Source organism: Elongatibacter sediminis (genome assembly GCF_037892215.1).
Taxonomy (GTDB): Bacteria; Pseudomonadota; Gammaproteobacteria; order Xanthomonadales; family SZUA-36; genus Elongatibacter; species Elongatibacter sediminis.
Genome location: NZ_JAZHOG010000007.1, coordinates 170,830 through 228,500, shown reverse-complemented (window position 1 = coordinate 228,500; position 57,671 = coordinate 170,830). Strand labels below are relative to the sequence as shown.

The 57,671-nt window shown below is 64.5% G+C and carries 48 protein-coding genes and 3 tRNA genes (2 of these 51 only partly in view); 34 read left to right on the top strand and 17 right to left on the bottom strand.

Annotated features, from left to right (window positions below; genetic code table 11):
• The 9 genes from fabG to V3330_RS12040 all read left to right on the top strand — a co-directional run.
• Positions 1-641 carry the 3' portion of a 3-oxoacyl-ACP reductase FabG gene (gene fabG / locus V3330_RS12080; RefSeq protein ID WP_354695677.1) on the top strand. 106 nt of this gene lie to the left of the window's left edge, so the window shows 641 of its 747 coding nt (coding positions 107-747); its start codon lies off the left edge, out of view; the stop codon is at positions 639-641.
• 160 nt (positions 642-801) lie between these two features.
• Positions 802-1,035, top strand: coding sequence for an acyl carrier protein (acpP, locus tag V3330_RS12075; protein WP_354695676.1), 234 nt, complete (start codon positions 802-804; stop codon positions 1,033-1,035).
• A gap of 104 nt (positions 1,036-1,139) precedes the next feature.
• Positions 1,140-2,390, top strand: coding sequence for a beta-ketoacyl-ACP synthase II (fabF, locus tag V3330_RS12070; protein WP_354695675.1), 1,251 nt, complete (start codon positions 1,140-1,142; stop codon positions 2,388-2,390).
• A gap of 10 nt (positions 2,391-2,400) precedes the next feature.
• A complete protein-coding gene (locus V3330_RS12065) occupies positions 2,401-3,774 on the top strand; it encodes an aminodeoxychorismate synthase component I (RefSeq protein WP_354695674.1) in 1,374 nt (457 codons plus the stop codon).
• Positions 3,746-4,570 carry an aminodeoxychorismate lyase gene (gene pabC, locus V3330_RS12060; RefSeq protein ID WP_354695673.1) on the top strand — a complete coding sequence of 275 codons (825 nt, stop codon included), beginning with the start codon at positions 3,746-3,748 and terminating at the stop codon, positions 4,568-4,570. The genes V3330_RS12065 and pabC overlap by 29 nt, the downstream gene beginning before the upstream one ends.
• A 34-nt stretch (positions 4,571-4,604) precedes the next feature.
• Positions 4,605-5,621: an endolytic transglycosylase MltG gene (gene mltG / locus V3330_RS12055; RefSeq protein ID WP_354695672.1), complete on the top strand. Its 1,017-nt coding sequence runs from the start codon at positions 4,605-4,607 to the stop codon at positions 5,619-5,621.
• Positions 5,618-6,241 carry a dTMP kinase gene (tmk, locus tag V3330_RS12050; protein WP_354695671.1) on the top strand — a complete coding sequence of 208 codons (624 nt, stop codon included), beginning with the start codon at positions 5,618-5,620 and terminating at the stop codon, positions 6,239-6,241. Before mltG ends, tmk begins: the two co-directional genes overlap by 4 nt.
• Entirely contained in the window at positions 6,238-7,179 is a 942-nt protein-coding gene (gene holB / locus V3330_RS12045) for a DNA polymerase III subunit delta' (RefSeq protein ID WP_354695670.1), read from the top strand. The genes tmk and holB overlap by 4 nt, the downstream gene beginning before the upstream one ends.
• Positions 7,180-7,218: 39 nt before the next feature.
• Positions 7,219-7,560: a PilZ domain-containing protein gene (locus tag V3330_RS12040; protein WP_354695669.1), complete on the top strand. Its 342-nt coding sequence runs from the start codon at positions 7,219-7,221 to the stop codon at positions 7,558-7,560.
• A 3-nt stretch (positions 7,561-7,563) separates the two neighbouring features.
• Here V3330_RS12040 and V3330_RS12035 read toward each other — a convergent pair whose 3' ends face one another.
• The gene (locus V3330_RS12035; RefSeq protein WP_354695668.1) at positions 7,564-8,742 is read right to left on the bottom strand and encodes an aminotransferase class V-fold PLP-dependent enzyme; all 1,179 of its coding nucleotides are present in this window, start codon (positions 8,740-8,742) and stop codon (positions 7,564-7,566) included.
• Positions 8,743-8,904: 162 nt separating this feature from the next.
• On the opposite strand from V3330_RS12035, the gene V3330_RS12030 reads away from it, so the two are divergent.
• On the top strand, positions 8,905-10,143 hold the full coding sequence (locus tag V3330_RS12030) for a DNA polymerase IV (RefSeq protein WP_354695667.1): 1,239 nt from the start codon (positions 8,905-8,907) through the stop codon (positions 10,141-10,143).
• Here the strand turns inward: V3330_RS12030 and V3330_RS12025 are convergent.
• Positions 10,138-11,850, bottom strand: a complete 1,713-nt coding sequence (locus V3330_RS12025; RefSeq protein ID WP_435791822.1) for an AMP-binding protein — start codon at positions 11,848-11,850, stop codon at positions 10,138-10,140. The two genes, V3330_RS12030 and V3330_RS12025, sit on opposite strands and share 6 nt — an antisense overlap.
• Positions 11,851-12,047: 197 nt before the next feature.
• Here V3330_RS12025 and V3330_RS12020 point away from each other — a divergent pair, with 197 nt between their 5' ends.
• From V3330_RS12020 to V3330_RS12005, 4 genes are all read left to right on the top strand, one after another.
• Positions 12,048-13,964 (top strand): glutamate-cysteine ligase family protein, encoded by a 1,917-nt coding sequence (locus V3330_RS12020; RefSeq protein ID WP_354695666.1) that lies wholly within the window; start codon positions 12,048-12,050, stop codon positions 13,962-13,964.
• Positions 13,954-14,439 (top strand): hypothetical protein, encoded by a 486-nt coding sequence (locus V3330_RS12015; protein ID WP_354695665.1) that lies wholly within the window; start codon positions 13,954-13,956, stop codon positions 14,437-14,439. Before V3330_RS12020 ends, V3330_RS12015 begins: the two co-directional genes overlap by 11 nt.
• A 74-nt stretch (positions 14,440-14,513) precedes the next feature.
• Positions 14,514-18,770: a DEAD/DEAH box helicase gene (locus tag V3330_RS12010; RefSeq protein ID WP_354695664.1), complete on the top strand. Its 4,257-nt coding sequence runs from the start codon at positions 14,514-14,516 to the stop codon at positions 18,768-18,770.
• A gap of 187 nt (positions 18,771-18,957) precedes the next feature.
• Entirely contained in the window at positions 18,958-19,596 is a 639-nt protein-coding gene (locus V3330_RS12005; protein WP_354695663.1) for a YiaD family glycine zipper/OmpA-like lipoprotein, read from the top strand.
• 105 nt (positions 19,597-19,701) lie between these two features.
• Here V3330_RS12005 and acnA read toward each other — a convergent pair whose 3' ends face one another.
• From acnA to mnmA, 3 genes are all read right to left on the bottom strand, one after another.
• Positions 19,702-22,428, bottom strand: a complete 2,727-nt coding sequence (acnA, locus tag V3330_RS12000) for an aconitate hydratase AcnA (protein WP_354695662.1) — start codon at positions 22,426-22,428, stop codon at positions 19,702-19,704.
• Between the two features lie 166 nt (positions 22,429-22,594).
• Positions 22,595-23,203 (bottom strand): high frequency lysogenization protein HflD, encoded by a 609-nt coding sequence (gene hflD / locus V3330_RS11995; protein WP_354695661.1) that lies wholly within the window; start codon positions 23,201-23,203, stop codon positions 22,595-22,597.
• Positions 23,200-24,348: a tRNA 2-thiouridine(34) synthase MnmA gene (gene mnmA, locus V3330_RS11990; RefSeq protein ID WP_354695660.1), complete on the bottom strand. Its 1,149-nt coding sequence runs from the start codon at positions 24,346-24,348 to the stop codon at positions 23,200-23,202. The genes hflD and mnmA overlap by 4 nt, the downstream gene beginning before the upstream one ends.
• Positions 24,349-24,435: 87 nt before the next feature.
• On the opposite strand from mnmA, the gene clpS reads away from it, so the two are divergent.
• Complete coding sequence (clpS, locus tag V3330_RS11985) at positions 24,436-24,756, top strand: ATP-dependent Clp protease adapter ClpS (RefSeq protein ID WP_354695659.1); 321 nt, start codon at positions 24,436-24,438, stop codon at positions 24,754-24,756.
• Between the two features lie 92 nt (positions 24,757-24,848).
• Positions 24,849-27,143: an ATP-dependent Clp protease ATP-binding subunit ClpA gene (gene clpA / locus V3330_RS11980; RefSeq protein WP_354695658.1), complete on the top strand. Its 2,295-nt coding sequence runs from the start codon at positions 24,849-24,851 to the stop codon at positions 27,141-27,143.
• Positions 27,144-27,207: 64 nt separating this feature from the next.
• Here clpA and infA read toward each other — a convergent pair whose 3' ends face one another.
• Positions 27,208-27,426: a translation initiation factor IF-1 gene (gene infA / locus V3330_RS11975; RefSeq protein ID WP_354695657.1), complete on the bottom strand. Its 219-nt coding sequence runs from the start codon at positions 27,424-27,426 to the stop codon at positions 27,208-27,210.
• A gap of 111 nt (positions 27,427-27,537) precedes the next feature.
• Between infA and V3330_RS11970 the strand changes: the two genes are divergently transcribed.
• The 4 genes from V3330_RS11970 (at position 27,538) to V3330_RS11955 (ending at position 32,042) form a co-directional block, all read left to right on the top strand.
• Positions 27,538-27,613: transfer RNA gene (locus V3330_RS11970), tRNA-Gly, on the top strand.
• 243 nt (positions 27,614-27,856) lie between these two features.
• Positions 27,857-29,863, top strand: a complete 2,007-nt coding sequence (locus tag V3330_RS11965; RefSeq protein ID WP_354695656.1) for a DUF1800 domain-containing protein — start codon at positions 27,857-27,859, stop codon at positions 29,861-29,863.
• 19 nt (positions 29,864-29,882) lie between these two features.
• Positions 29,883-31,271 (top strand): DUF1501 domain-containing protein, encoded by a 1,389-nt coding sequence (locus V3330_RS11960; protein ID WP_354695655.1) that lies wholly within the window; start codon positions 29,883-29,885, stop codon positions 31,269-31,271.
• Positions 31,272-31,277: 6 nt separating this feature from the next.
• Positions 31,278-32,042: a DNRLRE domain-containing protein gene (locus tag V3330_RS11955; protein ID WP_354695654.1), complete on the top strand. Its 765-nt coding sequence runs from the start codon at positions 31,278-31,280 to the stop codon at positions 32,040-32,042.
• A gap of 44 nt (positions 32,043-32,086) precedes the next feature.
• Here the strand turns inward: V3330_RS11955 and V3330_RS11950 are convergent, their stop codons facing one another.
• Positions 32,087-34,060: a DUF885 family protein gene (locus V3330_RS11950; RefSeq protein ID WP_354695653.1), complete on the bottom strand. Its 1,974-nt coding sequence runs from the start codon at positions 34,058-34,060 to the stop codon at positions 32,087-32,089.
• Between the two features lie 253 nt (positions 34,061-34,313).
• Here V3330_RS11950 and V3330_RS11945 point away from each other — a divergent pair, with 253 nt between their 5' ends.
• The 11 genes from V3330_RS11945 to V3330_RS11895 all read left to right on the top strand — a co-directional run bounded on the left by V3330_RS11945 (position 34,314) and on the right by V3330_RS11895 (position 46,135).
• Positions 34,314-34,931 (top strand): TetR/AcrR family transcriptional regulator, encoded by a 618-nt coding sequence (locus tag V3330_RS11945; RefSeq protein WP_354695652.1) that lies wholly within the window; start codon positions 34,314-34,316, stop codon positions 34,929-34,931.
• A 486-nt stretch (positions 34,932-35,417) separates the two neighbouring features.
• The gene (locus V3330_RS11940) at positions 35,418-35,840 is read left to right on the top strand and encodes a hypothetical protein (RefSeq protein ID WP_354695651.1); all 423 of its coding nucleotides are present in this window, start codon (positions 35,418-35,420) and stop codon (positions 35,838-35,840) included.
• Positions 35,837-36,874, top strand: a complete 1,038-nt coding sequence (gene hlyD / locus V3330_RS11935) for a secretion protein HlyD (protein ID WP_354695650.1) — start codon at positions 35,837-35,839, stop codon at positions 36,872-36,874. The genes V3330_RS11940 and hlyD overlap by 4 nt, the downstream gene beginning before the upstream one ends.
• A 1-nt stretch (position 36,875) precedes the next feature.
• Positions 36,876-38,678, top strand: a complete 1,803-nt coding sequence (locus tag V3330_RS11930) for an ATP-binding cassette domain-containing protein (protein ID WP_354695649.1) — start codon at positions 36,876-36,878, stop codon at positions 38,676-38,678.
• Positions 38,675-39,850 carry an ABC transporter permease gene (locus tag V3330_RS11925; protein WP_354695648.1) on the top strand — a complete coding sequence of 392 codons (1,176 nt, stop codon included), beginning with the start codon at positions 38,675-38,677 and terminating at the stop codon, positions 39,848-39,850. Before V3330_RS11930 ends, V3330_RS11925 begins: the two co-directional genes overlap by 4 nt.
• Before the next feature lie 3 nt (positions 39,851-39,853).
• A complete protein-coding gene (locus V3330_RS11920) occupies positions 39,854-40,978 on the top strand; it encodes an ABC transporter permease (protein WP_354695647.1) in 1,125 nt (374 codons plus the stop codon).
• Positions 40,979-41,048: 70 nt separating this feature from the next.
• A complete protein-coding gene (locus V3330_RS11915; RefSeq protein ID WP_354695646.1) occupies positions 41,049-42,524 on the top strand; it encodes an efflux transporter outer membrane subunit in 1,476 nt (491 codons plus the stop codon).
• Positions 42,517-43,518, top strand: coding sequence for a homocysteine S-methyltransferase (gene mmuM, locus V3330_RS11910; protein ID WP_354695645.1), 1,002 nt, complete (start codon positions 42,517-42,519; stop codon positions 43,516-43,518). The genes V3330_RS11915 and mmuM overlap by 8 nt, the downstream gene beginning before the upstream one ends.
• A gap of 104 nt (positions 43,519-43,622) precedes the next feature.
• Positions 43,623-43,696 (top strand) — tRNA-Cys (locus tag V3330_RS11905).
• 146 nt (positions 43,697-43,842) lie between these two features.
• Positions 43,843-43,929, top strand: a tRNA-Leu gene (locus V3330_RS11900).
• Between the two features lie 208 nt (positions 43,930-44,137).
• Positions 44,138-46,135 carry a tetratricopeptide repeat-containing sulfotransferase family protein gene (locus tag V3330_RS11895; RefSeq protein ID WP_354695644.1) on the top strand — a complete coding sequence of 666 codons (1,998 nt, stop codon included), beginning with the start codon at positions 44,138-44,140 and terminating at the stop codon, positions 46,133-46,135.
• 42 nt (positions 46,136-46,177) lie between these two features.
• Here V3330_RS11895 and rocF read toward each other — a convergent pair whose 3' ends face one another.
• Entirely contained in the window at positions 46,178-47,101 is a 924-nt protein-coding gene (gene rocF / locus V3330_RS11890) for an arginase (protein WP_354695643.1), read from the bottom strand.
• Between the two features lie 195 nt (positions 47,102-47,296).
• Between rocF and V3330_RS11885 the strand changes: the two genes are divergently transcribed.
• The 3 genes from V3330_RS11885 (at position 47,297) to V3330_RS11875 (ending at position 49,919) form a co-directional block, all read left to right on the top strand.
• Positions 47,297-47,749: a DUF2721 domain-containing protein gene (locus V3330_RS11885; protein ID WP_354695642.1), complete on the top strand. Its 453-nt coding sequence runs from the start codon at positions 47,297-47,299 to the stop codon at positions 47,747-47,749.
• Between the two features lie 693 nt (positions 47,750-48,442).
• On the top strand, positions 48,443-49,291 hold the full coding sequence (locus V3330_RS11880) for a LysR family transcriptional regulator (protein WP_354695641.1): 849 nt from the start codon (positions 48,443-48,445) through the stop codon (positions 49,289-49,291).
• Between the two features lie 271 nt (positions 49,292-49,562).
• Positions 49,563-49,919 carry a hypothetical protein gene (locus V3330_RS11875; protein WP_354695640.1) on the top strand — a complete coding sequence of 119 codons (357 nt, stop codon included), beginning with the start codon at positions 49,563-49,565 and terminating at the stop codon, positions 49,917-49,919.
• A gap of 36 nt (positions 49,920-49,955) precedes the next feature.
• Here V3330_RS11875 and V3330_RS11870 read toward each other — a convergent pair whose 3' ends face one another.
• The 9 genes in view from V3330_RS11870 to V3330_RS11830 are tightly spaced (at most 18 nt apart) and all read right to left on the bottom strand, a layout consistent with a single transcriptional unit that may run on beyond the window.
• On the bottom strand, positions 49,956-51,152 hold the full coding sequence (locus V3330_RS11870; RefSeq protein WP_354695639.1) for an MFS transporter: 1,197 nt from the start codon (positions 51,150-51,152) through the stop codon (positions 49,956-49,958).
• An 18-nt stretch (positions 51,153-51,170) separates the two neighbouring features.
• The gene (locus tag V3330_RS11865; protein ID WP_354695638.1) at positions 51,171-51,887 is read right to left on the bottom strand and encodes a sulfite exporter TauE/SafE family protein; all 717 of its coding nucleotides are present in this window, start codon (positions 51,885-51,887) and stop codon (positions 51,171-51,173) included.
• The gene (gene ccoS / locus V3330_RS11860; protein WP_354695637.1) at positions 51,884-52,063 is read right to left on the bottom strand and encodes a cbb3-type cytochrome oxidase assembly protein CcoS; all 180 of its coding nucleotides are present in this window, start codon (positions 52,061-52,063) and stop codon (positions 51,884-51,886) included. The genes V3330_RS11865 and ccoS overlap by 4 nt, the downstream gene beginning before the upstream one ends.
• On the bottom strand, positions 52,060-54,522 hold the full coding sequence (locus V3330_RS11855; RefSeq protein WP_354695636.1) for a heavy metal translocating P-type ATPase: 2,463 nt from the start codon (positions 54,520-54,522) through the stop codon (positions 52,060-52,062). Before V3330_RS11855 ends, ccoS begins: the two co-directional genes overlap by 4 nt.
• Entirely contained in the window at positions 54,509-54,769 is a 261-nt protein-coding gene (locus tag V3330_RS11850; protein WP_354695635.1) for a FixH family protein, read from the bottom strand. The genes V3330_RS11855 and V3330_RS11850 overlap by 14 nt, the downstream gene beginning before the upstream one ends.
• A complete protein-coding gene (ccoG, locus tag V3330_RS11845) occupies positions 54,766-56,151 on the bottom strand; it encodes a cytochrome c oxidase accessory protein CcoG (protein ID WP_354695634.1) in 1,386 nt (461 codons plus the stop codon). Before ccoG ends, V3330_RS11850 begins: the two co-directional genes overlap by 4 nt.
• Complete coding sequence (locus tag V3330_RS11840; protein WP_354695633.1) at positions 56,142-56,567, bottom strand: hypothetical protein; 426 nt, start codon at positions 56,565-56,567, stop codon at positions 56,142-56,144. The genes ccoG and V3330_RS11840 overlap by 10 nt, the downstream gene beginning before the upstream one ends.
• A gap of 17 nt (positions 56,568-56,584) precedes the next feature.
• Positions 56,585-57,487 carry a cytochrome-c oxidase, cbb3-type subunit III gene (ccoP, locus tag V3330_RS11835; protein ID WP_354695632.1) on the bottom strand — a complete coding sequence of 301 codons (903 nt, stop codon included), beginning with the start codon at positions 57,485-57,487 and terminating at the stop codon, positions 56,585-56,587.
• A gap of 3 nt (positions 57,488-57,490) precedes the next feature.
• Positions 57,491-57,671, bottom strand: partial view of a cbb3-type cytochrome oxidase subunit 3 gene (locus V3330_RS11830; RefSeq protein WP_354695631.1) — the 3' portion only. Its footprint extends 23 nt past the window's final position; the window shows 181 of its 204 coding nt (coding positions 24-204); its start codon lies beyond the right edge, outside the window; its stop codon occupies positions 57,491-57,493.

Genomic DNA, 57,671 nt, shown 5'->3' with positions numbered 1-57,671 from the left:
GTACGGCCACCAGCGATGCCGGGCGGGCGGCGATCAGCGAACGCCTGAAAGAGATCGACTCCCAGTGCCGCGGCGCCGTGCTCGATGTCAACGACGCACCGGCCTGTGATGCACTGGTGAAACAGATCGGCGAGGAGCTCGGCGCGCCGGCGATTCTGGTCAACAACGCCGGCATCACCCGCGACCAGTTGCTGATGCGCCAGAAAGAAGATGACTGGTCCGCGGTTCTGGACACCAACCTGCGCTCGGTCTACCGCTTGAGCAAAGCCTGTCTGCGGGGCATGATGAAAGCCCGCCACGGACGCATCATCAGCATTTCCTCGGTGATCGGCTCCATGGGCAACGCCGGACAGACCAGTTACGCGGCGGCCAAGGCCGGCATGGAAGGCTTTTCACGCTCGCTGGCCCGCGAGGTCGGATCGCGAGGCATTACCGTTAACGTGGTCGCACCGGGCTTCATCGTCACCGACATGACCGAGGCCCTGGATGAGGAGCAGCGAAACCGGCTACTGGAAGACATTCCGATGCAACGACTCGGCGCCCCGGAAGACATCGCGTCGGCCGTGGCTTACCTGGCATCCCCCATGGGGGGCTATATCACCGGGCAGGTGTTGCATGTCAACGGCGGCATGTACATGTGAAATATTCTGGAAAGATGCTATACCTGTTTGAAATATTAGATTTTTGTATTCCGAATGCGGGCAATACCCATACTGCCTCGCATGTTCATCAACTGGTATCGGCGCCGCAGATTCACTAGAATTGCGGCCCTGTATCACGCTAACGAGGATAACTCCGAAAATGAGCAGCATTGAAGATCGCGTCAAGAAAATCGTCATCGAACAACTCGGTGTCAAGGAAGACGAAGTCACGCCCAGCGCTTCGTTCGTCGACGACCTTGGTGCGGACTCGCTGGATACAGTCGAACTGGTCATGGCGCTGGAAGAAGAGTTCGAATGCGAGATTCCCGACGAAGAAGCCGAAAAGATCACCAGCGTTCAACAGGCGATTGATTACATCAAGGCCAACACCTGAGGCCTGTTCATTCCCCGGGGCGGCTGGCTACTGCCAGCCACTCCGGTATCGACCCTCCGGCTCGAACCCAATGAGCCGAAGCTGAGCATTTCGAGGATTACTCCGTGACCCAACGTCGCATTGTCGTTACCGGTATGGGGCTGATCAGCCCTGTCGGAAACACGGTCGCGTCCTCCTGGGACGCCATCTGCAACGGTCGCAGCGGCATCGGTCCGCTGACCGAGTTCGATGCCTCGCCCCTGGGCACCCGCATCGCGGGTGAAATCCGCGACTTCGATGTCACCGAATACATCCCTGAAAAAGAAGCCCGGCGCTACGACAAGTTCATGCATTACGGCATCTCGGCGTCGATTCAGGCCATTCACGACGCCGGCCTGGAAACGAGTGAGGTCGCGGTGGATCCCGAACGGGTCGGCCTTGCACTCGGTGCCGGCATCGGCGGCATCGCCACCATTGAGCAAACGATGCTGCTCTATCAGGAACGCGGGCCCCGGCGGGTTTCGCCGTTCTATATTCCGGGCTCGATCGTCAACATGATCAGCGGAATGCTGTCCATCAAGTTCGGCTACAAGGGCCCCAATATCGCCATCGTCACGGCTTGCACCACCGCCACCCACAATATCGGCATGGCGGCGCGCATGATTCGTTACGGCGACGCCGACGTGATGATCGCCGGCGGCGCCGAGTACGGCACCACCCCGACTGCCATGGCCGGATTCATTTCAGCCAAGGCAACCTCCAGGCGCAACGAAGAACCCGAAGCCGCCAGCCGGCCCTGGGACCGTGACCGGGACGGATTCGTGTTGTCCAACGGCGCCGGTGTGCTGGTGGTCGAAGAACTGGAACACGCCCGGCGGCGCGGCGCGAACATCCTGGCCGAACTGACCGGGTTCGGCATGAGCGGCGATGCCCACCACATGACGGCGCCGTCCGCAGACGGTGAAGGCGCGGCCCGCTGCATGCGCATTGCGCTGGAAGACGCCCACACCGATCCTTCCGCGGTGGACTACATCAACGCCCACGCCACGTCCACGGGGCTCGGCGACCGCGCGGAAACCGAAGCCATCAAGACGACCCTGGGCAATCACGCGATTCAGGTGGCTGTCAGTTCGACCAAGTCCATGACGGGCCATCTGCTGGGCGCGGCCGGCGGTGCCGAAGCGATTTTCACCATCCTGGCGATTCGCGACGGTATTCTGCCGCCGACCATCAACCTGGAGAACCCCGACGAGGGTTGCGACCTGGACTACGTACCCAACGAAGCGCGCGAGAGCCCGGTCAACGTGGCGCTCTCGAATTCCTTCGGTTTCGGCGGCACCAACGGAACGCTGGTCTTCTCGCGCTACCGCGACTGACCCGGGCGCCATGGCGGGCGGCTGGATTCACTGTCTCGACCGGGTACCGGACCTGGCCGGGCTGGCAGCCACGGCACCCGCTGAATTTCCCTACCTGTTGGATGACGCTTCCGGGCGTGGCCGCAGCATTCTGTTCCAGGCAGGCCCGGAAGTTCTGGTCCGCCAGGCGGACGGCCGGATCGAAGGACCCGGACGCGGCAGCGGCTTCTTCGAACGCCTTGAAAACTGGTATCTCGAAGAGCGCCGGGAAGCCGACGGAAACGACGCAGGCGAACCCGGATTCTGCGGTGGCTGGTTCCTCTACATCGGCTACGAGATGGCCGGCGAAATCGAACCCACCCTGCGCCTGCCGCCACAGGATACCGGGATGCCGGACGCCTTCGCACACCGCTGCCCCGCGGCGGTCGTCGTCGAACCCGATGCCGATGGATGCCCGCGCGCCCGCGCCGTGGCGGAGAGTGAAACCGCGCTGACCCGTCTGCTCTCTACCCTGGAATCGGTTACCGCAGCCGAACCACGCGACGAATTGCCGGGACTCGCCGACCTGAGCGAGGAAGATCCGGAGCACTTTCGCGCCGGCGTACGCTCGGTACTGGAATACCTGGCCGCGGGTGATGTGTTCCAGGTAAATATTTCACGGGGCTGGACGGGCCGCTTTCAACGCGAACCCGATCCCGTGGCTCTTTACCGTGCTCTGCGGCGCACCAATCCGGCGCCCTTCGCGGGCCTGATGCGCTGGGGCCGCTCCAGCCTGATCAGTTCATCGCCGGAACGGCTCGTCGAAATCCGCGGTGACCGTGTTCAGACTCGCCCGATCGCCGGCACCCGGCCACGCGGTGCCAACCAGGAGCAGGACCAGGCGATGTCGCGGGAACTGATCGGCAATCTCAAGGAGCGCGCCGAGCACATCATGCTCATCGACCTGGAGCGCAACGACCTCGGCCGGGTGTGCCGGCCCGGCACGGTCGAGGTGAACGAGCTGATGGTCATCGAAAGCCACGCCCACGTACACCATATCGTGTCCAACGTGCGCGGCCGCCTGCGCGAGGAGGCAACGCCCGTGCAGGCGATACAGGCCGTGTTCCCCGGTGGTACGATCACCGGATGTCCCAAGGTGCGCTGCATGCAGATCATCGCCGAACTCGAGCGCGCGGGGCGTGGGTTCTATACCGGGTCGATGGGCTATCTCGGTCGTGATGGACGCATGGACATGAATATCCTCATCCGCAGTCTGCTGACGCGGGGGAATGCGTTCAGTTTCCGGACCGGGGCGGGCATCGTGGCGGATTCGCAACCTGACCTGGAATTGCGGGAAACCGAGGACAAGGCCCGCGGGTTACTGCTGGCCCTGCAGCGTGAACCCGACCTTGCCGCACATGTTTGACTGCCTGGTCAACGGAGAACTTTCCGGCCACGTCGCGGTGGACGATCGCGGACTGCACTACGGTGACGGTATTTTTGAAACCGTCGCGGTCATTCACGGGCAACCGCGGTTCTGGCAGGGTCACATGGACCGGCTGGCCATCGGTTGTGAAACCCTGGGGCTGCCCCGTGTGCCGCAGGCATTGCTGTTGCGGGAGCTGCAGACGGTCAGCGCCGGCCTGGCGAGCTGCGTGGTCAAGATCCTGCTCACACGGATCAGCTCGGGGCGAGGCTATCGCCCCGGGACCACCAGTGATTGCAACCGCGTCGTCGCCGCCTATCCTTTTCCCGAAGACGCGGAGCAGTTCGCGCTGCACGGTGTGGATGCCCGTATCTGCAATTTTCGCCTGGCCCTGCAGCCGGCCCTGGCCGGCATCAAACACCTGAACCGGCTGGAACAGGTGCTGGCGGCCGCGGAGCTGGCCCGCACCGGCACCGACGAGGGCATCCTGCTGGACAGCGAGGACTACGTCATCAGCGCTCTGTCGGGCAACCTGTTTCTCGTGGTGGGCGACCGCTTGTTGACTCCCCGCATGGACCGGGCCGGCGTGCGAGGGGTGATGCGCGGGGCGATTCTGCAGGCCTTCAAGGCGCGCTGCGAACAGCGGCGGGTCACCCTCGACATGCTGCGCGACGCGGATGAAGTGTTCTGCTGCAACGCCGTGCGCGGCATCGTTCCGGTGCGCAGAATCGGGCAATGGATTTTCGAGCCCGGCCCGCGAACCCGGGAACTACAGGAATGGCTGAAGCCGTTGTGAGCGGTCGGTGCCATCCCGACCCGGACCTGCATCGATGCTGAGCCGGGGGCTCAAGTGGCTGGCCGGTGGCCTGGCGCTGGCGGCAGGAGTCGCCGCACTGGCCGGCTGGCTGGCCTGGCGGGACTACCAGGCTTTTCTGTCCACGCCATTGCGGCTGCCGGCCGAAGGCCGGGTGCTGGTGGTCGAGCCCGGCATGAGCGGAATCAGCATGGTGACGCGCTTGGCGGATATGGGTGTCACCCGGAACGGCTGGACCTGGCGCCTGCTGCTGCGCCTGGAACCGGCAATCATCCAGGCCGGCGAATATCGGCTCGAAACGGGCATGAAGCCGGCCGACTTGCTCGGCAGGCTGACGCGCGGCGACGTCATCCGCTACCGCTTCACCATTGTCGAAGGCTGGACCGTTCGCCAGTTGCTGGATGCACTGGCCGCCGACCCCGTGCTCGGTGCGGGGGTGCCGCCGGACGCGGCGACGACGGTCCTGCCGACCCTGGTCGACGGACACGTCAATCCCGAGGGCTGGTTCCTTCCGGAAACCTATTCATTCGTGCGGGGCGACAGCTACCGTGAACTGTTGCTGCGGTCCCACCGGGACATGCGGGCGGCGCTCGAACAGGCCTGGGCGGCACGGCACGAAGACCATCCGGTCACCAGCCCCTATGAATTGCTCATTCTCGCTTCCATTATCGAAAAAGAGACCGCGGTCGAAGCGGAACGGGGTGACGTCAGCGGCGTCTTCGTGCGCCGTTTGCGCCGCGGCATGAGGCTGCAGACCGATCCGACCGTGATTTACGGCATCGGCGAAGCCTACGACGGCGACATTCGGCGCCGTGACCTGGTCACGGACACGCCGTACAACACCTATACTCGCCACGGTCTGCCGCCGACACCCATTGCTCTGCCGGGGCGGGCTTCGTTGATGGCGGCCGCGCAGCCCCGGCCCGGTGATGCCCTGTTTTTCGTCGCCGATGGTGCTGGCGGCCATACCTTTTCGGCCACTCTGGAGGAACACGAAAAAGCCGTGAAGAAGTTGTTGGAGAGAACACCGTGAGCGCCCGGTTCATCACCTTCGAAGGCGGGGAGGGTGCCGGCAAGAGCACGATGGTCGCCCGCGCCAGAGGATGGCTGGAAGCCCATGGCCACGAAGTCGTGCAATCCCGCGAGCCCGGGGGCACGCCGTTGGCCGAACGCATTCGGGCCATCGTTCTGGACCACGATCACGAGTCGTTCGACCCGGTGGCGGAACTGCTGCTGGTGTTCGCCGCCCGTGCCCAGCACCTGGCCGAGTTGATTCGCCCATCGCTGGCCGCCGGCAAAACCGTGCTGTGCGATCGTTTCACCGATGCCACGTGGGCCTATCAGGGCGCCGGCCGCGACGGACCGCTGGAACTGATCGGTCAACTGGAACAAGCCGTGCATGGCGACCTGCAGCCGGATCTGACGATACTGCTCGATGTACCGGTCGAAACCGGCATGCGCCGCATGGCCGGCCGCGGTGAAGCCGACCGCATCGAACAGGAGTCCATGGCCTTTTTCGAACGGGTGCGCCGTAACTACCTGGAACGGGCCGCCGCGGCACCGGAGCGGTTCGCCGTGGTCGACGCCGGCGCTGGCCTCGAAGCGGTCTGGCGCAGCGTGGAAGGCGTGCTGGAACGCCGGTTGGCGACATGACTTATCCGTGGCTGACCGAGGCCGAAGCGCGATTGGCACGCAATGCCACCGAGGACCGGCAGGCCCATGCGTTGCTGTTCAGTGGCCCCGCCGGCCTGGGCAAGGTCGGCCTGGCCCTTGGCGAAGCCAGGGACCTGCTGTGCCTGGAACAGACCCGCCCGGCGTGCGGGACGTGTCGCTCCTGCCAGTTGATGCAGGGCGGTGCGCATCCGGATTTTCGTCGGGTCACTTTCGAGCCGAACGACAAGGGTCAGATGCGCAAGGAAATCGTCGTCGACCAGATCCGCGCGCTGATCACCTCGCTGCAACTCACCAATACCCTCAGCCAGCGCAAGGTCGCGATCGTACACCCGGCCGAAGCGATGAATCGAAACGCGGCGAACGCACTGCTCAAGACGCTTGAAGAACCGGCGGGTGACGTGGTCCTGATCCTGGTCAGTCACGACGAAGCGCGGCTTCCGGCCACGGTACGCAGCCGTTGCCAGTCCGTGGCGATTCGTCAGCCGGAAACCACCGAGGCGGCCGACTGGCTGGCCGGGCAGGCCGGCACGGACCGCGAATCCGCCCTGTTGGCGCTGGAAGCGGGGGCCGGCAGTCCGCTGCAGGCCGCCGAATTGCTGGACAGCGGACGTATCGACGACTTTCGTCAACTGTGCGAGGCGCTGGATCGACTGGCGACCGAGCCCGGCGGCGCCACCGATGCGTTCACCCGGCTGATGGAGCTGGATTCCGCGGAGTGCTGGCGCTGGTTGTCGCTGGCCTCGGCCGCGCGGGCACGCCGCCGCCTGTCCCGGGAGGCGGAATCGGCGGGAATCTCCGGTCTGCTCCACCTCAATGCCCTGGCCAACCGTAATCTGCGCCTGGTGGCCACCCCGGTCCGCCAGGACTTACTTCTGCGGGATTGGCTGGTACAATGGCAGCAGACGGCCGGGCGCTGATCCGGCGTCGACCCGCACCGGACAAGGAACGAACCAGGCATGGCCCAGCAAGGAATTCTGTCGCTATCGATCACCGACAAGACGGCCCTGTATCGTTCCTACATGCCGTTCGTCCAGGGCGGCGGGCTGTTCGTGCCCAGCACCAAGAAGTTTCAACTGGGCGACGAAGTGTTCCTGTTGCTCACGGTCATGGAATTCGAAGAGCGCCTGCCCATTCCGGGCAAGGTGATCTGGATTACGCCGCAGGGCGCGGCGGGCAACCGTAAGGCCGGCATCGGCGTGCAATTCGCCGACACCCCGGATGGCGCGCATGCGCGCACCGTGATCGAATCCCACCTGGCCGCGATGATCAAGAGCAACGCCAGTACGCACACGATGTAGGAATCAGCCGGCGGTCCCGGTGGCCAGGCCTTCTCGTATTCCTTCGAGCAATCGTTCCAGTTCGTCCGACCCCTGGTAGAAGTGCGGCGACAACCGGATCGCGCCTGCGCGAACCGAGGTTTCGATCCCTCGCGCCTGCAGCGCGCGATGCAAGGCGCCGGCCGGCATCGAGCGCGGCCGAAAACTGACGATACCCGACAGACGTTCAGGCGCCGCGCGGCTGATCGTTTCCACCGCGGAAAGTTCATCCAGCCCCTCCAGCAACCAGCCCGAGTTTCCGCGCACCCGTTCGGCAACGATGTCCGGGCCGACGGTTGCCAGCAGTTCCAGCGCGGCCGCCAACGCCACCTGACCCAGGGAATTGGGGCTGCCCGCCTCGAAACGGCGGGCCGAGGAGGCCGGTGTCCAATCGCTGCGCTCGAACGCCCAGGGGTTCTCGAACATGTGCCAGCCATGCTGCCGCAAGCGCAGCCGCGCGCGGGCTTCGGGCCGGCTGTAGAACACTGCGATGCCCTCGGGACCGAGCAGCCATTTATGCGCGTCGGCGGCGAGAAAATCAGCCCCGCAGGCGCTGACGTCCAGCGGCAGGGCCCCGAGTTGCTGTATGGCGTCGACGAAAAACAACACCCCCTTCGCGCGGCAGGCCGCGCCCAGGCGTTCGAGGTCGAGGCGGAATCCATCGTTCCACTGCACCGCGCTGACGGTCAGCAGCCGGGTGCGGTCATCCAGTGCCTCGATCAGCGCCGTTTCGGCATCGGCGGCGGCCCGGATGTCGACTTCCTGCAGTGTCACGCCATGGCGCTGCTGCGCCAGCCAGGGCAGGCGATTGGAGGCAAATTCGCCAAGCGGCAGTACGATCCGGTCGCCGGCCTGCCAGTCCAGGCCATGGGCCACCAGGGAAATGCCCTCGGTCGTGTTCTTCACCAGCGCGATATCGGCCGGGGAGGGCGCTTCGAGCAGAGCGGCCAATTGTTCGCGCAACCGCCGTTCTCGCGCGATCCAGTCGCGATAGTTCGCCGGCCCGTGGTTGAGGTTTTCGTCGGCGAATGCGCGGACCGCTTCGGCCACGCAGCGCGGCCATGGCGACATGGCTGCGTGGTTGGCGTACACGCCGTCACCCGCGCCGGGAAACTGATCGGAAATGAGCGCCTGCAGGTCGGCGCCGCCGGAAGGATTACGCATGGGGCTATAATGACCCGAGCCTTGCCGCCGGGCAAATCCCGGTCCGTGCGCAGGCGACGAACCCGTGGGCGTGAGCCGATGTGCCGTATCCACCATTTCGAATCCGCAGTGCCCGCGACCTCCGCGCAGAAGCCGGCGCGATGAACCCGGAGCCCTGAGCCCATGTCCCGCGACAGTGAATCCACAGCCGATTCGCCTCCAGCGCTGTCGCACCGCGCCATCCTGCACGTCGACATGGATGCCTTCTATGCCTCGGTGGAGGAGCGGGACCGGCCCGAGCTGGCCGGCAAACCCCTCGTGGTCGGCGGACTGGGGCCGCGCGGTGTGGTCTCGACTGCCAATTACGCTGCCCGCCAGTTCGGGGTTCACTCCGCCATGCCGATGGCACGGGCGCGCCGTTTGTGTCCGCAGGCGGTTTACCTGCGTCCGAGAATGGACTGCTACCGGGAAGAATCGGCACGTATTTTCAGCCTGTTCAGACGTTATACGCCGCGGGTCGAGGGCCTGTCGCTGGATGAAGCTTTCCTCGACGTGAGCGGCAGTCTGCGCCTGTTCGGCAGCGCCGAGGCCATCGCGCGCCGGATCAAAACCGATATCCATGAGACCACCGGTCTGACCGCATCGGTCGGCGTGGCGCACAACAAGTTTCTGGCCAAGCTCGCCTCGGATCTGCAAAAGCCCGACGGGCTGGTCTGTGTGCCGGCCGATGCCGTGCACGGGTTTCTCGACCCGATGCCGATCCGGCGTCTGTGGGGAATCGGCCCGCGCACGGAACCGAAGCTCAAGGCGCAGGGCCTGCTGACCTTCGGCCAGCTACGCCGCGCCGATGAAGCCGTCCTGCGCAGCCTGCTCGGCAAGCGCGCGGAACACTTCCGGCGGCTGGCCAGCGGTGAGGACGACCGCGAGGTGGTCAGCGACAGTCCGGACAAGTCCATCAGTCACGAAGTCACCTTCGATACCGACCTGACCGAACTGCAGGAAATGCGCGCCGAACTGCAACACCTCACCGATCTGGTGGCGGCGCGCCTGCGCCGGCGCCAGTTGCTGGCGCGCACCGTGGTGGTCAAGATTCGTGATCCGGACTTTCGCACGGTCACGCGCTCCCGCAGCATGCCGGCCGGCACCGACGCCACGCAGACCGTGTACCACCTCGCGCGGGCGCTGTTCGACGGCTGGCGCAAAAGCCACCCGTCCACGCCGGTGCGTTTGCTGGGTGTGGGAGTGAGCGGGCTGGACCACCATCCCGGACCCGATGCCGAGCCGGGCGAAACAACGCCCATGCCGCTGGACGGACCCGACAGCAGGCCACTGGATGCGCTGATGGACTCGATCAACCGCCGATACGGCGGCAACAAGATCGTGCACGGACAGACGCTCCGGCGCCGCCGCGGCGATTCATGAGGCGGGGTCCGCCGGTGGCTGCTCTTCCTCGCGTAATTCGCGCCGCAGGATCTTTCCGACGTTGCTCTTGGGCAGGTCGTCGCGGAACTCGATCATGCGGGGCCGCTTGTAACCGGTGAGGTTTTCGGCCGCGTGAGCGCGCAGTTCCTCCTCGGTGAGTGAGTCGTCACTGGGCACGACGTAGATTTTGACCGCTTCGCCGGACTTCGGGTCCGGAACGCCGACGGCGGCCACCTCCGCGACCTTCGGATGCAGGGCGATCACGTCCTCGATCTCGTTGGGAAACACATTGAATCCCGACACCAGGATCATGTCTTTCTTGCGATCGACGATGCGGAAATACCCGCCGTCCACCATCATGGCGATGTCGCCCGTGCGCAACCAGCCATCCTGGGTGATTACCCTGGCCGTTTCCTCCTCGCGCTGCCAGTAACCCTTCATCACCTGCGGTCCCCGCACCACCAGTTCGCCCGTCTCGCCGGCCGGAAGAAGATCGCCGTCTTCGTTCATGACCGCGCATTCGGTCGACGGAATCGGCAAGCCGATACACCCGTTGTACGCTTCGAGGTCGAGGGGATTCATGCATGCGGCCGGCGAGGTCTCGGTCAATCCGTAGGCCTCGACCAGGGTTTTGCCGGTCACCGACTTCCAGCGCTCGGCCACCGCGCGCTGCAGGGCCATGCCGCCGGCCAGCGCCCCTTTCAGGGTGCTGAAATCCAGATCGCTGAAACCGGGTGTATTGAGAAGACCGTTGAACAGGGTGTTGACGCCCGTGATCATCGTGAACGGAACCCGGGAGAGCTCCTTGACGAAGCCGGGCATGTCGCGTGGATCGGCAACCAGCACATTGGTTCCACCCAGCGATGTGAACACCAGGCAGTTCGCCGTCAGGGCGAAGATATGATATAGCGGCAACGCGGTGATGATGACCTCGGCCTCTTCACCGATGCCCGCTGCCTGGAGCCAGGCCCTGGACTGCAGCATGTTGGCGACCATGTTGCGGTGGGTCAGCATGGCGCCCTTGGCCACACCGGTTGTTCCGCCGGTGTACTGCAGGAACGCGATGTCCTCGAAGCCCACGTTGACCGGTTCCAGCGGCAGGCGGGCGCCCCGGTCCAACACGCTCCGAAACGTTACCGAACCCGGAAGCTGCCACTTGGGAACCGCCTTGCGCAGATGGCGGACCACGAAATTGACCAGCACACTCCGCGGGAAACCCAGCAGGTCGCCGGCCCCGGTGGTGATGATGTGCTCCACCGGAACTTCATCGCGCACCTGCTCCAGCACGTGGGCGAAATTCTCCACAACGACGATGGCCCGGGCACCCGAATCGACCAGCTGGTGGCGCAATTCGCGGGGCGTGTACATGGGGTTGGTGTTCACCACCACGAGCCCGGCGCGTAGCGCACCGAACACCGCCGCCGGATACTGCAGCACATTCGGCATCATCAGCGCGATGCGGTCACCGGGTTTCAACCCCTCATGCTGCAGCCAGGCGGCGAACTGTCGGGTCAGCCGATCGAGATCCGCGTACGTCAGCCGGGTTCCCATGCTGGTATAGGCGACCCGGTCGCGAAAGGTCTCGCAACTGGTCTGGAACAGGTCAACGATGGAACGGTGACCGGTGAGATCGATTTCATGTGGTACGCCGTCTGGATAGCTCGCCAGCCAGGGTTTGTCCACTGCAGCACCTCGTGTTTGGCTCATGTCAGGGCTGTCCTGGGTCCGTGTTCGGTTCGCGCCGATATTCCGGATGTGACCGCCGTCGGCAACGCCCAGAACGGGACCATACCCCATTGCAGCACACCGGCCGTGGACCGGCAAGGCGAACACCGCGTTTGCCAGCCGTCGCCCTCGGTGTATATGATCGCCGGGTCGGCAGCCCGGACCAGGAGAATCCGGCCATGGGTGAGCAAAACGTCCAGCGCGACACTGACGAGGCCCGGCACCAGGCCTTCATGCGCGCACTGCTCGAGGAAGTTCGGGCGCTGGAAAAACTATTGGAGTCCGGCCGGGTCGAGACCGGTATCCGCCGGATTGGCGCGGAACAGGAGATGTTCATCGTCGATGCCGCATTCGGCCCTGCGAACAAGGCGCTGGAAATGCTCGACGGCATCGATGACGAGCGCTTCACCAACGAGTTGGGCCTGTTCAACATCGAAGCCAACCTCTCGCCGCAGCTCTTCGGCGGCGACTGCCTGGGCCGAATGGAAGCCGAACTTCGGGAGTTGTACCAACGGGCGCGCGCGGCCGCCGGGCGCAGCGGCTGCGACATCGCCCTGGTCGGCATCCTGCCCAGCCTCACCCAGGGCAATCTGGGACTGGATTCCATGGTGCCGGCGCCCCGGTATCACGCCCTCAACGACGCCGTTCGCGCGCTGCGCGGCGAGGCCTTCCGCTTCACCATCAACGGCATCGACCAGCTATCCGTGGAACACGACAACGTGATGCTGGAAGCCTGCAACACCAGCTTTCAGGTTCACTTCCAGGTCGGTCCGGAAGAATTCGCGCGCCTGTACAACATCGCCCAGGTGGTGACAGCGCCATTGCTCGCCGCCGCCGCCAATTCGCCGATCCTGCTGGGCAAGCGATTGTGGCACGAGACCCGCATCGCGGTGTTTCAGAATTCCGTGGATTCACGCTCCACGGTCCACAAGACCCGGGGCCAGCAACCGCGCGTACATTTCGGCGACCACTGGGTCGAGGAATCGGTCACCGAAATCTTCAAGGAAGACATCGCCCGCAACCGCATCATTCTGACCACGGAAACCGAGGACGATCCGCTGGGCATGGTGGAGCGGGGCGATTCACCCCGGCTCAACGCGTTGCGGCTGCACAACGGCACCGTGTACCGGTGGAACCGTCCGTGTTACGGGGTGGTCGACAACGTCGCCCATCTGCGCATCGAAAACCGCGTCATTCCGTCCGGACCCACCCTGGTGGACGAAATGGCCAACGCGGCGTTCTTTTTCGGCATGATGGCCGGCATGGCGGAGCAGCACGAGGACATCCGCACGCAGATCCGCTTCGAGGACGTCAAAACCAATTTTCTGGCGGCCGCGCGCGAAGGCATTCGCGCTCAACTCAACTGGTTCGACGACAGCTACCTGCCGGCCAAACAGTTGATCGAAGAACAGCTTATTCCGCTCGCCCGTGAAGGGCTGGAGCACATGAACATCGACCGCAACGACATCGACCGGCTGCTGGGTGTACTGACCGAACGGGTGGCCGAGCGGCGGACCGGTTCGCGTTGGGCGCTGGAATCGCTCGAGAGCATCGGCAGTCGCGGAACCCTGGAGCAGCGCATGCGCTCGCTGGTGAGCAGCATGGTCAAGCAGCAGTCGGGCGGCGAGCCCATCAGCCGCTGGAAACTGGCCGGTTTTTGCGAAGAGCAGGACTGGCGGGAAAGTTACCGGCAGGTCGGCCAGTTCATGAGCACCGACCTGTTCACGGTACGCCCGGACGACATCGTCGACTTCGCCGCCACCCTGATGGACTGGCGGCACGTGCGTCACGTGCCGGTCGAGGACGACTCCGGCGCGCTGGTCGGACTGGTATCGCATCGGGCCCTGTTGCGCCTGGTGGCCCAGGGCCGCTTCGGCAGCGAGGAAAAGGTGACGGTGAGCGAGATCATGAATCCGGACCCGGTGACGGTGAGCACCAGCACCAGCACGGTCGAGGCCATCCGGATGATGCGCGAAAAGCAGCTTGCCTGCCTGCCGGTGCTGCGCGACGGCAAACTGGTGGGCCTGGTGACCGAACATGACCTGATCGTGGTGTCCTCGCACCTGCTCGAATCCTACCTGGCGGATGAAGCCTGAGACAGCCGCCCGGGTGCCCCCGGGCGCCGTTTTTCTGGTTCTGCTCGTCGCGCTGGTGACGGTGGCGCCGGGCTGCAGTCAACAGCTCAGCGTGGAACAGCAGGTCATCGCCGTCATTCGCGACATGGAAGCGCGGCTGGAGGCGGTCGAGCGCCGCCCGTTCATGAATCACGTGGCCCCGGATTTCAATGCGCAGGACGGCCGCATGAACCGTGAGCAGTTCAACGCCATGGTGCTCTACTACATCCACCGCTACAAACGGCTCAGCGCCCGGCTGTTGCCGATTCAGGTGGAGGCCGGGGAAGGGGACACGGCAACCGCCCGCTTTCGCGTTCTGTTCACCGGCGGGGAAAACTGGATGCCGGACGCCGGGCGCGTATATCAGGTCGAATCCCGGTGGCGCATGGAGGACGGCGAATGGCTGCTGGCCGCCGCGCGCTGGGAAGCGCTGGAGCTCGAAAACGTCCTGGAGTGAAGGTTCCGCCCGACGCCGGGCCGATCGGGTTTCGGATTCGCGGATTTTGAGAATGGCCGCGCTACAATGGAACGATGTTCCATCCGGCCGTCCAGCACTGGTTCGAAGCCAGTTTCGATGCTCCCACCCCGGTTCAGGTCGCCGCCTGGAAGGCCATACGCGCCGACCGGAATGTGCTGATCGCCGCACCCACGGGCAGTGGTAAAACCTTCGCCGCGTTCCTTTGCGCCATCGACGACCTGGTCCGGCGCGCCCAACACGAACCGCTGCCGGACGCGGTTCAGGTGCTTTATGTCTCACCCCTCAAGGCGCTGTCCAACGACATCGAAAAAAACCTGCAGGCGCCGTTGGCCGGCATCGATGACTGGCTGCAGGGCGCGCACGGCCGTGACTCGGGCATTCGCGCCGCAGTTCGCACCGGCGACACGACGCCCGGCGAACGGGAGCAAATGCGCCGGCGCCCGCCGCAGCTCCTGGTCACCACCCCGGAATCCCTGTACCTGCTTCTGACCTCCGCCTCCGGCCGCGCCATGCTGTCGGGAGTGCGCGAGGTCATCGTCGATGAAATCCACGCCGTGGCCGGCAGCAAACGCGGCAGTCACCTGACCCTGTCACTGGCGCGCCTGGATGCCCTGTTGCCGGCGCCGGCCCGACGGATCGGGCTGTCCGCGACCCAGAAGCCGATCGAAACCATCGCCGAATTCCTCACCGGCGGGCAGCCTTGTACCATCGTCGACACCGGGCACCAGCGCGAGCGGGACCTGCAGCTGGAACTGCCCGGTTCCCCGCTCACTCCGGTCATGGCCAACGAGGTCTGGGAAGAAATCTACAACCGTCTCGAAGGCCTGATCGCTGATCACCGGACCACCCTGATCTTCGTCAATACCCGCCGGCTGGCGGAACGGCTGGCCCGTCACCTGGCCGAGCGGCTCGGGGAAGACGCCGTCACCGCTCACCACGGCAGCCTGTCGCGGCGGCACCGGCTGGCCGCTGAACAGGCCCTCAAGAACGGCCGGCTGCGGGCACTGGTGGCGACCGCGTCGCTGGAACTGGGCATCGACATCGGCCACGTCGACCTGGTGTGCCAGATCGGCTCGCCCGGCAGCATTTCGGCACTGATCCAGCGGGTGGGCCGCGCCGGTCACGCGGTGCACGCGACCCCGAAAGGCCGGCTGTTCCCGTGCACCCGCGACGACCTGGTCGAAGCGATCGCACTGCTCCGTGCGATTCGCGACGGCCAGCTCGACCGGGTGCATATTCCGGAAGCGCCGCTGGACGTACTGGCGCAGCACCTGGTGGCTGAACTGAGCGCGTGCGACTGGGATTGCGACGAGCTGTACTCCGTTCTGCGCGGTGCCTGGCCCTACCGCGACCTGGAGCGGGAAGCGTTCGACGCGGTCGTCGACATGCTGGCCACCGGCTACGCCACCCGTCGCGGCCGCCGCAGTGCCTTTCTGCACCACGATGCGGTCAACGGCCGCCTGCGCGCCCGGCCCGCCGCCCGGCTGACCGCCCTGCAGAACGGTGGCGCCATCCCGGACCAGTTCGACTACGACGTCATCATGCAGCCCCAGGGTTTCCGGGTCGGCACCCTGAACGAGGATTTCGCCTTCGAAAGTATTCCCGGCGATATCTTCCAGTTGGGCAACACCAGCTACCGGGTTCTGAAAATCGAGCAGGGCAGGGTCCTGGTCGACGACGCCCACGGTCAGCCGCCGACCATTCCGTTCTGGTTCGGCGACCGGCCCGGCCGCAGTGACGAGCTGTCCGAGGCGGTCTCCGCGCTGCGCGAAGAGGCCGGCCGGCGCTTGGACGAAAACGGCGTGGACGATCTGCGTGAGTGGCTGATCGGCGAGTGCGGTCATGCCGCGGCGGGCGAACAGGCTGCCGGCTACCTCGCTGCCGCCCGGGAAGCCCTGGGATGCATTCCAACCCGGGACCGGATGGTCCTGGAGCGCTTCTTCGACGATACCGGCGACCTCCACCTGATCATCCATGCGCCACTGGGCTCGCGCGTCATTCGGGCCTGGGGACTGGCGCTGCGCAAACGCTTCTGCCGGCATTTCAATTTCGAACTGCAGGCCGCCGCGCTTGAAGACTGCCTGATCCTGTCCCTGGGGGAGACCCACAGCTTCGACAAGGAATCGGTTCCCGATTTCCTCAAGGCCGCCAGCGTCCGCCAGGTGCTGACCCAGGCCGTCCTGGACGCCCCGATGTTCGAAGTGCGCTGGCGCTGGAACGCGACCATCGCATTGGCCGTACAACGCATGCGCAACGGGCGTAAAGTGCCGCCGCAATGGCAGCGCAACCAGGCGGAGGACCTGGTGGCGGTGGTATTTCCGGACCAGTTGGCCTGCCTGGAAAATATTCGCGGGGAACGCGAGATCCCGGATCATCCGCTGGTGTGCCAGACGCTGTCCGACTGCCTGAACGAGACCATGGACATTAGCGGTCTGGAACGGGTACTGGCGGCCCGTGAACAGGGCGACTGCGCGATTCATTGCGTCGATCTGACCGCCCCGTCTCCGCTGGCGGCGGAGATCATCAACGCCCGGCCTTACGCGTTCCTCGATGACGGTGAAGCGGAAAACCGGCGCACCCGGGCCATCCGGCAGACTCCCAACGACCTCGCCGACGCCGGCATGCTGCGGATCATCAGCGTGCCCGCCATCGACCAGGTCCGCGCCGAGGCCTGGATTACCCCGCGCAATGCGGACGAGTTGCATGATGGACTGCTGCAGCTCGGATTCCTGACCGAAGCCGAATTCACCCAGCCGGACTGGTCCCCCTGGTTTCGCGCGCTGGCCGATGAATTCAGGGCCTGCTGCGTACGCCGCGGGAATGGTCAGGCGTGGTGGGTCGCCACCGAACGTCTGGCCGAGGTGCTGGCGCTCGATCCACAAGCCAAACCGGCTCCCGACCCGCGGGCGGTGTGGTCGCCCGAAACGGAGCCCGACGGCCCCGAAGCCGCCCTGCGCGAACTGTTACGGAGCCGGCTGGGGGGACTGGGACCCGTCACCGTGGAGCGACTGGCGCGGGACTTCGGCCTGTCCGCCGCGGTGATCGAACAGGCGCTGGGCGTACTGCAGAACGAAGGGGTGGCCATGCAGATGGCGCCGGACGGAGAGCCCGCGCAATGGTGTGAACGCCGGCTGCTGGCGCGCATTCACCGCTACAGCCGGGAACGCCGCAGGCGCGCCGCCCGGCCGGTGCCGCCGGCGGCGTTTCTGCGCTTTCTGCTCGACTGGCACGGCATCGAGGCCCCCGACACCGAGGTTTCCCAGGCATTGGAAAGGCTGGAAGGCTGGGTCGCCCCGCTGGCGAGCTGGGAAAATCAGTTGCTTGCCAGTCGCTGCCGGAATTACCGGCCGGAAGCACTGGACCAGTGTTTTCTCAGCGGGCAGGTCTGTTGGTTCCGCCCGCCACAGGGGGCGTCGGAGCGGCAGCAGATCATCGCAGCCACGCCGATCGGCATCGTCCAACGGGCACACGCCCGCCTGTGGCAGAGCGGCCCGGCGCCCAGCGACGAGGCCCTCGGGGGGGCGGCCGCGGCGGTGCTGGCTCTGCTGCGCGAGCACGGCGCCCTGTTCACACCCGACCTGCAGGACCAGGCGGGACTGCTGCGTCCCGAACTGGAACACGCCCTGGCAGCCCTGATCGCCCGCGGGCTGGTGACCGCCGATGCGTTCTCACCGCTGCGCTGGCTGATCCGCCCCGAAAACGTCAAGCGCCGCCAGTTGCGCTCGGCCCGGCCGCGTTCGCCGCTGCTGGCCGGGGGCGGCATGTTAGGACGATGGAGCGCTGTGCCTCCCGTGGCGGAGGGCGAGCCGGCCACACCCGATGACCATTTACCCGTCGTGTGTGCCGCCCTGCTCAAACGCTACGGGGTCGTGTTCCGGGCGGTTCTGGAACGGGAAAGCCTGCTCCCGCCCTGGCGCGACCTGCTGCGCTACCTGCGGCGCATGGAGGACCGGGGTGAAGTGCACGGCGGCCGATTCGTGGACGGCTTTTCCGGAGAACAATTCGCGCTGCCGGAAGCCGTCGGCCTGTTACGCCGCCACGCCGCCACGGATGTGGACCGATACGCGGTCATCGGGGCGGCGGACCCCCTGAACCTCGGCGGTATCATCACGGCCGGGGCGAAAACCCCGGCGCTCAACGGCGGGCGCATCCTGCTGCGCGACGGCGTACCGGTGGCCCGCGGAAACGGCGACCAGGTGGAAGTACTGGATTCCAGGCTGCGGATGACGGATGCGGAACTGCGCGCCCGGTTGTTGACGGTGCGACCCCTGCAGGCCGGCAACCACGACGAAAAACGGGTCCGGCCCTGATTCCCGATTAAAGCACACTCGGGCTCACGGCCAGGGCCGCTTTCACCGCACCCGCAATGGACCCGAATGGCGGTCAAACCCGGCCCGCATTCAGCCCGCATTCAGGCAGGGGCGTGTTACCGTGTAGGCCACCGAATATCCCGACGACCGGATGTACAGTCCGGTCACCGTAATCATGGAGGAGACGATGAGAATCATCACCCTGAGCGTGCTCGCCGGTAGCCTGCTGCTGTCGGCCTGCGCCACCACGAGCACCCCCGACGATCCGTATGCGCGCACCAAAAAGGGCGCCGCGATCGGTGCCGCCGCCGGCGCCCTGGCCGGCGTGTTTGTAGGCGACGGCGAATTGGACGAAGTGCTGGGCGGAGCAGCCGTTGGGGCCGGCCTCGGCGCCGGCATCGGCCTGTACATGGACAAGCAGCAGAAGGAACTGGAGCAGATCGAAGACGTCGACGTCACCCGCGTCGATGAGGAAACCCTGCAGGTGCATTTCGACAGCGACATCCTGTTCGCGGTGGATTCGGCGATTCTGTCGAACACCTCCCGCGCGTCGCTCGATGATTTCGCCCGGGTCATGCGCGATTATCCCAAGTCCGCCATCCTGATCCAGGGCTTTACCGACTCCACCGGCAGCGAAGCGCACAACCTGGCGCTATCCGAGCGCCGTGCCGATGCGGTGTACAACCACCTGGTGATGCGCGACATCGATCGCTCACGGATGGAAGCCATCGGTTACGGTGAAGGATATCCCGTCGCGGACAACGCCACGTCGCAGGGCAGGGCACTCAATCGCCGGGTCAGCATCCTGATTCGCGGCAAGAGCTGAGCCACACGGTCCAAACCAACCGGCACAAAAAAATCGGGCGCGTTTCCGCGCCCGATCATCATGGTTTGGACCCGGCCGGAGGGTTTCCGGCCGGCTTTCTGGCCGTCAGGCCGCCAGCTGACGCAACACGTAGTGCAGGATCCCGCCGTGGCGGTAGTACTCCCACTCTTTTGGCGTGTCGATGCGCACCCGCGCCTCGAACGTTTTCGTGTTGCCGTCTTCATCGGTCGCGGTGACCTCGACGGTGGTGGACTCGTTGGGCTTGAGATCGGCGATGTCGTAAGTCTCCCCGCCGTTCAGGCCCAGGCTTTCAGCCGAATCGCCGTCCATGAAGTTGAGCGGCAGTACGCCCATGCCAACCAGGTTGGAACGATGAATCCGCTCGAAACTCTCGGATATCACCGCCTTGACGCCTAGCAGGTTGGTGCCCTTGGCCGCCCAGTCGCGTGACGAACCGGTGCCGTATTCCTTGCCGGCCAGGATGACCAGCGGCGTGCCCTCGGCCTGGTATTTCATCGCCGCATCGTAAATCGGCATCACCTCGCCATCGGGCTGGAACCGGGTCCAGCCGCCCTCGGTACCGGGAGCGAGCAGATTGCGCAACCGCACGTTGGCAAAGGTACCGCGCATCATCACTTCGTGATTACCGCGGCGCGAACCGTAGGAATTGAAATCCACCTTCTGTACGCCCTTGCTCTTCAGGTAGTCGCCAGCAGGCGAGTCCTCCTTGATCGCACCGGCCGGTGAGATGTGGTCGGTGGTGATCGAGTCTCCCAGCAGAGCCAGGCAGCGGGCGCCGCGTATCGCGGCCACGCCCGGCGCATCCTTGGGCATGCCCTGAAAATAGGGCGGATTCTGGATGTAGGTCGAATCGTCCTGCCAGGCGAATTTGTCGCCTTCCGGGCTCTCGATGCTGTTCCAGCGCTCGTCACCCTTGAACACGCTGGAATAGCTCGAGCGGAACATGTCCGACGTGACGCTTTCCTGAATCACGTTCTGAATTTCGTGACTGGACGGCCAGATGTCGGACAGGTAGACCGGCTTCCCGTCACTGTCCTCGCCCAGGGGCTCGGTCGTCAGATCCACATCCATGCGGCCGGCCAGCGCGTAGGCCACCACCAGCGGCGGGGAGGCGAGGTAGTTCATTTTCACATCGGCATGCACCCGGCCTTCGAAATTGCGGTTGCCGGAAAGCACCGAAACCGCGGTCAGGTCATGCTCACGAATGGCGTCTCCGATCGGCTCGGGCAGCGGGCCGGAATTGCCGATGCAGGTGGTGCAGCCGTAACCCACCACGTTGAAGCCCAGCGCCTCGAGGTCGTCCATCAGTCCGGCTTTTTCAAGGTAATCCGTCACCACGCGGGAACCCGGCCCGAGTGAGGTCTTGACCCACGGCTTCACCTTGAGACCGCGCTCAGCGGCATTGCGGGCAAGCAGCCCCGCGCCCAGCATGACCGCCGGGTTGGAGGTATTGGTGCAGGAGGTGATCGCCGCGATGACGACCGCGCCATCCGTCAATTCAAAGGTCTCGCCCTTGTACTCGACCCGGGCCACCGGGGCATGCAGCACGGCTTCGTTGCCGACCGCAGTGCCGCCACCTTCGTCCTCCAGGCGCGCTTCGGCACCGCTCTTGGGCTCGCGGTCGGAATGGATTTCGTCGGAATGGCGGGCATAATTCTGCGCCGCGTCCTTCAGCAACACCCGGTCCTGGGGCCGCTTGGGACCGGCCAGGCTGGGCTGCACGGTATTCATGTCGAGATGCAGCACCGCGCTGTACTCGGCCTCGGCCTGTCCCGCGGTGCGGAACATGCCCTGAGCCCGCGCATAGGCTTCGACCAGGGCCACCTGCTCCTCGGAGCGCCCGGAAAGGCGCAGGTAACGCAGGCTTTCCTCGTCGATGGGGAAGATACCACAGGTCGCGCCGTATTCCGGCGCCATGTTGGCGATGGTGGCCCGGTCCGCCAGCGGCAGGTGATCCAGGCCGTCGCCGAAGAATTCCACGAATTTGCCGACCACCCCGTGCTCGCGCAGCATCTGGGTGACGGTCAGCACGAGATCGGTGGCCGTCGCGCCTTCGGGCAGTTGGCCGGTGAGCCGGAAGCCGACGACCTGCGGAATCAACATGGTGATCGCCTGACCCAGCATGGCGGCTTCGGCTTCGATGCCGCCGACGCCCCAGCCGAGCACACCGATGCCGTTGATCATCGTCGTGTGGGAATCGGTCCCGACCACGGTGTCCGGGTAGGCCACGCCCTCGCTGCCGAAGACCACGCGGGCGAGGTGTTCCAGGTTGACCTGGTGCACGATGCCGGTGTTCGGCGGCACCACGCGGAAATTGCTGAATGCGCTCTGGCCCCAGCGCAGGAAGCTGTAACGCTCCTGGTTGCGCTGAAATTCGATCTTGTTGTTCAGGTCCAGCGAGTCGGCCTGACCGTAGCTGTCCACCTGCACCGAGTGGTCGATGACGAGTTCGGCCGGCGACAGCGGGTTGATCTTGCCGGGGTCACCGCCCAGGGCGGTCATCGCGTCGCGCATCGCTGCGAGGTCGACGACGGCCGGAACGCCGGTGAAGTCCTGCAGGACCACGCGTGCCGGGGTGAAGGCGATTTCCGTTTCGGGAGCGGCCTGGGGATCCCACTGGCACAAGGCCTCGATGTCATCAGGAGTGACGTCCAGCCCATCCTCATGGCGAAGCAGGTTCTCGAGCAGGATCTTCAGGCTGAAGGGCAGGCGGGAGATGTCGTGCTTTTCGGCCAGCCGTTCGAGGCTGAAATAGCGGTATTCACTGCCGTTGACATCGAGTGTAGTTGCGGTGGAAAAGGAATCTCCCATTGCGTTCTCCATTGACCTCTCTGATTGGTCTTTGACCCTGTCGGACTTGCCGGATCGTTGGCTGCGGGGTCAGCACGCAGTTGCGCCCGGAAAAACGACCATTATCGCCGATTGTGCGGCGTGTTCCCAGTACGATGAGCGGTGCGAAAACGGATGGGGAGGCCGCTCAGTTGTATAACAGTTCGGAGGCCTCGCGCAGAATCCGCCGGCGGCGGAACAGCAGTTCGAACCGCCCGCCGCCCAGTTGGTCCCACAGTACGGCCGAACGCAGACCGCACAGGAGCAGGGTGCGTACCCAGTCCACGGTGCGGTCGCGTTTGAGAAACTGGGGCCGTCCGTTCACCACGATCCGGGGTGTCAGGGAACTGATGGTTTCGGCGTACAGGCCGGCAACCTGGTGAGCCTGATGATCTTCACGCTCGTGCGGCTCGAGATCAGGGCCTTCCGCGCCAATGGCTTCCAGTCGCTCACCGACTTTCTGCTGCATGTTGGAATTGCGTACGAATCGACGCTCCACCTGCAACAGGCCGACGGCGTAGCGCAGGGCGTCGGAATTCCGATTCTCACCGCGCAACATCGCCACCAGCGTCTCCAGCCCCAGGCGCAGATTGCGCACGCCGCCGTAAACCGTATCGACACAATCGGCTTCCAGGCGGAACAACGAATCCAGGCTGGCACTGGCCGCATAGCCGGACCAGGTGCCATGCCAGGCGGCCTGGCGGACCAGTTCGGTGGCCTGTATGACTCCCGCCAGAGCCAGGGTGCGTTCCTTCATGCCGTGTCGCCTCCATTCACTGCCGCGAGCGGGCCGGCGGGCGGCGCGTCGCAGGCGTCGATGATCCCGCCGCCCAGGCAGACCTCGTCCGAGTAAACCACCACCGACTGGCCGGGTGTCACCGCGCGCTGCGGCTGTTCGAAGACCAGCCGCAGCCGGCCATTACCGGCTTCGGCGACGGTGGCGGCCTGAGCGTTCTGACGATAGCGAACCTGGGCCTGTACCGGGGTGCCGGCAGCCGGTGCCTGTCCGCTGATCCAGTGGGTCTGGCCTGCTGTCAACTGGCGCGACATGAGCCAGGGATGATCGTGCTGCTGGCCGACGAACAGGACGTTTTCGTCGATGTCCTTGTGCAGCACGTACCACGGCGCATCCGGAAAACCGCGAACGCCGCCTATGCCGAGCCCCTGGCGCTGACCGAGGGTATGGAACATCAGGCCCTGGTGTTCTCCCAGAACCTGGCCTTCGGGCGTACGGATATCGCCGGGACACGGCTCGATGTATCGGGCCAGGAAGCCTCTGAAATCACGCTCTCCGATGAAACAGATGCCGGTACTGTCTTTTTTGTCGTGCACCCCGAAGCCGGCCGCGGCCGCCCGGTCGCGCACGCTGGACTTGGGCAGTTCGCCCACCGGAAAATCGGTGCAGGCCAACTGATCCTGTCCCAGGGTGTAGAGGAAATAGCTCTGGTCCTTGCCGGAGTCGCGGCCGCGCAGCAGTTGCCAGCCGTCGTCGGTCGACCGGACCCGAACGTAATGCCCCGTCGCGATGCGCTCGGCGCCGAGATCGCGGGCGTGATCGAGAAAGGTACGAAACTTGATCTCGCGATTACACAGGATATCGGGGTTGGGGGTGCGTCCGGCACGGTATTCGTCGAGAAACTCCTCGAACACGTTGTCCCAGTATTCCGCGGCGAAATTGCGCCGGTGCAGCGTGATCCCGATCCGGTCGGCTACCGCCTGTGCATCGGCCGCATCGGCCTCGGCCGGGCAGGTGCCGTCACGATCGTCTTCCTCCCAATTCTTCATGAACATCCCGGCCAGGGGGCGTCCCTGCTCGTGCATCAGCAACGCCGATACGGACGAATCCACGCCGCCGGACATCGCGACGACGGTCAATTCACTGCTGTGGCCCGTACGCGTCATGCACTACAAAATGGGGTCGATCCGGCAAAGCTAAAGTGCCCTGACACAGGATCGACTCGCCGGTTGGGCTACGCTAGAATTCAACCCATGGGACAGGATCTCGAATCCAGGAAAACACACGGCGTCGCGCTGGAAGAATCGCGGCCGGAGGTCAAGCTGCCTCCGATGTACCGGGTGATCCTGCTCAATGACGACTACACGCCGATGGACTTCGTCATCGAGATTCTCAAGCTGTTCTTCAACATGAGTCATGACCGGGCCACCCAGGTCATGCTGCACGTGCACACCCGGGGCAAGGGCGTGTGCGGTGTATTCACCTTTGAGATTGCCGAAACCAAGGTGGTGCAGGTCAACGAGTATTCGCGTCAACACGAGCATCCGTTGAAATGCACCATGGAGAAAGCCTGAAACCTTGATGCGCTTCGGACGGTCCTATTAAACAGGAAGCGGCCCGACCCGCTGCAGGGCGGTCCACACACGCAGCCACGAGGTAACGGAACATGTTCAGCAAGGAACTCGAGCTTTCCATCAGCAAGGCCTACCAGGAAGCGCGCGAAAGCCGGCACGAGTTCCTGACGGTCGAACACATGCTACTGGCGTTGCTCGACAACGCTTCCGCCCTCAGCATCCTGAGTGCCTGCGGCGCCGATGCCGCAGCGCTGGAAAAGGAAATCCGCAAGGTTCTGGAGGACACGGTACCCCTGCTCAAGGACGATGATTCGCGGGATACCCAGCCCACCATCGGGTTTCAGCGCGTTCTCCAGCGCGCCCTCTACCACGTGCAGTCCGCCGGTAAGGAGGAGGTCCTGGGGTCCAACGTCCTGGTGGCGATTTTCAGCGAAAAGGACTCGTACGCCTGCTACCTGCTGCATCGGCACGACATCACGCGTCTGGATGTCATCAATTTCATTTCCCATGGCATCAGCAAGATGACGGACGAAAAAGCCGCTGAAGCCGAGACGGCCACGGCCGAAACCGTCGAAGAAACCGCCGAGCGCAAGGCCACGGCGCTGGACCGCTATACCGCCAACCTCAACGAGCGCGCCCTGAACGACGAAATCGACCCGCTGATCGGACGGGCCCGCGAGGTCGAACGCACCGTTCAGGTACTGTGCCGGAGGCGCAAGAACAACCCGCTGTTCGTGGGTGAGGCGGGTGTCGGCAAAACCGCCATGGCCGAAGGTCTGGCCCTGCGCATCGTCAACGGCGAGGTACCGGAGATCCTGTCGGACGCGACCATTTACGCCCTCGACCTCGGTTCACTGCTGGCCGGCACCAAGTATCGGGGCGATTTCGAGAAGCGCCTCAAAGCCGTCATCGCCGAACTCAAGGCGGAACCCGGCGCCATCCTGTTCATCGATGAAATCCACACCATCATCGGCGCCGGCGCCGCGTCCGGCGGCGTGATGGACGCCTCCAACCTGATCAAGCCCGTGCTCGCTTCCGGCGAACTGCGCTGCATCGGTTCCACCACCTTCCAGGAATTCCGTGGCGTGTTCGAAAAAGACCGGGCACTGGCACGGCGCTTCCAGAAGATCGACATCACCGAACCCAGCGTGAGCGAGACCGTGGATATCCTGCGCGGCCTGAAATCGCGGTTCGAGGAGCATCACAACGTGCGCTACGCCGACGAAGCCCTGGTGGCGGCGGCGGAACTGTCGGCACGGCACATCAACGACCGCCATCTGCCGGACAAGGCCATCGACGTCATCGACGAAGCCGGTGCGCAGCAACGCCTGCGGCCGGAGGATGAACGCAAGGTAGACCTCGACGAACACGACATCGAAGACATCATCGCCCACATGGCGCGGATTCCGGCCAAACAGGTGTCCCGCTCCGATCGTGATGCACTGCGCAACCTGGAACGCGACCTGAAACTGGTGGTTTTCGGCCAGGACGAAGCCATCGACGCCTTGTCCGCCGCGATCAAGATGAGCCGCTCGGGCCTGGGTGATGAAGACAAACCCATCGGTTCCTTCCTGTTCGCCGGCCCCACCGGCGTGGGCAAGACCGAGGTCACCCGCCAACTGGCGCTGACCATGGGTATCGAGCTGATCCGCTTCGACATGTCGGAGTACATGGAAGCCCACTCGGTTTCACGCCTGGTAGGCGCGCCCCCCGGCTATGTCGGCTTCGACCGCGGCGGGCTGTTGACCGAAGCGGTGACCAAAACGCCGCACGCGGTGTTGCTGCTGGATGAAATCGAAAAGGCTCATCCGGACATCTTCAACATCCTGTTGCAGGTGATGGACCACGGCAAGCTCACCGACGCCAACGGCCGCGAAGCGGATTTCCGCAACGTGATCGTGGTGATGACGACCAACGCCGGCGCCCACGAAAGCGCCCGCCGTTCGATCGGATTCACCGACCAGGATCATTCCACCGATGCGATGGAGATCATTCGCAAGACCTTCGCACCCGAATTTCGCAACCGACTCGACAGCATCATCAACTTCCGGGCATTGGACTTGCCGGTGATCCTGATGGTGGTCGACAAATTCATCCTCGAACTCGAGGAACAGCTCGCCTTGCGCGGCGTGTCGATATCCGTGACCCGGGCGGCACGCGAATGGCTGGCGGAGCAGGGCTTCGACCCCAAGATGGGCGCCCGGCCGATGAAACGCGTGATTCAGGAACAGATCAAGCGCCCGCTGGCCGACGACCTGTTGTTCGGCGACCTGGCCGACGGCGGCGAAGTCCGGGTGGAAGCGCCGCGCGGCAAGTCCGACAAATTACTGATCAAGGTGATCGCAGGCGAAACCGGACCGAAGGCGCTTCCGGCCGCTACGGAGTAGGGCTACGCCACTCCGGTGGGTTCCTGGCAAATCGGGGGTTTCCGGACGCGAAGCCCGGTAACGCTTACTTGGTGCGGTAGGTAATGCGGCCCTTGGAGAGATCGTACGGGGTGAGTTCGACCTTGACCTTGTCACCGGTGAGAATGCGAATGTAGTGTTTGCGCATGCGCCCGGAGATGTGTGCGGTAACGATGTGCCCGTTCTCCAGCTCCACGCGAAACATGGTATTTGGCAGCGTTTCCAACACCACGCCGTCCATTTCAATAACGTCTTCTTTAGCCATCAGCTCCTGTCCCTCATCACGGAGCCGGTATTGTGCCACCGCAGGGGCCGAACGGAAACCCCGCGATGAGTTGACTTGTCGCCATATTGCCCTAAAATACGCTGCCTCACCGCGGGAATAGCTCAGTTGGTAGAGCACAACCTTGCCAAGGTTGGGGTCGCGAGTTCGAGTCTCGTTTCCCGCTCCAGAATACCGAAACCCGGTCCGGGCCCACGCCCCGACCGGGTTTTTTTATTTCAGGGGGCAAAGCCTGTTTTCCGGTCTGGAGTGCCCGAACGACTGAATACAGCCTGACCAGCGCCGAGTTCGGCCCGGCCAGGCGGTGGCTGCCCCCGTTCGCTGCCGGGGCGAACAGGCGCCACGCGGTAGGTGCGAAAACCGGCATGTGGTATGGTTTACAACGATTTCCTTGGACACGGAAGGTCGGGAAATGCCCACAGTCGGTAATAACACCCCGGATCGCCGAGATTCCGCCGACCGCGGATCGGACGACACCAACGCCGTCCTGAGCCAGCGGCGCCGTATGTTGCGCGACAGCGCCGGCCTGCTCGGTGCCGTCGGGTTGGCCGGATTCGGCGCCTCGTCTCTGGCGGCCGCGGCGATCCAGTCCACGCCTGAGAACCCCGCGCTGGCCGGGCTGAAACCCCTTTACCGACGTGAGTCCGGACCCGAATCGCCCGCCGCGGCCGAAGCGCCTGCGACTTCTCCGACGCCCGATCCCGCGGTACGTGCACTGCGCCGGCTCACCTTCGGCTACCGGCCAGAAGATCTCACCGCCTTCCAGGCGCTGGGCGCCAACTTCGACGACCGGCTGCAAACCTGGGTGAACGACCAACTGGCAGGCTACAGCGCCACCTGGCCGCCGCCCAACGACCCCCAGCTCAGCGCCTACCTCAACGATTCGGCCACCAATTTCGAGACCCTGGACGATTCACTGGCCACGCTGTGGCAGGAGCGGGTGGTCGCCGCGCCGCCGTGGCCGCAGTATCTCTATCCGCTGATCGAAACCCAATACCTCGCCTTCGCCCGGGCCATGTACAGCCAATGGCAACTGGCCGAGGTGCTGGCGGACTTCTGGCACACCCATTTCAGCGTGGACGGGGGCAAGTTCGAAGTCTCGCCGGTGTTCGTGCATTACGACCGCGACGTCATCCGACCCCACATGCTGGGCAATTTCCGGGCGATGCTGGAAGCCGTGACGAAAAGCACGGCAATGATGTACTACCTCGACAACGTGTGGAACTCGCGCTACGGTCCGAACGAGAACTACGCCCGCGAAGTGCAGGAACTGCACACCCTGGGCGCGGTGAATTCCTGGGGCTTCACCGCCGAAGGCGACATCCCGGACGCCACGCCCATGGCGGGCTCATCCACGGTACTGCCCACCGGCCTCAAGGCCGGGTATTCCGAGCGCGACGTGGTGGCCGTCACGCGCTGCCTGACAGGCTGGACCATCAGCAATCCATACTCCGACGGCGCCAACACCGGGGAATACATTTACTACCCCGACTGGCACGACACCAATCCCAAGCGCGTGCTGGGTATCGACATCACCGCCAACGGGGAAGCCGAGACGGGCGAGGTCCTCGACCTGCTGGCCATGCACCCCAGCACCGCCCGGTACGTGTGCGAAAAACTGTGCCGCAGGCTGATCGCCGACGAACCGCCGCCATCCATCGTCGAGCAGGCCGCGGTGGTGTTCAACGACCAGTGGCAGGCGCCGGACCAGCTTGAACAGGTGGTCCGCACCATTTTGCTTTCTGCCGAATTCAAGGACGCGGCCTACTGGGGCGAGAAGACCAAGCGTCCGTTCGAACTGGTTGCCGGCACGCTGCGCAGTTGCGGCGGCCCCGACGAGCACCTGGTGCGGCCCGATCCCTTTGGCGACTGGGCCAACAACCTCGCCAAAGGCCAGAACTACAAGTTCAGCCAGGACCTTTACTGGCTGATGTCACAAACCGGACACCTGCCTTATACCTGGGTCACGCCGGACGGATTTCCCGACGTCCGGCCGGCCTGGCTGGGCAGCACGCCGTTGATCATGACCTGGCGAGTGCTGAACTTGCTGTTTCTGAACGGGGTACCCAATGACCTCGGCAACCCCTACGGAGACTGGCACGAGTACTTTCCGGTGGACGCGACGGCAACGACCAAGGCTGCACTGGCGGTGAACGACCGTACCGCGGCGAATATCGTCGACTTCTGGGTGAATCGGATACTGGGCTACGACAGCACCCAGCCGGCCACGCCCCAACTCGACGCCACCGTTCACGATCACCTGGTGGATTTCATGCAGCAGGACGCGGCCAGCCCGGACACCCCCCTGGACCTGGATGCGTCCGGCTGGAGCTCCAACCCCTGGTCGGGCTACGTTCCACAACGGCTGCAGGCGCTGGTGGCCGCAATCGCGATGCTGCCGGACAATCTCAGGCGCTAACGGGCAGGGAGCGAACCGAATGAAACGCAGGCAATTTCTGAAATCCGGGCCCCTGAGCGCGGCTGCCCTGGGCGCCTTTGCCAGCCGGGCCGAGGCGGCTCCGGCCTACAACGAGGAGATCCTGGTCCACATTTTCCTGCGCGGTGGCATCGACGGCGCCAATCTCGTGGTTCCGCTGGACGCCAACGATCACGAATACTACTCGGTGATGCGACCCAGCCTGGGCATACCCGACACCGGGCCCGGCAGCGCGTTGCCGATCGGGAGCGAACCGTTCGGCTTCAATCCGGTGACGGCTCCATTACTGGACCTGTACAACGCCGGAAATCTGGCCATCGTGCAGGCGGTGGGCACACCCGACGACATCGCCTCGCGCAGCCATTTTGACGCGGAAAAGTACATCGAACTGGGCACCCCGGGACTGGTCGGTACACCCACCGGCTGGTTGCACCGTCATTTTGACGCCATGGCCACGACCCTGGGCCAGTACCCGCCCGAGATCTTTCTGCCGATTATCGCGTTCCGCAACAATCCCCCGGTCAGCCTGCTGGGCTCAACCTCGGCGCTGACCGTAAACTCGCCGTCCGACTTCAAACTCGACAACGCGTTCTGGCGCTGGAGTGCTGGCGAGCCCGAAGACGGTTACATGCAGCTCGACATGCTGCCCGACATTTACAGCATCGCCACGGACGAGTTCAGCGAAGCCGGCGCCCAGGCGCTGGCGGCGGAGGCCCTGCTGCGGCTGAACTTCGATCCGGAATACACCGGCAGTGGCAGCCTGGCCTACGGCGACAACACCATTGGCCAGCGCCTGAGCGATATCGCCCAGCTCATCAAACTGGACCTGGGCGCGCGCATCTTCACGGTCGACTACCACAATTTCGACAGTCATACGAACCAGGACAATCCCGACAATTACGACACTCTTCTGGCCCAGCTCGCGGCTGCCCTGGCGGCGTTTCTGAACGACTTGCAGCAGAGTGGTGGCAGCTACGCACAGCGCACCACCGTCGTCCTGCAAAGCGAGTTTGGCCGGCGCCTGTACCAGAACGTCTCCAACGGCACCGACCACGGCAACGGAAACCTGATGCTGGTGCTGGGTGACCAGGTCAATGGTGGCGCGATCTACGGCAACTGGCCGGGACTGTATCCAGGCACCGCGGACGGTTTCGTGACTTACCCCAATCCCAAGAACGGTTCCACCGAACCGGAATTGTTCCAGGGCGCGCTGGCCACCACCACCGATTTCCGGCGCGTGTTGAGCGAGTACCTGGATGTCCGCTGCGAACACACCACGCAAACCCTGGCCAACGTGTTCCCCGGTTATTCGGGTTACACACCGATGGGCATTTTCCAGCCACTCGCGCCTCCGCCGGAAACCATTTTCGGGCACGGGTTCGAAACCTGAACACCGATGTTTGAGCGACTGCTGTCGTCGACCGCGGCATTTCTGTTACTCACCGTTGCGCCACCGGTGGCGGCGGTGACGGTCGTTGTCCTCGAACCGGCTCAGGACAACTCGCTGTACGAAACCGCCCCGGATACCGAAGACACCGTCAACGAACGGAGCAATGGAGCCGGCAGCTTTCTGTTCGCGGGCCGGACCGGGTTCGACGCCGGATTCAAGCGCCGGCGCGCCTTGCTTCGATTCGACCTGTCGGCCATCCCGTCCGGCTCGGTAATCCACAGCGTTGAACTCTCCCTGTATCAGTCGAAGGCCGCGCCGGGCAGCCCGCCGGCTGATATGGGCGTGCATCGTGTAGAGCAGGCCTGGGGTGAAGCGGGATCGGATGCGATCGGGCCCGAAGGGCAGGGCGATTTTCCCGCCCTGGGCGATGCCACCTGGCATCGGCGGTTTTACCCGATCGTCAACTGGGACACGCCGGGCGGGACCTGGGCCGCCTCCGCCTCCGCCGTCACCACGGTCGGACAGACCAACGGCAGGTACAGTTGGGCGTGCACGTCCGCTCTGCTGGACGACGTTCGCCACTGGCACGACCAGCCGGGAGCGAACTTCGGCTGGATCGTCATCGGCGGCGAGGAAGGGGGACAAAGCGCTCACCGGTTCAATAGCCGGGAGCATTCGGAAACTGCTGAACGACCGCAGCTGCGCCTGGTGTACAGCACCGCCGAAGAGGTATTTTCGGACGGTTTCGAAACGCGCCCCTCCTGCGATTGACCGCCCCCGATACCGGGCTTGCCCCGCACCTGCGATTGCAAACCCTATTGCGGCACGGTCGCGGGGCGCCGGCCGAGCTGCTTCAGGCGCGCGACCTCTGCGCCGTCACCCAGTTCTTCCCAGCGTTGCAGTGCTATCGGCACATTGGCTTCCCGCAGCAGGCGATCGTGAAATGCCTTCAGGTCGAAATCCTCACCCGCCGTTTCTCGCCACGCCGCCACGAAGGCCGCGACCTGGCCGGCACCGGCGAAAGCCGCCGCGCCGCTGCCGGGATTCGAGGCCATCGCGATCGCCAGCGTGCCCGCGGTGGATCGGTCCATCGGCACCTCCCGCTGCAGTCGTTCGACGGCGGCCGCCAGCGACAGATCACCGTTTGACAGGCCGACATCCACAACAGCCTGAAGGGCTCGAAGCCTGAGGAGGCGATACAGCCAGGGACGCACTTGCGGGCTGTAATCCCACAAACCGGCCGAATGGACGACATCTTCGAACCAGGCCGCGATGCCGGGGCTGGTGGCGAAATCCATGGCATATCGCCGGATCGGGTCCGGGTGAGAGGCGGTGAGATGCCGCTGCAGGCGCCATCCGGGCACGACATCGCCGACCAGACGCAGCCGGGGATCGCGCCACGCCAGGTCATCGAAAAAGGGCGCTTTGCCGTCTGTCGTTCCCGGGCCGCCGGGTAGCAGGAACCAGAGGGTGTTGTCACCGGCCCCGCCGCCCGCGCCATACGGCATGCCGGGCACCTTCCCCCACGGCGCCAGCGCCGCGAGAGTGGCGGGCACTGCATGGACCACGCTGGCGGGAAAGTCCGCCGGCACCGTGAGCAATTCGTGCGCTGCCAGAAACGCACGCAGCTCACGCTCCTGCTGGCCGGTGATATGGATAAACGCTTCGGGCGAGGGCATCGGGGCGGCGGGCGGAACGTCGCGATGGCGGTGGCGATCCAGCACGCTGGTGGCGCCCTGGCGGTCGAGGGCCCGTTCCGCCGCGTCGGCCATGGCCTGCGGCGTCTCCGGCATCAGCGCCACGTTGGCGAGATACCACTGGTAGGCTTCCCGGCCGATGGCCGGGTCCGGGTTCATGCCGGCGAGCTGTTGCTGCAGCCAGCGCCGGTAGTCAGCCAATGCCAGTCCGGCATCGGCGAGCGCCGGCACCAGCGGATCAGCCGCGGCCTGGTCCGACTCGCTGTCGGCGCCCCCGGTCTCAGCGATGGCCGCGCCCCAGGCAGCGAGCCGGGACTCGATGTCGACCAGGCGCTCGACGGCGGCCACCGCCAACGGCCGGACCGGTTCGGTGAGGTTTTCGCGGGCATGCAGCAGGGTCTCACCAAAATGCTGCAGCCGGAGCAGCAAGACCTCGCGGGCCGCCGCTTCGTCGAGCGCGCCCGGCAATCCCAGCGGCAGAATACTGCCCAGGGTCTGGTCCACGTAGAACAGCGGATCACGGTGCGGCCGGCGCAGCGCGTCCAGTTCCCAGCCGACCTGTTTGATGGCGGCGGCCAGCAGGCGGGCATCCACATCGTCGGCGCGGCTGTAACCGCCGTGATCGAGCCCGGCCAGGCGGTCGAGGAAATCGCGATACATTGCGCGATACACCGCCAGATCCGAGGGCGACCACGCGGGCAGCCAATCCGCGGGACGGGGCAGGGCACTTGCACCGTACAGAACCACCGGACGCTGACCCGCCCGCCACTCGAAAAACGCGGCTGCGAGTTTTTGCAGGTCGGCGTTGAGCTCCGGCACGCGGGCTTCAGCCAACTCGCCTGCAGCAGGTCCGTGCGTCTCCTCAATCAGCGGCCGGGCGTCCGGCGAAGCGGAAGCGGCCGGCACTTCGGTTCCAGTTTCGGCGAAGGCGCGACTCGGCCCGGACAGTGCCATGACCGAGGCCATGAATGGACCCAGGGTCAGGGTAAGGGCCAGGTTTCGGGCCGGGGTTCGGGCCGGGCGGGGCAACCGGGGCAGGCCGACGAATCGGGCCGCCGCCACAACGACAGACCGGGCCCGGGACAGGTTCACAGGAAAATCCGTGGAGAGTGCCGCACAAGTTTCACGCACGGGTGCAGGCAGCGGGAACCGGGCGGCGGGTGCGGACATCGGCAGGCTCTGGGCGGCGACGGAATCAAGCCCCTTTGTACCGCAGTCCCGGCGCAAAGTGAATGATCGGTTGGCATTGGTGTGTTCTCGGTTTGAACGGGGACCGGATTGGAACGTCATGGCCGAATAATATAAGGTAGCAATCAATTACTAACTTGCCTGCATGGAGCCTGATATGTCGAGTCGTCCCCACCTGCCCGCGCAGGAACGCCGCGAACTGACCGTTCGCGCGGTTATTGATCTTTGCGGCCAGCAGGATCCGGCCAACCTGACGACAGCCGCCATTGCGAAACACATGAATCTGACCCAGGGTGCGCTGTTCCGCCACTTTCCGAGCAAGGATGCGATCTGGGAAGCCGTGGCCCATTGGGTTTCCGAACGCCTGATGGCACGCCTGGACTCGGCGGTGGATCCAACCGGCGGCCCGCTGGATGCGCTCGAGCGTATGTTCATGACCCACATTGAATTTATCACCAGGCACCCCGGTGTACCCCGTCTGATGCTGGGACAACTGCAGCATGAAGAAGTCACGCCGGCCCAACGTGTGGTCGACGCCATGTTCAAACGCTACCGCGATCGCCTGATGGCGATACTGGCCGATTCGGACGAGTCGGGCGAACTCGCCGATGGACTCGACCGTGAAGCGGCTGCCACCGCATTCATTGGCGCGGTGCAGGGACTGGTCATTCAATCAATGGTCGTCGGAGACGTCGGACTGGTCCGCGTGATGGCGCCCCGGGTTTTCGCGCTTTACCGCCGGGGAATCGCGGCTTCGGGTACGCAAGCCGGGTGAGTTTTTCTTCCGGGGGTTGGAATTGGATCCCGGGTCAGGCCCGGGATGACGAGGGGAGAACAGGGCGCTGGAGTGTGGTGGTGGATCCCGGACCAGGCCCGGGATGACGAGGGGAGAACAGGGCGCTGGAGTGTGGTGGTGGATCCCGGGTCAGGCCCGGGATGACGAGGGGAGAACAGGGCGCTGGATTGTGGTGGTGGATCCCGGGTCAGGCCCGGGATGACGGGCGCGAGGCGGGGCGTCGGGGCAGTCGAGCACGACGGAGTACGGGGTCAATGTAATCAGAACCACTTGCAAAAGGTTTTATGGCTGATAAGATAGTAACTACTTACTCACTTTTCATTGGGGAAGGCTTTGCCCACTGATTAGAGCCTGAACCGGCCTGCGGGGCGGCCATCGCCGCCAAACGGGGGCATCGAGCACAAACGCACGTTGGCCACCGACGCATTTGTCATTTGCCGTAGCGCTGCACGGCAAGGAGTCAACATGGCACAACTCAGTACACGTGATGTTTGGTTGCGGGTCGTTTCCGTATTTGCGATCGGCTTCGGCCTGCTGACGCTCAAGGAAGGGGGCTCTGTTCTGTTCATCGACGGGCCAGCGCGTGCCGCGGCCGGCAACTATGTACCGTTTGTACTGTGGTTCAATTTCCTGGCCGGCTTTGCCTACGTTATTGCCGGTGCGGGGCTGTGGATGCGCCGGCACTGGGGTTTTTTATGGGCGACCGTTATTGCCGCTGCTACGGCATTGACCTTCGCCGCCTTCGGACTGCATGTGGCCTCTGGCGGTGCTTTTGAGCAGCGCACGGTTATCGCCATGAGTTTACGCACCGTGGTGTGGATCATCATTGCAGTCATTTCCTGGCGGCAGCTGGGTAAAGCGTTGCCCAATTTGGAGCCTGTGCGATGAAGAGCCGGATGATGGTCGAGGGCAGGGCGCGCCCGATCCTGCTGGTTGTGGCCATTGCCGTGGTCGTGGCCGGTCTGCTGCTGGGGCGCCTGTTGCCGGAACAGCAGGATGATGGTGTGCTGCGTTTGTACGGCAGTGTCGATATCCGCGAAGTGGAACTGTCTTTCCGCCAGCCCGGACGCCTGGTGAGCATGGCTTTCGATGAAGGCGACGCCGTGGCTGCCGGCCAGGTGGTGGCACAACTCGACGCCCAGCCCTATCGCGACCGCCTGGCCGCGGCCCGGGCCGAACGTGCCGCGGCCCAGGCCGAGCTGGACAAGCTGCGCAGCGGGAATCGGCCGCAAGAAGTTGCCCAGGCACAGGAAGCGGTGAAGCAGGCCCAGGCACGCCATCTCGACGCCGACCGCAATTTCAAGCGCCAGCATGCGCTGCTCGAATCGGGCGCCAGCAGCCAGCGTACCGTGGATGCCGCGCGTGCCGCGCGTGACGAGGCGGCAGCCAGACTGTCGTCCGCCCGGGCGGCCTTGTCATTGGCCGAAGTCGGCTTCCGCAGTGAGGATATCGCCGCCGGACAAGCCCGGCTGGCCGCCGCCGAGGCCGCGCTGGCCCTGGCGCGTACCGCGCTGGCCGATACCGAACTCACTGCGCCGACCGATGCCACCGTGCTCGCGCGGGTGCGTGAACCGGGCAGCATGGTGGCCAGCAGTACGCCGGTCTACACCCTGAGTCTGCGCGACCCGGTTTATGTACGCGCCTATGTCAGCGAGCCCGATCTCGGCCGTATCGAACCGGGTGCGCAGGTGCGTGTCCACACGGATTCTTCGAACCAGATCTATCACGGCCAGGTCGGGTTCATCTCGCCGCGGGCCGAGTTCACCCCGAAGACCGTGGAAACCGTTGATTTACGCACCGACCTCGTCTACCGGCTGCGCGTGGTGGTTGACGATGCCGATCAGGGTCTGCGCCAGGGCATGCCGGTCACGGTCGAAATCGATGCCCGCCCGGCGGACCACGAAATAGCCGCCGCGCAGTGAAATGAGTACGAATGACGCCAGCGGTGCCCGGAACGATGCTCCGGACAGGTCCGCCGGCAATGCCGCGGCTGTCGTCATCGACGGCGTTGCCAAACGCTTCGGTGACGTCGAGGCCCTGCGCGGCTTCAGTGCGAACATTCAGTACGGCCGCCTGACTGGCCTGGTCGGTCCCGACGGCGCCGGTAAAACCACCCTGATGCGCATCATGACGGGCTTGCTGGTGCCCAACGCCGGACGCGTTACGCTGGCCGGTTTCGATGTGGTCGAGGACAACGATGCCATCCACCTGGCCAGTGGCTACATGCCGCAGCGTTTCGGGCTCTATGAAGACCTTTCGGTGATGGAGAACATGCGTCTGTACGCGCAACTTCGCGGCCTGGGTGTCGATCAGCACGAGGGGCTGTTCGAGAGCCTGCTCGACTTCACCCGCCTGGGACCCTTTACCAACCGACTGGCCGGCAAGCTATCCGGCGGCATGAAACAGAAACTGGGACTGGCCTGCGCGCTGATGGCCAGGCCCGAGGTGCTGCTGCTCGATGAGCCCAGCGTCGGTGTCGATCCGGTCAGCCGTCAGGACCTGTGGCGCATGGTGCAGGAACTCACCGACGACGGCATGGCCGTGGTCTGGTCGACCGCTTACCTGGACGAGGCCGAACGCTGCGAGAGCGTGCTGTTACTCAATGAAGGCAAGCTCGAATACGATGGTCCGCCGCAGGAACTCACCGATCGCATCAGTCAGCGCAGTTTCCGCCTGGAGCAGGTCGGCGAGGCACGCCGCGCGGTGCTGTCACGCACCCTGGATCTGGCCAGTGTGGGCGACGGCGTCATCCAGGGCGATGCCGTGCGCGTGGTGCTGCGCGCCGGGGCCGGGCGTGACGAAATCGATGCGCTTGCCAGCCAGGTCGGTGCCAGGCTCGAGTCCGTGCAGCCGCGCTTCGAAGACGCCTTTATCGATTTGCTCGGCGGCGGACCGGGTGGCACATCGGCGCTGGCCGAGCGCATCGAGCCGGTCAATCTCGATTCAGATATCGCCGTTTCCTGCCGCGACCTGACCAAACGTTTTGGCGACTTCACCGCCACTGACAGCGTCAGTTTCAATGTACAAAAGGGCGAGATTTTCGGTCTGCTCGGCCCCAACGGCGCCGGCAAATCCACCACCTTCAAGATGCTCTGCGGGCTGCTGAAACCGACCGCAGGCGAGGCCCATGTGGTCGGGCTCGATCTGCGCCTCGCCACGGGTTCGGCCAAAAGCCAACTCGGCTACATGGCGCAGAAGTTTTCCCTTTACGGGCTGCTGTCGGTGCGCCAGAACCTCGAGTTGTTCTCCGGAGTGTACGGGTTGGAAGGGCGTGTCCGGCGACGTCGGATCGACGAAATGGTCGAGGCCTTCGATCTCGAGCGCTACCTGGGCACCTCACCCGACTCGCTGCCGCTGGGCTACAAGCAACGCCTGGCGCTGGCCTGCGCGCTGATGCACCGGCCGCCGGTATTGTTTCTCGACGAGCCGACCAGCGGGGTCGATCCGGTCACCCGGCGCGAGTTCTGGACCCACATCAACGGTCTGGCACGCAAGGGCGTGACGATCATGGTCACCACCCACTTCATGGACGAGGCCGAGTATTGCGATCGCGTGGCGATGATGTACCGTGCCAGGCTGATCGCGCTGGACACACCCGACGCACTCAAGCGCGGAGCCCGCAACGCAGAACGCCCCGACCCGACGATGGAGGATGCGTTTATCCACCTGATCGAAGCGGCGCAACTCGACGACGAGGCGCGTGCCCGTGGCACGGCGGCCGCATGAAGCCCGGTAACACCGAACTTCGAGCCGAGCCCTCGCCCCCGGAGCGGGTCAGCCGCAGGTTTGACTGGCGGCGCCTGATCGCGCTGGTGCGCAAGGAAAGCCTGCAGGCGATTCGTGATCCATCCACCATCCTGATTGCCTTCGTGCTGCCCGTGGTGCTGTTGTTCCTGTTCGCTTACGCGGTATCGCTGGACGTGCGCGAAGTGCGCGTCGGCGTGGTCCTGGAATCCGACGCCGCCGCGGCACAATCACTGGCCGCAGCGTTCGCCGGCACCCGTTATCTGCAAGTGACCCCGGCGCGCGACCGGCGCGAAGTGATCGATCAAATCGTCGCCGGCAAGCTGCGCGGCTTTGTCGTCATTCCACAGGATTTCGAGCGCCGGTTGAGCGCCGGCAAAGCCCAGCCGCTGGTGCAGGTCATTACCGACGGCTCACTGCCCAATACCGCCAATTTCGTGTCCAATTACGCCCAGGGTGTCGTCCAGACCTGGGCTGCGGGCCGTGGCAAAACCATGCCGACACCGGCGATTTCCCTGGAACCGCGCTACTGGTTCAACGCCGAACTTGAAAGCCGTCGTTCGCTGGTACCCGGCGCCATCGCCATCGTCATGACCATCATCGGAACCATGCTGACCGCGTTGGTGGTCGCGCGCGAATGGGAACGCGGCACGATGGAGGCGGTGCTGTCGACGCCGGCTTCGGTCGTCGAGATCCTGATCGGTAAACTGCTGCCTTATTTTGCCCTGGGCATGATCGCCACACTCGGCTCGGCCGCGCTCGCTATCGGGGTATTCAATGTCCCGCTGCGCGGCTCACTGCTGGCGTTGATGACGCTGTCGGCCGTGTTCCTGATTCCCGCACTGGGCCAGGGCCTGCTGATTTCATCGGTCACGAAAAACCAGTTTCTCGCCTCCCAGATTGCGCTGTTTTCGGGATTCCTGCCGTCGTTTCTGCTGTCCGGTTTTCTGTTCGAGATCGACGCCATGCCCCAATGGATTCAGGCGATCACCTATGTGATCCCGGCCCGCTACTTTGTCTCCTCGCTGCAGACGGTGTTTCTGGCCGGCGACGTCTGGGCGGTGTTTGTGCCGAACCTGGCGGCCATGGCGGCGATTGGCGTGGTTTTCTTTGCCATCGCCCGCAGTAAAACCCGCAAGAACCTGGAGGCTTGAGTGATGCGCCGCCTGTTCAGGACATTGACCAGCGCCCGCCTGCGGGCGCAGATCGTCAAGGAGTTACTCAGCATTCTGCGCGACCCGCGCAGCCGCCTGGTGGTGTTTGCGCCGCCGTTGATGCAGCTTCTGATATTCACTTTCGCTGCCACTCTCGAAGTGCGCAATGCCGAAATCGCCGTCTACGATCGCGATGCCGGACGCTGGTCGCACGAGGTTGTAGCCCGTATCGGCGCTGCCGACTTCGTCAAGCGCTTGCACACGGCGCACAGTCCCGACGAGTTGCGCCGGCTGATCGACGAGCGCCAGGTGATCGCCGCAATCGACTTCGCGCCGGACTTCTCGCGCGCGATTGCCGCGGGGGAACCGGCCACCGCGCAAGTCATCGTCGACGGCCGGCGCAGCAATGCCGGACAGATCACCGTCGGCTACCTCAACACCATCGTCGCCGAGGTCGGCGCCACCGCCAGGCCAGACCTGCAGATCGCCTCCCCGGTCAGTATCCGCCACTGGTTCAATCCCAACCTGACCTATCGCTGGTTCGTGGTTCCGGCACTGTCTGGCATTCTGATGTTTTTCAGTGCATTGATGATTACCTCGTTGTCGATTGCACGCGAGCGCGAGTTGGGCACTTTCGACCAGCTTCTGGTCTCACCGACCACGACACTGGAAATCATCGTCGCCAAGGCTGTTCCGGCGCTCGCCATCGGCGCTGCGCTGGGGTTGATGATGATCTCGGCCGCGGCGTTCATCTTCCGGGTGCCGTTCACGGGTTCATTCGTGATGCTGCTACCCAGTCTGCTGCTGTTTATCCTGTCCGTGGTGGGCATCGGGCTGATGATTTCATCGATTTCGGCCACCCAGCAGCAGGCCATCCTCGGCAGTTTCGCCATCGGCGTGCCGGCGGTGCTGATGTCGGGCTTCGCCACGCCGGTGGAAAACATGCCGACGGTGCTGCAGTGGCTGGCTGAGGCGATCCCGCTCAAGCATTTCCTGATCATCGTGGTCGGCACGTTCCTGAAGGCCATGCCGCCGGCCGACATCATCGCCAACACCTGGCCGCTGGGGATAATCGCCCTCGTGTCGCTGACGATGGCATCGTGGTTCGTGCGCGGCCGCCTGCAATGAAGCTGGAAAACACCATGAAGAAACTGCCATGACAACATTCCCGGACAGACGAAACCTGGCACTTACCGCAATGGCCAGAACGCTGACGCCCACAATCGCTGCGCTGCTGCTGGGCGCCTGCGCGGTTGGCCCCGATTACCGCGAACCACCGCCGGTCGATACCGGTAGCGGCTGGTCGCAGCCATCCGATGACACCCCGGCGGCGGTCGATTTGTCGGCCTGGTGGACATCACTGGGTGACCCGGCCCTGAACCGGCTGGTCACCACAGCGCTGGCCGACAATCTCGACGTGCGCCAGGCGCGCTGGCGGATCGCCGAGGCGCGCGCGCTGCGTGATCATGCAGCGGGGGGTTATGCGCCTGTCCTCGATGCACAAGGCAATGTGACCCGACGCCGGCAAAGTGAAAACGGCCCGCTGCCGATCAACAACATTCCCGGCATCGAGCGGGACCAGACGATCTACGAAGCAGGCTTCGACGCGGCCTGGGAGATCGACCTGTTTGGCGCAAACCAACGCACAATCGAAGGTGCCGAAGCCCGGGTGCAGGCCGAGCTGGCTGGCGCCGGGGACGTGCGCATCAGCATAGCCGCCGAGGTCGCGCGCAGCTATCTCACGTTCAGAGGCGCACAGCGCGAACTGGCCGTGCGCCAGGCTTCGGTGGCGACCTTGCAGCAGACGGCGGAACTGGTGCAAAAGCGTTTCGAGGTGGGCGATGCCGCCCGGGCCGATGTCGACACCGCGCTGGCACGCCTGGCCGTCGCGACGGCAGGGCTGCCCCGAATCAAGGCGCGTCAGCGCGCCGCCGTGCTGGGGCTGGGCGTGCTGCTCGGCACACCACCGGAGCGCGAACTGGCGCTGCTTGAAACCACCACACCACAGATCGTTCTGGCCCCGATTCCGGTCGGGGAACGCGCGGATGTGCTGCGCCGCCGGCCCGATGTGCGCGCGGCCGAACGGCGTTTGGCGGCCAGCAGCGCCGACATCGGTGTGGCCACCGCCGAGCTTTTCCCGAAACTGTCCATTGGGGCCGGTGGCGGTTTCCAATCGCTGGATTCCGGCCAACTGTTCGACTCCGGCAGCCAGACTTTTTCGATCACACCGCTGATCTCCTGGCGCGTATTCGACGGCGGGCGCGTGCGCGCCCGAATTCGTGCCAGCGAAGCCCGGCAGCAGCAGGCGGCACTGGCTTACGAGCAAGCCGTGCTGAGCGCTCTGGGCGACGCCGAACGCGCACTCAGCGACTACCGGCACGGCCTCGAAGCCGTGGAAAGCCGGCACACGGCCGTGGAAGCCGCCCGGCGCAGCCATGCCCATGCACAGGCGCGCTTCGATATCGGCGACATCACACTGACCGAACTGCTGGCCGAAGAGCGGGTCCTGCTCGAGGCGGAGGATGCCCACGCTCGTGCCCAGACAACGGCCGCCACCGACCTGGTTGCCTTGTACAAGGCGCTGGGCGGCGGCTGGAACGCGCCCGACCCGCATGACGAAGCCGCCGGCACGGCACAAAACCCGGCACCCGCGGCAGAGCAGGGCGATGCGTAAGCAAAGGCAGCCGCGTTCATCGCAAGGACACACGCGGAACTGCCTGAACGACCTGATCGACACACAGGGTTTCGCCATCATCGACGGCGCGCTCGCCACCGAACTCGAACGCCACGGCGCCGATCTGGACGATCCCCTGTGGTCGGCCCGCTGCCTGATGGAAGCGCCCGAACTCATCACCCGGGTCCATCGCGACTACCTGGAAGCGGGTGCCGACATCATTTTGTCCGCAACCTACCAGGCCAGCGAAGCCGGGTTCCGCTCACGTGGCTTGAAGCCTGGGGAGGCCCGCGATCTGATGCGTCTGGGCGTGCGCCTGGCCCGGGACGAACGCGATCGCCACCTGCGCCGGACCACCCGTTTGAACGCACGTCCCCGCCCACTGGTTGCGGCATCCCTGGGACCTTACGGCGCCTGTCAGCACGACGGTTCGGAATACCACGGCCGCTACCCGGCCAGTTGGCGCGAAGTGCAGGCATTTCATGCGGCCCGGCTGGACGTGCTGGCGGACAGTGGCGCCGACCTGCTGGCCTTCGAAACCATCCCCTCGCGCCCGGAAGCCGAGGGTATTGCCGATCTCCTGGCCGCACAGGACGGCCCGCCCGCCTGGGTCAGTTTCAGTTGCCGCAACGACGTGGAAGTCAGTCACGGTGAACCGCTGGCAGAATGCCTGGCGGCACTGGACCACCATCCGCGCATCGTCGCCGCCGGCATCAACTGCACCGCGCCCCGCCACCTGGGTCCCTTGCTGCAATCGGTCGCCGGCAGCGAACTGACCTTGATCGTGTATCCCAACAGCGGGGAGACCTGGGTTTCCGGCGAGAATCGCTGGCGCGGCGAGGGCAACGCGGATTTCGATGTCGAAGGCTGGTACCGCGCCGGCGCCCGCGCCATCGGGGGATGCTGCCGGACCGGCCCGGACCAGATACGGCAGATTCGCGCCGCACTGACCCGGGCAGCCGAGCTTTCCGGTCCACCCGGCCGCCACGGTTGAGGCCTGCGCCCGGAGCCGCGCGCGGCGGGTCCCGCCGGCATGGCAATGCCGCAGGGTTAATAGTAGAATGTCGCGCTCGCAACGCGACCGGAACCGAGTTCATGGGCTAGGTGGCAGAGTGGTTATGCAGCGGCCTGCAAAGCCGTGTACGCCGGTTCGATTCCGACCCTAGCCTCCATTCATTTCCGGACGAGACGCGCCAATGACCGACCCCTGCCTGGCAGGGGTTTGTCGTTTCTGGCTCCCGACCCGACACCCGCAGCCCCCGCCATGAACCGAATGCGATAGCCGGGGCAGGGCGGTACAATGAGCGCGCTCCGCGCAGCCCGGGTGGCGAAACTGGTAGACGCAAGGGACTTAAAATCCCTCGACCGAAAGGTCATGCGGGTTCGACTCCCGCCCCGGGCACCATGTTTCCTGCGCCTGACGGCTTGGAACCCTGGCGCCCGAAGCGGAAATCACCCGGCATTAACCGGAGTGGAATGACTGGATGCCGCACTTCGAATCCGGTGACCGCAGCGATATTTTCGCAAGGCGCTCCGCGGATTCGGGTTCGACTCCCGCCCCGGGCACCATGTTTCCTGCGCCTGACGGCTTGGCTCAAATTGAGTTGGAGACCATGACGACTGACCCATCCGATCCGTTTAACCGGTCCCTGCAGCAAGCCACGACCCACCTGCAGCAGGGCAAGGTCAACGAAGCCCTGGACCTGTTGCGCGAACTGCTGCGCGAGCAACCCGAGAACGTCGTGGTTCTGCATTTGCTGGGGATCGCCCAGCGCCGCGGCGGCATGCTGGACCAGGCCGTTCAGTTGCAGGAGTCGATTCTGCGCAAGGAACCGGAGTTTGCCGCAGCCTTCCAGGAGCTCGGCATCTGCCACAGTACCGCGGGGCGGTCGGATGAGGCCATTGCGGCGTTTCGACGCGCCACCGAAATCGACGCCCGCATGGTCAACAGCTGGAAATACCTGGGCGATTTGCTCCTGGCCCAGGGCGATATCGACGCCGCCTTCGAAGCCTACGCGCAATGCCCTGTCGAAGGGGACCAGGATCCGGTGCTGGAGCGCGCACGTGAAATGCTCCGGGCCAACCAGCCCGGGCAGGCCGACCAGATTCTGCGTGCCTTCCTCAAGCGACATGGTCAGGATGCACGGGCGCTCTACCTGCTGGCCCAGGTCGCAATCCGTATCGGCGCGGTAACCGATGCGATGGATCTGCTCGAGTCGGTACTGGACGCCGCACCGGGTCACACCCAGGCCCGGTTCGAATACGTCAATCTGCTGTCGCGGCGCCAACGGTATCCGGAAGCCCTCGCGGCGGCAGAGACCCTGATCGAGGCCGCACCCGACCAGGTTCCGTTCCATTTGCTCAAGGCCGCCTTGCTCGACCGCACCGGCCAGTACCCGGCAGCCGCCGAAATTTTACGCACTCTGCTCGATAACAATCCCGGCCAGGCCCACGTGTGGACCGGTCTTTCCACGTTGCAGCGCACCATGGGCCAGCAGCCGGAGGCCATCACCTCCCTGCACAAGGCCATCGATGTGCAACCGGATCGTGGTGAAGCCTGGTACCTGCTCGCGGATCTGAAGGTATACCGGTTCAGCGACGCACAGGTACAGGCCATGAGCCGGTCCCTGGAACACGCTGCGGCCGGATCGGAAGACGAGGTTTTCTACAGTTTCGCCCTGGGCCGCGCCTTCGAGGACCGCTCGGACTGGACCGCCGCATTTGAGCATTACGAACGCGGCAACCGTGCACAAAAGCGCCGATCGCGCTTCGACCTTGAACATCATCTGACCACGCTGAACAGCCTGCGGAGCGTTACCAACGCCGACTTTCTGCGCAGCCGCATGGCGACAGCACAGGCCGATGCGGATGAAGCCGTCCCCGTGTTCATCGTCGGCCTGCCACGCTCCGGGTCGACTCTGGTCGAACAGGTCATCACGGCCCACAGCCAGGTTGACGGCACCATGGAGCTGCCCATTCTGGCCACCCTGGTCAAAGAGTTGAACTACCGCCAACGCAAGGCAAACCGGTCCGCCTGGCCGCAGGCCCTGACGGAACTGGATGAAGCGGATTTCCGGGAGATTGGCCGCGAATATCTGGAGCGTTCCCGTATCCTGCGCGGCGATCAGCCGTTCTTTGTCGACAAGATGCCCAACAACTTCGAGTACGCCGCCTTGATTCGCCTGGCATTGCCGCGGGCACGCATCATCGATGTGCGGCGCGAACCGATGGCCAATGGCTTCAGTGCCTTCCGGCAGCTGTTCCTCGCCGGTCAGGAATGGAGTTACGATCTGGCGGATATCGGACGTTATTACCGTGCGTACGAGCGCCTCATGACGCATTGGGACGCGGTGCTGCCGGGCTATATTCATCGTATTGACTACGAAGCGCTGATCGAAGACCCCAGGCCCGAAATCGAGCGCCTGCTGGCCTGCCTGGCGCTGGAAGTCGAACCGGCCTGCTTCGAGCCGCACCGCAATTCACGGCCGGTGCGAACCGCCAGCTCAGAGCAGGTCCGACAACCCATGTACCGCGACGCCCTGACGCACTGGAAGCATTTCGAATCACAGCTCGAGCCGTTGCGGGCAGCGCTGGCCGCATCCGAGGAATAAGGCATGTGAATCCGGCGATGCCGGTGGAGCAGGGCGCTCCGGTTACAGGATACTCTTGCCCATGGCCGACAGGATCAGTTCGAGCGTTCGTTCGGCACTGATATTGCGGTCGTCCAGAAACGGGTTGAGCTCCACGACCTCGAGCGACGACATGCGTCCGTCGTCCGCCACGTATTCCAGCAACAGGTGCGCCTCGCGGAAACTGACGCCACCGGGGACCAGCGTTCCGGATCCGGGAATGACCGTCGGATCACAACCGTCCACATCGAAGCTGACATGAAACCCACCCGTGTCACGATTGACGACGTCCAGAGCCTCGGCCGCGATGCTGGCCATGCCCCTCTCGTCAATCTCCCGCATGGTGTACGCGTGAATGCCCGATTCGCGAATGATGCGCCGCTCACCGGCGTCGATATCACGGATTCCGATCAACGCCACATTTTCCGGCTTCACCTTGGGGCTGAAACCCATGATGTTCTTCAGGTCCTCATCGCCTTTGCCGAGAATGTGGGCAAGCGGCATGCCGTGAATGTTGCCGGACGGTGAAACGCCCGGGATATTCATGTCGCCATGGGCATCGAACCAGATCAGCCCCAGGCTTTCGCCACGATCTCTGAAATGGCTGGAAACGCCGGCAATCGTACCCATTGCAATGGAATGGTCTCCACCAATAATCAATGGAAATTCATTGGCTTCGAGTATCAACTTGACCTTGCTTGCCAGGTCTTGACAGACCTTCAGAATCTGCGGTTTGAATCGAGCCTTGCGATCTTCGGTACTGCGCGTTTCCATGGCTGGCGCGGGAATGTCGCTTTCCCTCTCCACCCGATAACCGAGGCGGCGCAACGCATCCCCGAGACCGGCGATGCGCAGCGCGGAGGGCCCCATGTCGGTGCCGCGGCGGCTGGCCCCCAGGTCCAGCGGGACACCCACGATATTGACGGTCTTGTCGGTACGTTCATCCATGTTGAATCCCAACGCGTGCGAGCTGAATGCCCGGCAAAGAGTTTAGCCTGTCTGCCGGGAAGTCTTCCAACCGGCCGGGACAGGACGGCGCCAGGCCAACAAAAAATGCGACACGCCAGTTAAACTACTGGCTGACGAAACGGTCTATCATGACCTGCGGGGCAGGGCAGTCCCGTCTTCAAACCGGGTTGAGAAATGAACCACAATGAATCCATCAGCCTGGTCGCCCAGGTCATCCAGCTGGCCGTCGCGCCCGTGTTTTTGCTCGCCGGGATCGGCGCGCTGCTTTCCATGCTGTCCATTCGCCTGGGTCGTGTGGTCGATCGGGCACGCTTGCTGGAATCCCAGATTCCGAAAATGGAATCCAGCGAAGCCGCCCACATGCAGACACAAGCCCGCACGTGCTGGCGGCGAATTCGGCTGATTTACTGGGCCATACGCCTGGCGGTTTGCTCGGCCTTACTCATCTGCCTGGTCGTCATCTGCCTGTTTATTGGCGATTGGATCGACGCCGGACTGGGCGTCGTGATCGCCTCACTGTTCGTGGGCGCGATGACTCTGATCAGCGCAGCGCTGCTGTGCCTGTTGATCGAGGTGTCCATCTCCACACGGCGTATGCGGCAAAGCCTGGAACACCACCTGACGTAAGCCCACGCCCGGCAGGTTCGGCCAGATCGTGGCGAACAGTCGTTGTACGGTCGACCACCTTGGCGTGTCGTGTGTTTTCTGGTGCGGTTTCCCGATACGTGCTCTGAGCGAGAGGCCGAATTGCTCCTCAAAGCCGGGCGCCCCGATAGGGCTGTCCGGAAGGTCGAATCCGGCTTCTTTCATCCATTATTTAACATAATATACATTATACGCATATTCATCAGGGGGCAGAGCCCCAGGGGCTCACACAGGTCTGCACGGCTGAGCGTCCGGTCGATCCCCTCTCTGAGATGCATGAGCGCCCCAGACACGCTCCCGGCTACATGTGATTGCCCAAGAAGAATCATTCTCGTTCCGTAGGTGTCCCGACCTGTTCCGAAGACGTACGTAAACACCCCTGGGTCCCATTTATCCCGGCCCGGACGAACTACCCACGCAATTCGAAAATCCGGCTAGACGGGAAACAAAGGTCACCAGTCCTTTCGTGGGTGTCCAGGACTTGCTCTTTCGTGGGTGTCCAGGACTTGCTCGTTCCGCGGGTGTCCAGGACTTGTTTCTTCTGGGTGTCCAGAAGTTGCCAAGAGAACGTGGGTGTCCAGAAGTTGGAGAGCTGGATGGATTGAGTGTTCTTATAACATCGAAAAAGTGCGATTTATGGTCTTTTATATTTGTATTTCCGATAAAATATGGCTTATGGATACTGAATTGGCTCGCACGTTTCTCGCCGTCGTGGCTGCCGGCAACTTCGTCAAGGCGGCCGACCGGCTGTTCATCACGCAATCCACCGTCAGTTCCCGGATTCGTTCACTCGAGGAATTGCTCGGCTGCCGCCTGTTTCTCCGCAATAAAGCCGGCGCGACCCTGACCCCGGCGGGACGGCAATTCCAGCGGCATGCCCTCAACCTGCTGCGGACCGTCGAACAGGCGCGCCAGGCAGTGGGTGTGCCGGCTGGATTTCGTGCTTCTCTTACGGTCGGAGCGCGTATTGGAATCTGGGAAGACCTGTTGCAGCGGTGGCTGCCGCGCATGCGCGAATCGCTGCCCGATATCGCCATCGTTGCCGAAATCGGCTTTGAGGATGACCTGACCATGGGTCTGGTCGACGGCCACATCGATATCGCGGCGATGTACGCCCCCCAAAGCCGGCCGGGCCTGATCGTGGAACCGCTGCTCAACGAGGAGCTGATCCTGGTACAGACCGAACCCTGCCCCCGCGAGTCCGTACTCGACTCCCGTTACGTCCACGTGGACTGGGGCCCCGAGTTCCTCGCGCGTCACAGCGCCCGTTTTCCGGAATCGGCTGGAGCGGCCATCAAGGTCAATATCGGATTACTGGGGCTGCAGCACATACTCAAGAATGGCGGTTCGGGTTATTTTCCACGGCGCCTGGTGGCCAACCATCTCTCCCTCGGTCTGTTGCACCGGGTGCCCGATGCACCGTCGTTCACCCTGCCCGCCTTCATTGTTTATCCGAGCGAACACGATCCCGAGGTGTTCGGTCCGGCCCTGAATCTGATCCGTGAAATTGTGGCCAGGGTATGAATCGCGATTTTTTCGCTTAAAAACGAAATTTTCGATATCAACACCCATTTTTTATCGCTTGACCCATGTGTTTGCCCCCTTTACATTGATCTCATCGAATGGTGATCCGGCAATGGATTCACACTGGTCCCCGGCCTCGCCCCGCCCCTTCGGCAGTTACCCGGTTCTGCCCTTGGTCGTTATGCACCATGTCCTTCCGGTGGTGTTCTCGACTCGGTAGCCGCAGGGCGCGGCGAGGCCTTCTAATTTCTTCTCCTCCACGGACGTATTCATGCTCCATGAGGCCCTGCTGATATTCGCCATCACCGCCGCTGGCGGAATCGTGCTGGGCAACGGTCTGGTGCGAGGATGGTTGGCCTCCCGGATGGTTTCCCTGCTGCATGCGGCGTTTGCTCTTTGCGGCCTGCTGCTGCTACTGGGCGGCACGCTGCAGGCGCAATGGAATGCTTACGCCCTGCTGGCGTTGTGGGTGCTGTGCCTGGCCACCGGAGCGGGATTTCACCTGACCCTCAGACGTGCCCGCCAGCCCGGCGGTCCGCCGCGCATGGCGTGGCTGCACGTCATGCTGGCCCTCGCCGGCCTCGGTACCTTGCTGGTCGCGGTTCAAACCAGCGCCTCGACCTTCTAGAAACGGATTGGGGCACCTCGTTTCAGGACCGCGTCTTCAGGCGGGCTCCGCCAACGGTGGCCGCCGCCCCAGAACGCTTCGTGGAGTCACTGCCAGTACCAGCATGAAAACGACGATGAGGGGCACGCAGGTCCACAGCAGGCCGTTCCACTGCCAGGTGGCCAAAAACCAACCGGAACCCAGCGATACCGCGGCCTGCACCGAGAACACCAGGAAATCATTCATCGACTGCACCCGGAACCGCTCCTCGGGACGATAACCCAGCGGCAACAGGTTGGTGCCGGTGAGAAACAGAAAGTTCCAGCCCACTCCGAGAATGACCAGGGCCGCCCAGTAGTGAATGAACGCATTATCGGCCAGCGCCACTCCAATGCAGATCAGCAAACCGGTCGCACCCGCCCACAGCATGCCGCGATAGCCCAGGCGCGATTGAAACCACGCATACACCAGCGATGGCAGATACATGCCGGCCACGTGTGACTGGATCACGATTTTGGTTTCTTCCAGACCGTGCCCGGCGTGGGTGTGCATGCTGATGGGGGTGGCCGTCATGATGAAGCTCATGACCCCGTAGCCCAGGGCGGCCGAAACGATCGCCAGCAACACCACGGGTTCGCGGATGATTTCAACGATGGGCCGGCCCTGCGAGCGGTGGTGCACCGACGGCGGCGCCGAGTCGCGGTGGAAAGCGATCACCAGCATGCCGACCGCGTAGTTCAGGGCCAGCAAGACATAGGATCCGGCGTACTCCACCGGCAGAAGATTGCGTCCCCGAACCGCCAGTTCCGGCCCGATGAAGGCCCCCAGTATGCCGCCCAGCAGCAGTACCGAAGTGGCCTTGGGTGCTACTTCCGCGGGAACGGCTTCCAGCGCGGCGAAACGATACTGATGGCCAGCCGCCGCCGACCAGCCAATGAGAAAGCAGCCGGCGCAGAACAGTGCGAACCGGTCGATCACCAGGCTGGCCGCCACCACCAGCGCCGCGGCCAGCGCCAGCGCGGCATACGCCACGAAAATCCGTCGCCGGCCGAACCGATGCAGCAATCGCCCCGTGGGCAGGGTCGATGCCGCGATACCCACCACCGCGAGCGCGATCGGCAGCGTCGCGAGACCCGGACGCGGCGCGAATTCCGTACCGATGATTCCCGCGATCAGCACGGTCATCGAGGTCCCGGCCATCATCAACGCATAGGCCAGGGTCAAACGCCAGACAGGGAAGGGAATGGATTTCATGCGCGAATGATATACGCCTCAGTGCGCATGATGGGCCGCGCCGCTGACGCCCTGCCAGAGGGTGAAGGCCATCCATGCGGACAGCAGCACCAGGCTGAGGCCGACGAAACGGCGAAACCCGCGATCAGACAGTACCGCGGCCAGGCTCGGCGCCGCCAGGGTCAAACCCAGCATGGACGGCCAGGTGCCCAGGCCGAACGCGGCCATGGTCAAGCCACCGTGCACGGCACTGCCGGTGGAAGCCGCGGTCAACAGCACGGTATAAACCAGTCCGCAGGGCAGCAAGCCCCAGCACCCGCCGAGCAGGAGACGGCCGGGCAGATCGCGACGCGCCGCCGCGCGCGCCGCGAATGGCGCGATCCGCCCCCACAATCTGCCGCCCGCCCGCTCCAGTCCGGCCATGCCCCGCCAGCCGACGAGGTAGTGCAGGCCGATGGCGAGAATCATCACGGTGGTCAGACCCCGCAGCCACAGCGACCAGGCGGGTACGCCCCCTGCCCCGCCGGCCCGGCCGAGCGCTCCGGCGGTCAGTGCGCCCAGCGCCGCGTAGCCCAGAATCCGGCCGGTATTGAATTGCAGCGCAGCGACGAATCCGCCCCGCCCTCCGTGCCCCGGCAGCGCCGCCATTGCGCCCAGGCTGCCGGCGATTCCACCGCACATCGCGAAGCAATGTCCGCTGCCCAGCAGGCCGGCCATGAATGCGGCCACCAGCACGGATACCTCGGGCCCCGTCATCGCGGATCGTCCGGGCTATCGGATTCGGGCGTTTGCTCGTCATCATCGAGCACCACGCTCCAGCCCTGTGAATCGAGGTCGTCGAACTGGCCGCTCCGTATGGCCCAGAACAGGGCCCAGACAGCGACTGCGATCAGTACCAGAGCGAGCGGAATCATCACGTACAGAATGGTCATCGCACCAGCGCCTCCCGGGCAATCCCCGGCGGCCCGGAACCCTCGCCGCGGCGCGGTCCGGCCGCCATGCGCGCGGCGTTGAGCACCACCAGCAGCGAACTCGCGGACATGCCGATGGCCGCCATCCACGGCTGCAGAGCGCCGGACACCGCCCACGGCAGCACGCTGGCGTTGTACATCAGAGCCCAGGTCAGGTTCTGGCGGACCAGGCGTACTGCCTTGCGGCCTGCTTCGAAGGCCACCTCGACCCGTTGCAGGTTTTCCGCGGTCAGGACCAGGTCGGCGGAACTGTTGGCCAGCTCCGTTGCGCCGGATACCGCCATGGAGGCATCGGCGCCGGCCAGGACCGGCGCATCATTCACGCCGTCCCCAATCATGAGAACAGTTCTACCTTGTTTCTGTAATTTTTTGATAATACTTAGTTTATCTTCCGGGCTGCATCGGCTGGACCAGACATCGATCCCAAGTGTCTCCGCCACGTGACCGACCGGTGCTGCAGCATCCCCGGAGCAGATGCGCAATTGCAGGCCCCTGGCCCGCAAAGCGGCCACGGTTTCGCGAACGCCGGGGCGCAGGGTGTCGCTCAATGTCCAGCAGGCCAGCCAGCCCCGTTCGTCGCCCAGCCAGACTTCGCCACCGGAAGGGTCGCCTGAAGACTCGGGGGCGACCGGATCGACGAATCGGGCCGATCCGATGCGCCAGCGCTCACCGTCAATCCTGCCCTCGACGCCGCGGCCGGCGATGCTCCGAACCGCTTCTACCGGCACGGCATTCGCAATGTCGCGAAAAGCCCGCGCGACCGGGTGCGCCGAGTGACTTTCCAGGCCCGCCGCGATGGCCAGCAGGCGGGACGAGTCGGCTTCCGGCCGTCCGGGATTCAAACTCAGATGGCCGCGCACCGGGTCACCGCGGGTCAGGGTTCCGGTTTTGTCGAACACCACCGTGTCCACTTGCGGCAGGGTGTGCAGTGCCCGGCTCCGGGTCAACAGAATCCCGGACTGGAGCAGACCGCGGCTGGCCGCCGCCTGCACCGCGGGCAAGGCCAGGGACAAGGCGCACGGGCAGCTCGCGACCAACACCGCCAGCGCCGCCGGAAACGCCCGCTCGGCGTCGGCACTCTGCCAGTACCACCCGGTCAGGGCGGCGAGCACCAGCACGCCCACGGTAAAGACCGGCACCAGCCATCCGGGCACGCCACCCGCATCCCGGGAATCGCTGCGGCCCTGCAGCAGCATGCGACCCAGGCTGGACACCGTCGTCTCTCCGGCCGCCGCCGTCGCTTCGACATCCACTGACTGCGACAGGTTGATGCTCCCGGCGATGACCGCGTCACCCGTCTGTCGCAGCACCGGCCGCGACTCGCCGCTGAGCAGGCTCTCGTCCACATCGGTCGCGCCATCGACGATGCGGCCGTCACAGGGAAACGCGCTGCCGGCCGCGACCCGCACGCGGTCCCCCTGCTCCAGATCGATGGCCGGAAGGGTTTCGGTGCCCTGCGCAGTAATGCGCCGCGCCCACTCGGGAAGCAGACGCGCCAGCGCGGAACCGGCCTGCAGATTGCGGTGGCGCAGCACCAGCTCGACGTGGCGGCCGAGGGTCAGGAAAAATATGAACATCACGACGGAGTCGAACCAGACCTCGCCGGAACCGCGGAAGAAATTCACGCAACTGGCGAGAAACGCCAGACCGATCGCCAGCGCCACCGGCAGGTCCATCCCCGGCCGCCCGGCGCGCAGGCCACGCCAGGCACCGACGAAGAACACCCGTCCCGAGTAAAGCACCACCGGCAGTGTGACGATCAGGGACAGCCAGGTCAGAAACCCCCGCGAAGCCGCCGACATGCCCCCCTGAAACTCGCCGGCGTACAGGCCCACCGCGTACATCATCACCTGCATCATGCCCAGCCCGGCCACGCCCAGCCGCCTGAGCGAGTCCCGCCGTTCCGCCCGGCGCCCCTCCTCTTCCGATTCGGCCAGTGGCAGATGCGGAATGTAGCCGAGATCGAACAGCGCGCCGGCAATGGCGCTCAGGCGGATAAGGGCGGGATTCCAGACGATGCGCGTGAAGCCGGTGGCGGTGTCGACCTGTACTGCGCGGATGCCCTCGAAACTCTCGAGCCGGCTGCGAATCAGCCAGGCGCAGGCCGCGCAGCGGATGCCTTCGGTCTGCAGCAGCAATTCACGGGTGCCATCATCCCGCTCGCGGCCCCACAGCGCTTCCCGGGAATCGACGGCGGACCAGGCCTCGCGCGCCTCCTGTGCGGCCGGATCGACACGCCGATTGAGTTCTTGCCGAAAGCGGTAGAAACGCCCCAGACCCGAAGCATGAATCAACTGGGCGACCGCACGGCAGCCGTGGCAGCACATGGGCCGCTCGACGCCATCGATCTCGACTTCCAGGTGCAGGTCGGGGGGAACCGGCTCGCCGCAATGGAAGCAGGTCGATTCAGCGTTCTCCATCACCGTCATCCGCGCCGGGCCCGCTTCCGGGCCTGTCCGCGGGCACGCCGGAAGCGGCCGGCTGCGCTTTCAGGGCGGCCTTGACCTCCTCGTAGCGATTCAGGTCGAGCACGACGGTTTCCGGACGACTCAGGGCGAGCCAGAGCGTAACACCGCAGGCCACGACGGTAATGGCCGGAATGGCGATCAGGACCCATGGCCAGGGTTCGCGGTACCAGGGACGAGGGGCGCCGCTCGGCGAACTCACGACCCGCCCCCAACGGGCAACAGTACCCGGGCTTCCACGGTGCGGCGGATCTCCGGTGCATCCTCGGCGGCGAGTTCCAGTTCCAGCCGCTGAACACCGGCACCGCTGCTGGCAGGTAATTGAATGCGTACCGGGAAAGCGCCGGTGGCCGCGGCCTCGAGTTCCAGGGGACGAGCCAGTTCGATCACCGCGGCGTCATCGGCACCCGCCTCCAGGGTGTACCGGTGCGCAGCGTCATCCATGTTGGTGATTTTCAGGGTATAAACGTTTTCCACCAGCCCACCCGGCAATTCGCGGTACAAAGCGTTGCGGTCGCGAATCAGATCGGCTCGCAGCGGCAGCCGATGCGTCATCGACCACAGGGTGCCACCGAACAGCACGAGCAACAACATGCCGTAGATCAACACCCGGGGACGCAGAAGGCGCGCCGGTTTGCCTTCCAGAGTGTTTTCTGTGGTGTAGCGAATCAATCCGCGCGGGTAATCCATTTTGTCCATGACTTCATCGCAGATGTCCACGCAGGCCGCGCAGGCGATGCACTCGTACTGCAGGCCCTTGCGAATGTCGATGCCGGTCGGACAGACCTGGACACACAGCGTGCAGTCGATGCAGTCGCCCAGCCCCAACTCACTCTTGTCGGCGGTCTTGCGCCGTCCGCCCCGCGGTTCACCACGGGCCTCGTCGTAAGAGATGATCAGGGTGTTGCGGTCGAACATCGCGCTCTGGAAACGAGCGTAGGGGCACATGTACTTGCACACCTGCTCGCGCAGGAACCCGGCGTTTCCGTAAGTCGCGAAACCGTAAAAAATGATCCAGAAAGTTTCCCACGGCCCGAGCGAAAGCGACAGCACGTTGACGCCAAGTTCCCGGATCGGGGTGAAAAACCCGACAAACGTGAACCCCGTCCAAACCGAAAATGTGATCCAGAGAAACTGCTTGAGGGATTTGCGCGCGATTTTGTGCGGCGTCCACGGCGCGGCGTCGAGCTTGATGCGCTTCTGGCGGCTGCCCTCCACCCAGCGCTCCATCAACAGGAAGGCCTCGGTCCACACGGTCTGCGGACAGGCGAAGCCGCACCACAGACGTCCGGCCAGCGCGGTGAAGAAGAACAGCGCCAGTCCGGCGCAGATCAGCAACAGGGCCAGAAAAATGAAATCCTGTGGCCAGAAGGTCAGCCCCAGAATGTAAAACTTGCGGGCCGGCAGATCGAACAGCACGGCCTGGTGTCCGCCCACCTGGAACCACGGGATGAAATAGAAAAGCCCGAGCAACACGTACATGGCGACGTTGCGCAGGCGGGCGAACCGCCCGGTCACGTGATGCGGATAGACTTTGGGTTCCTTGCGGTACAGCGAATCGTGCACCGGCGGTTCTACGGCCATTCTTCGGGATCCAGATCGAGTTTGTTGGCTGCGTCCGGCTTGATTTCAGGCGCCGGGCGACGGCCGCGTCCGCGGTAGTGTCCGCGCCGGGGACCGGTGCGGATCATGAAAACGGTCAGGGCGCTGGCGATGAAGCCGACCCCGAACAAAAAGAGGAACCCCAGACTGTAAGCCAGTTTACGGCCCATTTCCCAGGGCAGCACCCAGGCCTCATTGAGGGCTTCCGGATCGAGTACCGCAAAAATGACGAACGTGCCGGCGCAGGCCGCCAGGAAGGAAATCCAGACGATGATGCCGACATCCCGCCGGCGCCGGTCCCAGCGCCCCGGGATGACTTCGTCCGGTCCCGGCTCGTCTGAACCGGCCCATTCATCGCGGCCGCTCGGATTCCCGCTCGGGCTGCTGGTCGATGTCATCTGTGCCCGCCCTCCCGTCAGTCGCCCGTATCGGCGGAAAGTGACAGCACGTAAGCCGCCACCAACCGGCGACGCTCCTCGCTCAGCAGATCGCGGTGAGCGGGCATGTTCCCGTTGCGGCCGTTGGTGATGGTCTCGGTCAGCACTGCCGGCGTGCCACCATACAACCAGGCATCGTCGGTGAGATTGGGTGCGCCCAGCATCGGGTTACCGGTGCCATCCGGCCCGTGACAGGCCACGCACAGCGTGTCGTAACGTTGCTTGCCGGCCGCCGCGAGCCCGGGGTCCGCTTTCTGGCCAGAGAGTTGCTGTACGTACACCACCGTCTCCAGCACCCCTTCCTCGCCCAGGGCCGCGCCCATCGGCGGCATCACGCCGGCCCGGCCATCCCGGATACTGGTGGCGACCTGCTCCCACGAGTTGCCGTACAGCCAGGCGTCATCGGTGAGATTGGGGAAGCCCGGCGCACCGCGGCCGTCGGAACCGTGGCACATGGCACAGTAGTTTCCAAACAGGCGGCGGCCGATTCCCACCGCCTCGGCATCGGCGATCAGTTCTTCCGGACGCATGTCGGTGAAACGCTCGAACACTTCCTGCTGGCGCGCGTCCGCCTGCTCGAGTTCCTGTTCCAACTGCTGGACCTGGGTCCAGCCGAGGATGCCGTCGATATTGCCCAGTCCGGGATAAAACACCAGGTATGCGAGCGCGAAGATAATCGTGAGATTGAACAGGTGCAGCCACCAGCGCGGCAGTGGCGCATTGAGCTCGATCAGGTCCTCGTCCCAGACATGGCCCGTGGAGCCCACCTCGTTGCCCTTGCGGCCGGAAACGCCCTTGGTCCAGTGCAGCAGCCACCAGCACGCAAGAATGCTGGCGATCGTGCCGACAATGACGAACCAGTGCCAGAACGCGTTCAACATGAGCTACTCCTTCTCCTCGTTCCGGTCCGTGTCCACCGGAATTTCGCCCTCGTCTTCTTCCAGCGGAAGACGACTGGCGTCGTGAAATGTCTTCTTGCGTTTGCTGGACCAGGCCCAACCCCAGATTCCGAAGAACGCCACCATCAGGACGATCAGAAGAATACCGCGCAGCGTGTTCAGGTCG

Coding starts and splice junctions, on each gene's coding strand:
- V3330_RS11925 (WP_354695648.1), top strand. CDS start 38,675: ATGAAGCCCGGTAACACCGAACTTCGAGCCGAGCCCTCGCCCCCGGAG.
- mmuM (WP_354695645.1), top strand. CDS start 42,517: ATGCGTAAGCAAAGGCAGCCGCGTTCATCGCAAGGACACACGCGGAAC.
- V3330_RS11875 (WP_354695640.1), top strand. CDS start 49,563: ATGCTCCATGAGGCCCTGCTGATATTCGCCATCACCGCCGCTGGCGGA.
- V3330_RS11865 (WP_354695638.1), bottom strand. CDS start 51,887: ATGACGGGGCCCGAGGTATCCGTGCTGGTGGCCGCATTCATGGCCGGC.
- V3330_RS12040 (WP_354695669.1), top strand. CDS start 7,219: ATGGCCCAGCAAGGAATTCTGTCGCTATCGATCACCGACAAGACGGCC.
- V3330_RS12005 (WP_354695663.1), top strand. CDS start 18,958: ATGAGAATCATCACCCTGAGCGTGCTCGCCGGTAGCCTGCTGCTGTCG.
- mnmA (WP_354695660.1), bottom strand. CDS start 24,348: ATGACGCGTACGGGCCACAGCAGTGAATTGACCGTCGTCGCGATGTCC.
- ccoP (WP_354695632.1), bottom strand. CDS start 57,487: ATGTTGAACGCGTTCTGGCACTGGTTCGTCATTGTCGGCACGATCGCC.
- V3330_RS12025 (WP_435791822.1), bottom strand. CDS start 11,850: ATGAGCCAAACACGAGGTGCTGCAGTGGACAAACCCTGGCTGGCGAGC.
- infA (WP_354695657.1), bottom strand. CDS start 27,426: ATGGCTAAAGAAGACGTTATTGAAATGGACGGCGTGGTGTTGGAAACG.
- rocF (WP_354695643.1), bottom strand. CDS start 47,101: ATGGATGAACGTACCGACAAGACCGTCAATATCGTGGGTGTCCCGCTG.
- holB (WP_354695670.1), top strand. CDS start 6,238: ATGACTTATCCGTGGCTGACCGAGGCCGAAGCGCGATTGGCACGCAAT.
- V3330_RS12010 (WP_354695664.1), top strand. CDS start 14,514: ATGTTCCATCCGGCCGTCCAGCACTGGTTCGAAGCCAGTTTCGATGCT.
- V3330_RS11915 (WP_354695646.1), top strand. CDS start 41,049: ATGGCCAGAACGCTGACGCCCACAATCGCTGCGCTGCTGCTGGGCGCC.
- V3330_RS11945 (WP_354695652.1), top strand. CDS start 34,314: ATGTCGAGTCGTCCCCACCTGCCCGCGCAGGAACGCCGCGAACTGACC.
- V3330_RS12020 (WP_354695666.1), top strand. CDS start 12,048: ATGGGTGAGCAAAACGTCCAGCGCGACACTGACGAGGCCCGGCACCAG.
- clpA (WP_354695658.1), top strand. CDS start 24,849: ATGTTCAGCAAGGAACTCGAGCTTTCCATCAGCAAGGCCTACCAGGAA.
- V3330_RS11940 (WP_354695651.1), top strand. CDS start 35,418: ATGGCACAACTCAGTACACGTGATGTTTGGTTGCGGGTCGTTTCCGTA.
- ccoS (WP_354695637.1), bottom strand. CDS start 52,063: ATGACCATTCTGTACGTGATGATTCCGCTCGCTCTGGTACTGATCGCA.
- V3330_RS11840 (WP_354695633.1), bottom strand. CDS start 56,567: ATGACATCGACCAGCAGCCCGAGCGGGAATCCGAGCGGCCGCGATGAA.
- V3330_RS11955 (WP_354695654.1), top strand. CDS start 31,278: ATGTTTGAGCGACTGCTGTCGTCGACCGCGGCATTTCTGTTACTCACC.
- V3330_RS11930 (WP_354695649.1), top strand. CDS start 36,876: ATGAGTACGAATGACGCCAGCGGTGCCCGGAACGATGCTCCGGACAGG.
- V3330_RS11870 (WP_354695639.1), bottom strand. CDS start 51,152: ATGAAATCCATTCCCTTCCCTGTCTGGCGTTTGACCCTGGCCTATGCG.
- V3330_RS11920 (WP_354695647.1), top strand. CDS start 39,854: ATGCGCCGCCTGTTCAGGACATTGACCAGCGCCCGCCTGCGGGCGCAG.
- ccoG (WP_354695634.1), bottom strand. CDS start 56,151: ATGGCCGTAGAACCGCCGGTGCACGATTCGCTGTACCGCAAGGAACCC.
- V3330_RS12035 (WP_354695668.1), bottom strand. CDS start 8,742: ATGCGTAATCCTTCCGGCGGCGCCGACCTGCAGGCGCTCATTTCCGAT.
- V3330_RS12015 (WP_354695665.1), top strand. CDS start 13,954: ATGAAGCCTGAGACAGCCGCCCGGGTGCCCCCGGGCGCCGTTTTTCTG.
- V3330_RS12065 (WP_354695674.1), top strand. CDS start 2,401: ATGGCGGGCGGCTGGATTCACTGTCTCGACCGGGTACCGGACCTGGCC.
- V3330_RS11960 (WP_354695655.1), top strand. CDS start 29,883: ATGAAACGCAGGCAATTTCTGAAATCCGGGCCCCTGAGCGCGGCTGCC.
- hflD (WP_354695661.1), bottom strand. CDS start 23,203: ATGAAGGAACGCACCCTGGCTCTGGCGGGAGTCATACAGGCCACCGAA.
- acnA (WP_354695662.1), bottom strand. CDS start 22,428: ATGGGAGATTCCTTTTCCACCGCAACTACACTCGATGTCAACGGCAGT.
- hlyD (WP_354695650.1), top strand. CDS start 35,837: ATGAAGAGCCGGATGATGGTCGAGGGCAGGGCGCGCCCGATCCTGCTG.
- V3330_RS11895 (WP_354695644.1), top strand. CDS start 44,138: ATGACGACTGACCCATCCGATCCGTTTAACCGGTCCCTGCAGCAAGCC.
- clpS (WP_354695659.1), top strand. CDS start 24,436: ATGGGACAGGATCTCGAATCCAGGAAAACACACGGCGTCGCGCTGGAA.
- acpP (WP_354695676.1), top strand. CDS start 802: ATGAGCAGCATTGAAGATCGCGTCAAGAAAATCGTCATCGAACAACTC.
- mltG (WP_354695672.1), top strand. CDS start 4,605: ATGCTGAGCCGGGGGCTCAAGTGGCTGGCCGGTGGCCTGGCGCTGGCG.
- V3330_RS11855 (WP_354695636.1), bottom strand. CDS start 54,522: ATGGAGAACGCTGAATCGACCTGCTTCCATTGCGGCGAGCCGGTTCCC.
- V3330_RS11885 (WP_354695642.1), top strand. CDS start 47,297: ATGAACCACAATGAATCCATCAGCCTGGTCGCCCAGGTCATCCAGCTG.
- V3330_RS12030 (WP_354695667.1), top strand. CDS start 8,905: ATGTCCCGCGACAGTGAATCCACAGCCGATTCGCCTCCAGCGCTGTCG.
- V3330_RS11880 (WP_354695641.1), top strand. CDS start 48,443: ATGGATACTGAATTGGCTCGCACGTTTCTCGCCGTCGTGGCTGCCGGC.
- V3330_RS11965 (WP_354695656.1), top strand. CDS start 27,857: ATGCCCACAGTCGGTAATAACACCCCGGATCGCCGAGATTCCGCCGAC.